Origin of the sequence: Amycolatopsis sp. NPDC047767, assembly GCF_040704195.1 — a bacterium.
Classification (GTDB): Bacteria; Actinomycetota; Actinomycetes; order Mycobacteriales; family Pseudonocardiaceae; genus Amycolatopsis.
The window spans coordinates 1-56,315 of the sequence record NZ_JBEYSJ010000028.1; the positions used below are offsets into that span (position 1 = coordinate 1).

The 56,315-nt window shown below is 67.6% G+C and carries 54 protein-coding genes and 6 pseudogenes (1 of these 60 running past the window's edge); 26 read left to right on the plus strand and 34 right to left on the minus strand.

The genetic code is table 11. The features are described 5' to 3' along the window. Positions 1-69 precede the first annotated feature (69 nt). From AB0878_RS36305 to AB0878_RS36335, 7 genes are all read left to right on the plus strand, one after another. A complete protein-coding gene (locus AB0878_RS36305) occupies positions 70-654 on the plus strand; it encodes a polymorphic toxin-type HINT domain-containing protein (protein ID WP_366585301.1) in 585 nt (194 codons plus the stop codon). A 21-nt stretch (positions 655-675) separates the two neighbouring features. Further along, on the plus strand, positions 676-1,377 hold the full coding sequence (locus AB0878_RS36310) for a hypothetical protein (protein WP_366585115.1): 702 nt from the start codon (positions 676-678) through the stop codon (positions 1,375-1,377). 441 nt (positions 1,378-1,818) lie between these two features. Further along, on the plus strand, positions 1,819-2,529 hold the full coding sequence (locus AB0878_RS36315) for a polymorphic toxin-type HINT domain-containing protein (protein ID WP_366585117.1): 711 nt from the start codon (positions 1,819-1,821) through the stop codon (positions 2,527-2,529). 12 nt (positions 2,530-2,541) lie between these two features. Then, positions 2,542-2,997 (plus strand): DUF4240 domain-containing protein, encoded by a 456-nt coding sequence (locus tag AB0878_RS36320; RefSeq protein ID WP_366585119.1) that lies wholly within the window; start codon positions 2,542-2,544, stop codon positions 2,995-2,997. A gap of 210 nt (positions 2,998-3,207) precedes the next feature. Beyond that, positions 3,208-3,648 carry a hypothetical protein gene (locus tag AB0878_RS36325; RefSeq protein ID WP_366585121.1) on the plus strand — a complete coding sequence of 147 codons (441 nt, stop codon included), beginning with the start codon at positions 3,208-3,210 and terminating at the stop codon, positions 3,646-3,648. 240 nt (positions 3,649-3,888) lie between these two features. Beyond that, entirely contained in the window at positions 3,889-4,143 is a 255-nt protein-coding gene (locus AB0878_RS36330) for a hypothetical protein (protein ID WP_366585123.1), read from the plus strand. A gap of 54 nt (positions 4,144-4,197) precedes the next feature. Next, on the plus strand, positions 4,198-4,674 hold the full coding sequence (locus AB0878_RS36335; RefSeq protein ID WP_366585303.1) for a Hint domain-containing protein: 477 nt from the start codon (positions 4,198-4,200) through the stop codon (positions 4,672-4,674). Positions 4,675-4,818: 144 nt separating this feature from the next. Here the strand turns inward: AB0878_RS36335 and AB0878_RS36340 are convergent, their stop codons facing one another. Beyond that, positions 4,819-4,971 (minus strand): hypothetical protein, encoded by a 153-nt coding sequence (locus tag AB0878_RS36340; protein ID WP_366585125.1) that lies wholly within the window; start codon positions 4,969-4,971, stop codon positions 4,819-4,821. Positions 4,972-5,585: 614 nt separating this feature from the next. On the opposite strand from AB0878_RS36340, the gene AB0878_RS36345 reads away from it, so the two are divergent. Then, entirely contained in the window at positions 5,586-7,394 is a 1,809-nt protein-coding gene (locus AB0878_RS36345) for a polymorphic toxin-type HINT domain-containing protein (protein WP_366585127.1), read from the plus strand. A gap of 4 nt (positions 7,395-7,398) precedes the next feature. Next, positions 7,399-7,845: a hypothetical protein gene (locus AB0878_RS36350; RefSeq protein WP_366585129.1), complete on the plus strand. Its 447-nt coding sequence runs from the start codon at positions 7,399-7,401 to the stop codon at positions 7,843-7,845. A gap of 754 nt (positions 7,846-8,599) precedes the next feature. Here the strand turns inward: AB0878_RS36350 and AB0878_RS36355 are convergent. From AB0878_RS36355 to AB0878_RS36380, 6 genes are all read right to left on the minus strand, one after another. Beyond that, on the minus strand, positions 8,600-9,922 hold the full coding sequence (locus AB0878_RS36355) for a recombinase family protein (RefSeq protein ID WP_366585131.1): 1,323 nt from the start codon (positions 9,920-9,922) through the stop codon (positions 8,600-8,602). 799 nt (positions 9,923-10,721) lie between these two features. Continuing rightward, positions 10,722-11,330 (minus strand): DUF3558 domain-containing protein, encoded by a 609-nt coding sequence (locus tag AB0878_RS36360; protein WP_366585133.1) that lies wholly within the window; start codon positions 11,328-11,330, stop codon positions 10,722-10,724. After that, positions 11,327-12,055, minus strand: a complete 729-nt coding sequence (locus tag AB0878_RS36365) for a hypothetical protein (RefSeq protein WP_366585135.1) — start codon at positions 12,053-12,055, stop codon at positions 11,327-11,329. Before AB0878_RS36365 ends, AB0878_RS36360 begins: the two co-directional genes overlap by 4 nt. Positions 12,056-12,057: 2 nt before the next feature. Beyond that, the gene (locus AB0878_RS36370; RefSeq protein ID WP_366585137.1) at positions 12,058-12,423 is read right to left on the minus strand and encodes a hypothetical protein; all 366 of its coding nucleotides are present in this window, start codon (positions 12,421-12,423) and stop codon (positions 12,058-12,060) included. Next, the gene (locus tag AB0878_RS36375) at positions 12,420-12,725 is read right to left on the minus strand and encodes a hypothetical protein (RefSeq protein WP_366585139.1); all 306 of its coding nucleotides are present in this window, start codon (positions 12,723-12,725) and stop codon (positions 12,420-12,422) included. Before AB0878_RS36375 ends, AB0878_RS36370 begins: the two co-directional genes overlap by 4 nt. Next, positions 12,722-13,156, minus strand: coding sequence for a YbaB/EbfC family nucleoid-associated protein (locus AB0878_RS36380; protein ID WP_366585141.1), 435 nt, complete (start codon positions 13,154-13,156; stop codon positions 12,722-12,724). The genes AB0878_RS36375 and AB0878_RS36380 overlap by 4 nt, the downstream gene beginning before the upstream one ends. A 553-nt stretch (positions 13,157-13,709) precedes the next feature. On the opposite strand from AB0878_RS36380, the gene AB0878_RS36385 reads away from it, so the two are divergent. From AB0878_RS36385 to AB0878_RS36400, 4 genes are all read left to right on the plus strand, one after another. Beyond that, entirely contained in the window at positions 13,710-14,093 is a 384-nt protein-coding gene (locus tag AB0878_RS36385) for a hypothetical protein (protein ID WP_366585143.1), read from the plus strand. Further along, on the plus strand, positions 14,090-15,670 hold the full coding sequence (locus tag AB0878_RS36390) for a DUF3558 family protein (RefSeq protein ID WP_366585145.1): 1,581 nt from the start codon (positions 14,090-14,092) through the stop codon (positions 15,668-15,670). The genes AB0878_RS36385 and AB0878_RS36390 overlap by 4 nt, the downstream gene beginning before the upstream one ends. Positions 15,671-15,957: 287 nt before the next feature. Further along, positions 15,958-16,362, plus strand: coding sequence for a hypothetical protein (locus AB0878_RS36395; RefSeq protein ID WP_366585147.1), 405 nt, complete (start codon positions 15,958-15,960; stop codon positions 16,360-16,362). Then, the gene (locus AB0878_RS36400; RefSeq protein ID WP_366585149.1) at positions 16,359-17,996 is read left to right on the plus strand and encodes a tyrosine-type recombinase/integrase; all 1,638 of its coding nucleotides are present in this window, start codon (positions 16,359-16,361) and stop codon (positions 17,994-17,996) included. Before AB0878_RS36395 ends, AB0878_RS36400 begins: the two co-directional genes overlap by 4 nt. Positions 17,997-18,260: 264 nt before the next feature. On the opposite strand, the pseudogene AB0878_RS36405 reads toward AB0878_RS36400, so the two are convergent. The 4 genes and pseudogenes from AB0878_RS36405 to AB0878_RS36420 form a co-directional block, all read right to left on the minus strand. Next, positions 18,261-18,425: pseudogene (locus AB0878_RS36405) on the minus strand (helix-turn-helix domain-containing protein); the annotation flags it as partial. 86 nt (positions 18,426-18,511) lie between these two features. Then, positions 18,512-19,147 (minus strand): hypothetical protein, encoded by a 636-nt coding sequence (locus AB0878_RS36410; protein WP_366585151.1) that lies wholly within the window; start codon positions 19,145-19,147, stop codon positions 18,512-18,514. Then, positions 19,095-19,439 (minus strand): hypothetical protein, encoded by a 345-nt coding sequence (locus AB0878_RS36415; protein ID WP_366585153.1) that lies wholly within the window; start codon positions 19,437-19,439, stop codon positions 19,095-19,097. Before AB0878_RS36415 ends, AB0878_RS36410 begins: the two co-directional genes overlap by 53 nt. A 149-nt stretch (positions 19,440-19,588) precedes the next feature. Beyond that, positions 19,589-19,765 (minus strand): hypothetical protein, encoded by a 177-nt coding sequence (locus AB0878_RS36420; protein WP_366585155.1) that lies wholly within the window; start codon positions 19,763-19,765, stop codon positions 19,589-19,591. A 531-nt stretch (positions 19,766-20,296) separates the two neighbouring features. On the opposite strand from AB0878_RS36420, the gene fmdA reads away from it, so the two are divergent. From fmdA to AB0878_RS36435, 3 genes and pseudogenes are all read left to right on the plus strand, one after another. Next, positions 20,297-21,544 (plus strand): formamidase, encoded by a 1,248-nt coding sequence (gene fmdA / locus AB0878_RS36425; protein ID WP_366585157.1) that lies wholly within the window; start codon positions 20,297-20,299, stop codon positions 21,542-21,544. 309 nt (positions 21,545-21,853) lie between these two features. Beyond that, positions 21,854-22,634, plus strand: a pseudogene (locus tag AB0878_RS36430) (transposase family protein). 411 nt (positions 22,635-23,045) lie between these two features. Continuing rightward, a complete protein-coding gene (locus AB0878_RS36435) occupies positions 23,046-23,585 on the plus strand; it encodes a hypothetical protein (RefSeq protein ID WP_366585159.1) in 540 nt (179 codons plus the stop codon). On the opposite strand, the gene AB0878_RS36440 is transcribed toward AB0878_RS36435, so the two are convergent. The 15 genes from AB0878_RS36440 to AB0878_RS36510 all read right to left on the minus strand — a co-directional run bounded on the left by AB0878_RS36440 (position 23,582) and on the right by AB0878_RS36510 (position 37,218). Beyond that, positions 23,582-24,136, minus strand: a complete 555-nt coding sequence (locus tag AB0878_RS36440) for a YceI family protein (protein WP_366585161.1) — start codon at positions 24,134-24,136, stop codon at positions 23,582-23,584. The genes AB0878_RS36435 and AB0878_RS36440 overlap by 4 nt on opposite strands. A gap of 928 nt (positions 24,137-25,064) precedes the next feature. Further along, on the minus strand, positions 25,065-25,403 hold the full coding sequence (locus AB0878_RS36445; protein ID WP_366585163.1) for a hypothetical protein: 339 nt from the start codon (positions 25,401-25,403) through the stop codon (positions 25,065-25,067). Positions 25,404-25,479: 76 nt separating this feature from the next. Next, on the minus strand, positions 25,480-26,379 hold the full coding sequence (locus AB0878_RS36450) for a PrsW family glutamic-type intramembrane protease (RefSeq protein ID WP_366585165.1): 900 nt from the start codon (positions 26,377-26,379) through the stop codon (positions 25,480-25,482). A gap of 40 nt (positions 26,380-26,419) precedes the next feature. Further along, positions 26,420-26,968, minus strand: a complete 549-nt coding sequence (locus AB0878_RS36455; protein ID WP_366585167.1) for an STAS domain-containing protein — start codon at positions 26,966-26,968, stop codon at positions 26,420-26,422. 55 nt (positions 26,969-27,023) lie between these two features. Continuing rightward, positions 27,024-27,473 (minus strand): DUF1931 family protein, encoded by a 450-nt coding sequence (locus AB0878_RS36460; protein WP_366585169.1) that lies wholly within the window; start codon positions 27,471-27,473, stop codon positions 27,024-27,026. Beyond that, positions 27,473-29,164 (minus strand): FAD-dependent oxidoreductase, encoded by a 1,692-nt coding sequence (locus AB0878_RS36465; RefSeq protein WP_366585171.1) that lies wholly within the window; start codon positions 29,162-29,164, stop codon positions 27,473-27,475. Before AB0878_RS36465 ends, AB0878_RS36460 begins: the two co-directional genes overlap by 1 nt. Beyond that, positions 29,161-29,424: a UBP-type zinc finger domain-containing protein gene (locus AB0878_RS36470; RefSeq protein ID WP_366585173.1), complete on the minus strand. Its 264-nt coding sequence runs from the start codon at positions 29,422-29,424 to the stop codon at positions 29,161-29,163. The genes AB0878_RS36465 and AB0878_RS36470 overlap by 4 nt, the downstream gene beginning before the upstream one ends. Positions 29,425-29,430: 6 nt before the next feature. After that, a complete protein-coding gene (trxA, locus tag AB0878_RS36475; protein WP_366585175.1) occupies positions 29,431-29,925 on the minus strand; it encodes a thioredoxin in 495 nt (164 codons plus the stop codon). Next, entirely contained in the window at positions 29,922-32,552 is a 2,631-nt protein-coding gene (gene clpB, locus AB0878_RS36480; RefSeq protein ID WP_366585177.1) for an ATP-dependent chaperone ClpB, read from the minus strand. The genes trxA and clpB overlap by 4 nt, the downstream gene beginning before the upstream one ends. After that, the gene (locus AB0878_RS36485) at positions 32,543-32,839 is read right to left on the minus strand and encodes a chaperone modulator CbpM (RefSeq protein WP_366585179.1); all 297 of its coding nucleotides are present in this window, start codon (positions 32,837-32,839) and stop codon (positions 32,543-32,545) included. The genes clpB and AB0878_RS36485 overlap by 10 nt, the downstream gene beginning before the upstream one ends. Continuing rightward, positions 32,839-33,765: a DnaJ C-terminal domain-containing protein gene (locus AB0878_RS36490; RefSeq protein ID WP_366585181.1), complete on the minus strand. Its 927-nt coding sequence runs from the start codon at positions 33,763-33,765 to the stop codon at positions 32,839-32,841. Before AB0878_RS36490 ends, AB0878_RS36485 begins: the two co-directional genes overlap by 1 nt. A gap of 6 nt (positions 33,766-33,771) precedes the next feature. Further along, the gene (locus AB0878_RS36495; RefSeq protein ID WP_366585183.1) at positions 33,772-34,311 is read right to left on the minus strand and encodes a nucleotide exchange factor GrpE; all 540 of its coding nucleotides are present in this window, start codon (positions 34,309-34,311) and stop codon (positions 33,772-33,774) included. Between the two features lie 9 nt (positions 34,312-34,320). Continuing rightward, positions 34,321-36,198: a molecular chaperone DnaK gene (dnaK, locus tag AB0878_RS36500; protein WP_366585185.1), complete on the minus strand. Its 1,878-nt coding sequence runs from the start codon at positions 36,196-36,198 to the stop codon at positions 34,321-34,323. Then, a complete protein-coding gene (locus AB0878_RS36505; protein ID WP_366585187.1) occupies positions 36,198-36,746 on the minus strand; it encodes a general stress protein in 549 nt (182 codons plus the stop codon). Before AB0878_RS36505 ends, dnaK begins: the two co-directional genes overlap by 1 nt. A gap of 10 nt (positions 36,747-36,756) precedes the next feature. Continuing rightward, entirely contained in the window at positions 36,757-37,218 is a 462-nt protein-coding gene (locus AB0878_RS36510; RefSeq protein ID WP_366585189.1) for an Hsp20/alpha crystallin family protein, read from the minus strand. Positions 37,219-37,488: 270 nt separating this feature from the next. On the opposite strand from AB0878_RS36510, the gene AB0878_RS36515 reads away from it, so the two are divergent. Then, positions 37,489-39,153, plus strand: coding sequence for a helix-turn-helix domain-containing protein (locus AB0878_RS36515; RefSeq protein WP_366585191.1), 1,665 nt, complete (start codon positions 37,489-37,491; stop codon positions 39,151-39,153). Here AB0878_RS36515 and AB0878_RS36520 read toward each other — a convergent pair. From AB0878_RS36520 to AB0878_RS36535, 4 genes and pseudogenes are all read right to left on the minus strand, one after another. Next, on the minus strand, positions 39,039-39,428 hold the full coding sequence (locus AB0878_RS36520; protein WP_366585306.1) for a ferric reductase-like transmembrane domain-containing protein: 390 nt from the start codon (positions 39,426-39,428) through the stop codon (positions 39,039-39,041). The two genes, AB0878_RS36515 and AB0878_RS36520, sit on opposite strands and share 115 nt — an antisense overlap. Positions 39,429-39,570: 142 nt before the next feature. After that, positions 39,571-39,750, minus strand: a complete 180-nt coding sequence (locus AB0878_RS36525) for a hypothetical protein (RefSeq protein WP_366585322.1) — start codon at positions 39,748-39,750, stop codon at positions 39,571-39,573. Between the two features lie 11 nt (positions 39,751-39,761). Beyond that, a pseudogene (locus AB0878_RS36530) lies at positions 39,762-39,890 on the minus strand (IS481 family transposase); the annotation flags it as partial. Between the two features lie 74 nt (positions 39,891-39,964). After that, positions 39,965-40,405, minus strand: a complete 441-nt coding sequence (locus AB0878_RS36535; protein ID WP_366585193.1) for a hypothetical protein — start codon at positions 40,403-40,405, stop codon at positions 39,965-39,967. A gap of 176 nt (positions 40,406-40,581) precedes the next feature. Here AB0878_RS36535 and AB0878_RS36540 point away from each other — a divergent pair, with 176 nt between their 5' ends. Both AB0878_RS36540 and AB0878_RS36545 read left to right on the plus strand, forming a co-directional pair. Further along, complete coding sequence (locus AB0878_RS36540) at positions 40,582-41,247, plus strand: Hint domain-containing protein (protein WP_366585195.1); 666 nt, start codon at positions 40,582-40,584, stop codon at positions 41,245-41,247. After that, positions 41,241-41,546 (plus strand): Imm53 family immunity protein, encoded by a 306-nt coding sequence (locus AB0878_RS36545; RefSeq protein WP_366585308.1) that lies wholly within the window; start codon positions 41,241-41,243, stop codon positions 41,544-41,546. Before AB0878_RS36540 ends, AB0878_RS36545 begins: the two co-directional genes overlap by 7 nt. Before the next feature lie 1,833 nt (positions 41,547-43,379). On the opposite strand, the gene AB0878_RS36550 is transcribed toward AB0878_RS36545, so the two are convergent. Next, the gene (locus tag AB0878_RS36550; RefSeq protein WP_366585197.1) at positions 43,380-47,108 is read right to left on the minus strand and encodes a S8 family serine peptidase; all 3,729 of its coding nucleotides are present in this window, start codon (positions 47,106-47,108) and stop codon (positions 43,380-43,382) included. A 146-nt stretch (positions 47,109-47,254) separates the two neighbouring features. Between AB0878_RS36550 and AB0878_RS36555 the strand changes: the two genes are divergently transcribed. Then, positions 47,255-50,101 (plus strand): AAA family ATPase, encoded by a 2,847-nt coding sequence (locus AB0878_RS36555; RefSeq protein ID WP_366585199.1) that lies wholly within the window; start codon positions 47,255-47,257, stop codon positions 50,099-50,101. 48 nt (positions 50,102-50,149) lie between these two features. Here AB0878_RS36555 and AB0878_RS36560 read toward each other — a convergent pair whose 3' ends face one another. Continuing rightward, positions 50,150-50,986: a helix-turn-helix domain-containing protein gene (locus AB0878_RS36560; protein ID WP_366585201.1), complete on the minus strand. Its 837-nt coding sequence runs from the start codon at positions 50,984-50,986 to the stop codon at positions 50,150-50,152. 195 nt (positions 50,987-51,181) lie between these two features. On the opposite strand from AB0878_RS36560, the pseudogene AB0878_RS36565 reads away from it, so the two are divergent. From AB0878_RS36565 to AB0878_RS36590, 6 genes and pseudogenes are all read left to right on the plus strand, one after another. Further along, a pseudogene (locus tag AB0878_RS36565) lies at positions 51,182-52,144 on the plus strand (IS481 family transposase). 230 nt (positions 52,145-52,374) lie between these two features. Further along, positions 52,375-52,848, plus strand: coding sequence for a hypothetical protein (locus AB0878_RS36570; RefSeq protein WP_366585203.1), 474 nt, complete (start codon positions 52,375-52,377; stop codon positions 52,846-52,848). Then, positions 52,832-53,908 (plus strand): site-specific integrase, encoded by a 1,077-nt coding sequence (locus AB0878_RS36575; protein ID WP_366585205.1) that lies wholly within the window; start codon positions 52,832-52,834, stop codon positions 53,906-53,908. Before AB0878_RS36570 ends, AB0878_RS36575 begins: the two co-directional genes overlap by 17 nt. Then, positions 53,905-54,057: pseudogene (locus tag AB0878_RS36580) on the plus strand (hypothetical protein); the annotation flags it as partial. The gene AB0878_RS36575 and the pseudogene AB0878_RS36580, both read left to right, overlap by 4 nt. A 94-nt stretch (positions 54,058-54,151) precedes the next feature. Then, positions 54,152-54,622, plus strand: a complete 471-nt coding sequence (locus AB0878_RS36585) for a hypothetical protein (RefSeq protein ID WP_366585207.1) — start codon at positions 54,152-54,154, stop codon at positions 54,620-54,622. Between the two features lie 368 nt (positions 54,623-54,990). Then, positions 54,991-55,134: pseudogene (locus tag AB0878_RS36590) on the plus strand (deoxyribose-phosphate aldolase); the annotation flags it as partial. 12 nt (positions 55,135-55,146) lie between these two features. Here the strand turns inward: AB0878_RS36590 and AB0878_RS36595 are convergent. Next, positions 55,147-56,127, minus strand: coding sequence for a biotin-dependent carboxyltransferase family protein (locus AB0878_RS36595; RefSeq protein ID WP_366585209.1), 981 nt, complete (start codon positions 56,125-56,127; stop codon positions 55,147-55,149). Next, positions 56,117-56,315: the 3' portion of a carboxyltransferase domain-containing protein gene (locus AB0878_RS36600; protein ID WP_366585211.1), read on the minus strand. Its footprint extends 707 nt past the window's final position; only the last 199 of its 906 coding nucleotides appear in the window; the start codon falls outside the window, past its right edge; its stop codon occupies positions 56,117-56,119. Before AB0878_RS36600 ends, AB0878_RS36595 begins: the two co-directional genes overlap by 11 nt.

Genomic DNA, 56,315 nt, shown 5'->3' on the forward strand with positions numbered 1-56,315 from the left:
AGACCCCATTAGAGGTCCACAACGAGTACCTGAACCGACAGCTCGCAGCATGAATTAGCCATACGAAAGCTGTCCGGAAATTTCGGGGCGTCTCATGTCACCCTTCACACCTGGCGCGAGGCCGACAACCTCCGCGTCGGCGACGAAGTCGACACTCCGGACAACGGCCACGTCACCGTCGCCGCCACCCGCGTCTACACCGCGGCGATCATCACCTACAACCTCACCGTCGACGACGTCCACACGTACTATGTACTCGCAGGAACCACGCCGATACTCGTCCATAACTGCAACGAGGCGTCCGACGAACTACTCGATATTGCTGACGCGAATATCGGCAGGACCAATACAGCCAGTGAAATCACTTCGGCGGACGGGAGGGTTGGGTACGGGGTCAGCGGGGCACGAGCGCCTACTGCACTAACGCCCCAGGTGCGCACTGCGGCAGAAGCCACGGGGCACCACATGGGGTGCTCTGAAATTGGCGCACTGTGCGAATTGGAGCTGCAGGGTGCGGATCTAGTTGGAACCAAGGCGACGACCGTCAAGGTCATGGGAGGAAGTCAAGAGTACGGGCCCGAACAGCATGGCGAGCTCTATCCGAAGTGTCCTTCGTGCAGAGCTCTCTTCGATTTCCTTGACGGAAAGAAGTGAATTGAGAAAGTGGTATATAGATTGACGCCCAAGGCGCGCGATTTCCTGAATTTCTGGGGGAAGAGGATTTTGCGGCCCGTGCCTGTAATTTCATTCGACGCTCCTGACTATGTGCGAGATGCCGTGCTCTCCCAAGAGCAGGAGTTTGGAGGGATTTCGTTTCCCGTGCAGGGGGGTGAGTTGCAGGGCTGGATTCGACTCGGTGTCAAGTCTGGGAAGCCTTGGCGAACAAGTGCTGACGAATGGATTTTCAACTTCGCGGAGCCGCAGTTCGTTCAATGTGGACTTGTTTGCAGGGTGGATGGATACTTCGGCGTGTCATGGTCGGGGGAATTCCTGCCGTGGCACGCCGATGTTTGCCGCCTAATCGAATCAAGCGCCATCTGGGCCGATCTCATCGGATGGCGAAAGTCGGCTCTGTGTGATGGTATTCCGCGAGATGTGCTAAATACTCTGAGTGATCTCAACGGACTCTCGGAAGCGGAGTCTGCTTCATCGCGAGAAGCATCCTGGTGGCTGGGGGATGATACCGCGGTCTACATTGAGCCGCATCTCACCTATTTTCCGGGTGGCTCTTCTCGTATCCATGTGATGACGTCCGATGCGGAAGTCGATCAGCGGGTGAAGCGGGAACTTGAAGCGGCGGGGAAGGCGGGGACCGACCTGCTGGTAAGGTTGCAAGAGGGTCTTGTGGCAACTCCCGAAGAATGCCCCTTCAGCTGACGGACGGCCGTTATTCGAACCAATGAATAGGGCCCCGAGTGGAAGTCCTTACGCCCGGGGCCATGTGAAGCTTCTCCATCACCGAAACAAATACTCAGCCTTCAGCAGCCAACTGGCCACACCCGGCCGCAATGTCCTGCCTCCGCGTGTCTCGCGCCGTGCACGCCACACCAGGCCGGAGCCTTGGCCGCGGCCGGTGGTGCCACAGCCGGTGCCGGAGTCGCCGGCGAGATGCTCGGCGACGGTGCCGGTGGAGCAACTGGTGGCGAAGCCGGGCCGAAGAGTCTGGCGGGGAGGTGGGCGCTGCACCTACACCCTCAGACCCGCCGCCGCCTCCTGCAGCTGCGAAGAGTGCTCTGGCGGCGGAGGAGGCCCCCGGCTGCCAGCCCGGCCAGGGCTTCGTCTGGGTGTAACAGCTTTGCTGGTGCCACGGCCGTCCTGATGGCTGATGGCTCGAGCAAACCGATCGATCAGATCCATGTCGGCGACACGATCACCAACGCCGAGCCCGACAGCCACAACGCCGAACAGCACGTGGTGACGGCGGTGCATGTCACCACCACTGACAAGTCGTTCGACGGTCTCACCTTCAGCACGCCGGACGGGCCGGCGACCATCACCAGCACCGCCCAGCACCTGTTCTGGGACGCCACCCTCCACACCTGGCGCGAAGCCGACAACCTCCGCGTCGGCGACGAAGTCGACAGCCCAGACCACGGCCACGTCACCGTCGCCGCCACCCGCCTCTACACCGCCGCGATCATCACCTACAACCTCACAGTCGACGACGTCCACACGTACTATGTGCTGGCGGGGACCACGCCGGTCCTAGTCCATAATTGCAACAAGAATCAAGGGAGATACGAGTTCGAAGATCAGCAGAACCCCGGAAAGACGTATGTCGGCAAGACTAAGAACTTCAATAACCGCTTGCAGGATCACATCGACAGTGGGCGCCTGAAGAGTCGTGGAGATGCGACCTGCGCGCATGTTTGCAGAACGAATGATGACCTGTTCGTTGCCGAACATCTTCGAATGGAAGAACTGCGTGGCCAGGGAGTTGATCTGTCAAATGACATTGCGTCGCCAGGTAAGAAGATCTTGGAGAAAAGGCAAGATGCCGAACAATTCGAACAACTTAGACTTTGGTAGGAGCAGCTCGAAGTGACTGATTTCTGGGAGGTCATCGGCTCAAGCTCCGTCGAGGATGATAGCGAGATTGAGTCTGCCCTGGAGCGGATCTCTGGGCAGCTCAGCGCGATGACACCCGATGCCTTGACTCGATTTGTTGAACGACTTCGGGAGTCGCTCTATCGGATCGATAGGAGGGGTCTAGCGGAGGTGCCCGTGGCGCTTGCCAATGGTTTGAAACTCCCGCAGACGAGCGACCACTTCCTGTATGCGCGATGCGCGTGCATCTTGGCGGGCGAAAGAGTGTACGGCGATGTCCTGATTTCTGGCTTCGGATTCGAACGTTTCGTTGCGCCGTTCGCTCAGGAGGCTGAGGGGATGCTCTACCTCGCGTCGGAGGAATACGAAAGAAAGACCGCCTCCAGGATGAATGTCGAGAGCTATTTCTCGATTGAGTCGAGGTCGAACACTCAGGGATGGGGCGACTGATCTCGCCAGGGCGTATGGCTGCTACTCAGCTGACGGCCAATGCTGGAGCAGCGATGCCCTGAGCGCCAGATTCCCGCGCCCCACTGTCCGACGATGGCCGGCGCGAGGCTTCGACAGCGAGAAAGTCGTCGCCTGGTGACCGCGGAGGGCTGGTGGCGCTTGCCTGGGAGCGGTGCGCGGGCCGGCGGCCTGGCAGGTTAGCTTGCTCGGGTGAGTCTTCTCGATGATGTGGCCGAGCGCGACGGCTGGCGGTGCTGGGTGTGTGACGAAACGGTCGACCCTGACATGTCGGTTAACGACCCGCGGGGGCCGAGCGTTGACAGCCGGACCGCTGATCGGAAGGCCAAGGTCGCCGAGCGGCTCGCGCACCGCGGATGCAACACCCGCAAGGGCGCGGTCAAGGTGGTCATTGCCTGGCCGGAACGCCTGCACGTGGTCGAACCAGCGCCGCTGATCACTGTTGCCGGAAGACTCGAGCGCAAGGGGGGCCGCGAGATGGTGGCCCGTTGTCCGACCAAACAGGACGCTCAACAGGCGGCGGATTGGCTGGTGGACCGGTTCTCGCGGCTGGTGCCAGGGCTGCCGGTGACCGCTGGCATCGAGGCGGGCGGCGGTCAGTTCCTCGTGATCCTGGCCACCGGCCGCCGCTGACCGGGGGATCACCAAGCGTACACTCGCCTCGGCACGGTGAGGACCACCGGCCCTGGTCACATCACCCCGCTCGCAGCACCGCGTTGCGCTACTTCGCCCTTGACGGCAGTGACTACCCCTCCCACGCCGTCCGAGAGGCCGCGATCGCTGGCTATCTCCGCTGGCGCAACCGGCATTGCCATCCCAAACGCCACTTCGCGGTCAACTCGAAAATCCGCCGCCCGGATTACCTACCCAACGTTGCGTGACGCGGCATTAGCGCAGGTCGGCGCGGCCGTCTACGAATACTCCGGAGCGAAAGACGTCGTCGCCAACTGCATCAGCGACTTCGAGCTCCTCGGTTGCGCCAAGGGCGCCGTCGAAGTCGGCTCGTGGTTCGTGTCCGTCGGCGCCGCCGCCGACGGGGCCGAAATCGCCGCCGACGCCGGTGCCCACTTCCTCGAGGGCGCAGCGACTAGCGCGGAAGGCCGAAGCCTCGTTGCCGAGGGCGCCTAAGAGGCTGCGACGGCTTGTACCCGCAACAGCTTTGCTGGGGACACCGCCGTGCTTATGGCCGACGGATCGAAGAAACCGATCGAGGACGTCAAGGTCGGCGACCTGGTCCGCAACGCCCAACCCGACAACAGCAACACCGAGATCAACACCGTCACCGCGCTGCATATCACCGATACCGACCGCGACTTCGTCGACGTCACCATCACCACCCCAGCCGGCCCGAAGAAGATCACGTCCACTGCACGGTACCTGTGGTACGACGTCACCACCCACAACTGGACCGACGCCACCAGTCTCAGGCCCGGCGATCTGCTCGACACGCCTCGCGAAGGCCATGCTGCCATCCAAACCCTCCACCGCTACAGCAGCAGCTTCCGCACCTACAATCTCACCATCGACACCACCCACACGTACTATGTGCTCGCGGGCACTACTGCGGTCCTCGTTCACAACGCCACCTGTAAAATCGATGCACCCGCCGAAGACTGGGCGCAAAAGGGGTTCCACGTGAAGGTTCCGGGCAAGGGGTAGTGACGGTGAAGTCTCGGTCTCGGCTGATGCGGACGGAAATCTTCTCTTCAGGTCGATGTTCAGTGGAAAAGCTGATATGGCTGCCATTGCCAAGGCGACGAAGGACTTCCAAGCAAGCAAGGGACTTGAATATCTGGAGCATAATCATTCCTGGTTCAGCAGTTCCTGAACCCCCAGTGAACCGTTGTTCTCGTAGGCCTCTTTCACCAACGCGTCCAGCGCGTCCGGCGGCAGCGCGCCGGCGAGGACCTCGTTCGCCGACGAGTCGCCAGCCCATCGAGATGTGTTCTCAGTCATAGATGAAGCCTTTCCGGATCGCAGAGCGCGACCCGATCTTGGTCCATCCGTGGCTTACACGGTTGTCATGACACGGCCGCCTTGGGACTACGAGGGGTGCAGCCGATCCGGATACCGAGCTGGAATTCTGTCAGCGCAACGAGCAGGATCACAGCGTCGGCCACGAGGGATGACCGGTGCGCACGACCTTGCTCATCCCGATCGGCCGAGCTGACGGCTCCTGCGGTCTCGACCTGACCCTCGTTTAGCGATCGCCCGGCACCCGCGGACGGGTCGGGCACCGCTTGGGCCGAAGTGGCCAGGGCAAGCCGCTCAGGCTGCGATGCAGCAAACACCCGCACTGCGACAACGTGATCAGCCGTCGGCGACATCGAGAGTCGGCGTGCTGAGGGGAGTGCGCACATCACATGGGTGTCAGTTTCGGACACTCCTTTACCCCACGAATCTTCAGATCCGTGGGGCACTTCTATATCGGTCCACGGCTACCGCCGGCTGATGATATCGGTCGCTCGCCGGTTGCAGGGAACCGCCCACCGTCTGTGGTATGACGTCACCACCCATGCCTGGACCGACGCCACCAACCTCACGCCCGGCGACCTGCTCGACAGGCCTATGTGGTCAAGCCGGTGGTGCACGCGGTGCAGGCGGTGGTGCACAAGGTTGCCGACGTCTACCACGCCGCTGTGCGCACCGTGAAAACGGTCTATCACGCGGCGGTGCGTGTGGTGAAAAAGGTGTACCACGCAGCCGTGCACGTGGTGAAAACCGCCTATCACGCGGTCGCGAAAGTCGTGAAATCCGCGGCTCACGCGGTCGTGCACGCCGCAGCGGCGGTGAATCACGCCGTCGTGTCGGCCGCGAAGAGCGTCGCCCATACCGTGGCCAAAGCGGCGGTGTCGACGGTGCACGCGCTCGCTTCAGCCGTATCGCACGTCGGGTCCTTCGTGAAGGACCATGCTTCGACGATCGCCGGTGTCGTTGCCGGCGTCGTCGTGGGAGCGGCCTGTACGGCGGCCACGCTCGGCATCGGCGCGGTCGGTTGCGCGGCCCTCGGTGGAGCGGTCGGCGGCGCGGTGTCCTACGGCCTGGACTGCCACAGTCAAGGCAACTGCTCCGTCCTGGGCGCGGTTGAGGCCGTCGGCCTCGGTGCCATCGGTGGTGCGCTCGGCGCAGGTATCGCCGGGTCGTTGGGTGGCCGCCTCATCGCGGACGCGCTGGACGGTGTGCTGCCGGAGGCAGCGACGCAAGGCTTGGTCGGGGGCCTCTCGGGTGCGGGTTCGGGTGGTGTCACCGGCGGGCTCGACTACGCCCTGCACTGCTCGGGCAGCTGTTCGGTGGGTGGCGGGCTCCGGGCGGCCGGCGCCGGTGCTTTGGCCGGCGGCGCGGGTGGTGCGGCGTTCGGCGCGTTGGGTGGTCTGCGCAGTGCCCGTGGCCGTGCGCCGGCCGGAGACTGCACGCACAGTTTTGTCGGCGACACCAAGGTGTTGATGGCCGACGGTTCACGTAAGCCGATCGCGTCGGTGAAGGTCGGGGAAAGGGTCGAGAATTCGCAGCCCGGCAAACCGGGGCTGGAGACCTACCAGGTCGACCGGGTGATCGTGACGCAGACTGACCACGACTTCGTGAATCTGAAGGTCAAGCCCGGCCGCGTGCGTGCGGTAGTGGGTCGCGCCGCGACCGCCGTGGCGGTGGCGGTCGGTGTGGCTGCGGGCGGGAGCGTTCCCGCTGTTGCCGCACCGGTCGCCGGCACACCGGCGACGGTCACGACGACCTATCACCACCCGTTCTACAACGTCACACGCGCCGCCTTCGTCGAAGCCGTCGACCTGCACGTCGGCGACGAGCTCCAGACCGCCGACGGCAGCAGCGCGGTGGTCACCGAGGTCACGCTCTACCACACGACCGAGGTCACCTACGACCTCACCATAAACAACCTCCACACCTACTACATCCTTGCTGGCCAGGTATCCGTACTTGTCCACAACTGCGGCGGCAGTGAGCCGGGAACGCCGGACAACTACACTGCCGGTGGACATGCAGTCAGATACAGCCTCACGGCGACAGTCGTGGGCAGCGACGCGAAAACGATCCGCAACTTCAACAACGTCCTCAACGACGGAATGCATGACGTGATCGCTCATGGCAAGCGGAACGGCTTGATCGAGATCGATGGCGAGGAGGTCAACGGCGGGCAGTTGGTGGATGCGATTCGCGCGAACCCTGGCTACGTGGAAGGCCAACCGTGCCGGCTGATTGTATGTCACTCCGGTGTCTCCGGTGTCGGCCAGCAACTGTCGGACGAACTCGGAGTTCCGGTTCTCGGACCGAACGCTCGGGTCGGCACCGATAGAGATCTGGGCCCTGGACAGGTGCCGACGGTTTACGGTGACGCTGGCTGGACCCAGTTCTACTCGAGAGGATGAAGGCGTGAGCCTGAAACGAGTGGGCTTCTATGCGGAGCTCGAGGAGAGGCGCCCGGATGTGTTCCAGGGAAGCATTTTCGATGCAATCTCCAGGGATAGAAGTCCCAATGAGGCTAATCTGGTGGCGTATCTTGACAGTGGTCACGATCTGATTGACATTATGGAGGGTACAGAAGACGTCGTTGCCGGCAAAGGTTCTAGTGTTTCCGGTGGCTCGTCTCTGATGACCGACGGAGTTTGGGTGTGGCGGCTAGATCTTCCTTTCTTTGTCAAGAAGTACCATCTGGAACTCGACCCGGAGTTTGTCTGGCACGCGGCTAGCAACAGATATGTCGTGCCTGATATTCCACGCCAGGAATTGCGCCGGCTTACTTCTGGGGCGGCCTGGGAGATTTACGGAATGCGACGGATGTATTTTGAATCCGGCGAGGCTCGCTTTGTCGAGGAGTAAAAATTGTAAAACTTCGTTGACGAAATCGAGAGGTGTTGGGCTTGGCTTCCTTGCAGGAAGCTGCGAATCGGAGGGCGGTAACTGCGGCGCACGCGACGGCTGGTGATTCAGTGAACTGGCAAGGCGGAGGTGCTGCCCTCCCGGTGAAGTGTTCGGCCTCGGTTGCTTTCGACATCGCGACCATCGACCTGCCCCGGCTCCGCGTACTCTTCCGCCAATTCAGCGAGGTGGCGTTCGCCGAGGCGCCTGGAGCCGATAGAACCTGGTTTCGGCACGTCTTGCAAGAATGTGGGGTGCCTCGGGCCTCCGAGCCTGCGGCTCGTGGTTCGACCGCGTTGCCGCAGTCGTCCAGTCCGAACGGGCTGGCCGATGCTGATTCGGTGCGTCAGCGTTGGGAACGTTGTGGCTTGTCACGCTCCGCTGGGACCACCGGGCCGCGTCGTGGCCGTCAGCGAGCTTTTCGGCGGCGCACGCTACGCGGCTATTGTCGCGCGGACTCACTACGAGGCTTCCCGGACCTGCAGGCCGATCCGGTCGAAACCATCGCCGTAGCCAACAATGCCGTGATTGTCGAGCGGTGCGCTGGAATGGGCTCGCCGGCACCGCGCTACGGATCCCCGGAGGCGAGCTTGACTTCGACGCGTCGAAGTCGGGTGCTGGGGGAGTGCGCACACCGCGTGCGCGTCAGTTACTCTGGTGACATGACCTCCCGAAACCTGGGAGATCTCCCATGCGAAGGGGTTCGGACACTCAATTACCCCATAGATCTGCGCGTCGAAGCCAGGTCAGAGTAACGGCAGCTCCCTCCGGCGGTCTCGGCTATCGTGGCAAGCCCGCATTGTGGGCTGCATGCCTTGACTTCTCGTGTCGGGCCGCCATATATGATCGTTAGGTCGTTCGATCTCAGGTAGTCGGCGATCGCGGCCGCATCGTCACCTGCAGTCTCGGCGAATCGCGCGCTAAGGTCGTTGAGTAGGTGGTCTTCGCGGACGTAGACGTTTTTGGCGAGTTCTGGTGGGCGGTTGCGGGCGCTGGTGTGACCGTGCCGGCAGCGGTAGCCGGGTCGGCCGTTGACCCAGTGCGAGTCCAGCCGGCGCCCGCACAGCTGGCATTGCACGAGTCCTGCCAGCACGTACGTCCTGGTGCCGCCGTACTTGGTGGGTCGGGTCGCGCGCATGCCCTGAATCGCCAGGAAGGTCGCTTCGTCCACGAGCGCTGGGTGTGTCAGCTTTTCCGACTCGGCCCGACCTCGTGCCGCCGGTCGGACTGGCGCACGCTGGTGGGTAGGAGCGACCGTTCTGGCGCCGTGCCGGTTCCACACCTGGCGCCCTGTGTATCGAGGGTTCTCGAGGATCCCGACCACCGTCCGGACGATCCACTCGTGCCTCGTTCGGTGGCGGTTCCGGTCCTGGTCGGCGCTCGAGGGGCATGGGATGCCGCGTTCGTTCAGCTCCCGGGCGATGCCGGCCACGCTACGTCCGGTAGCTCGTTCTTCGAAGATCCACCGCACCCACCGTGCGGTGGCCGGATCGGGTTCCAGGCGGTGCATGCGGCGGCCCCAGTTTGCGTGGGCGCGGTTCGGGTGTGGGCCGGCGTCGGCGAGGCGGTAGCCGTAGGGTGGTCGGCCGCCGAGGAACCTGCCTTGAACACGGGTCTGGATGTGCATCGCAGCCAGCACTCGGTGCCGGGTCCGTAGCACCTCGCGACGTGACTGGGACCCGAGCAGAAGCATCAACGCTTGGTGCACGGGGTCGTCGAGGTTCACCGGACAGCCCGCCTCGGGGAGCCACAGCTGGATACCTTGCGCCCGGAGCGCGGTCAGCACGGCGTCGAACTGGTCTCCGTAGAACGCTCGCTCGTACTCTCCGATCACGACGGCGTCGAAAGAACAGTTCGGTTGCTCCGCGGCTGCCATCAACTGTGCCGCGGCCGGCCGTTCGCGCCAGGGCAGCCGACGTGAGTATCCTTCGTCGAAGTACTCCGCGACGATCACGCCGTGCCCTCGGATCGTCTCCTCGGCGGCCTCTCGCTGCCACCCCAGCGACGTTTCCCGTTCCTGGAACTCGACCGTGGACATCCGCCCGTAGAACGCGAACCTCAGCCCGCGGCCTCCGACGGATTGAAGGCGACGCCGGGCGCCAGCCCGACGCGGAGACACCGCGCCTGCCGGAGTAGCTGGTCGAGCAGGACGGGACATCGTGCACCTCGATGCTTGAGACGGATCCGGGTCGAGGGCGGAACGCGGCTACCCAGCACCGATGACGAACCGAGCGCTGGTCTGCACCCGAATGGCCGCATTGTCACTCACCTCCAAACGCTGTGGGCAGCACTCGTCGCCAGGCGAGGAGCAGGTCTTTACGGCTCGCGATGATGAACTGATCGCCGTAGAACGCTCGCTCGTACTCGCCGACGGCGATCGCATCGAACCTGCGATCCGGGCGGCGGCGTCAGCCAGCAACCCGCGCCGCCGCGGGTCGCTCCTACCACGGAAGCCGAGGCGAACAGCCTTCGTTGACGTACCACGCCATGCTGCGGATCGTCTCCTCGGACACTTCACGCTGCCATCGCGCGAGGTGTCGATCTTGGAATTCGGTGGGCGACATCCGGCCGTAGAAGGCGATGCGCAGCCCACTCACGTCGGCGGCTCGCGTTCGGCGCCTGGAGCCCGCATGGCGTAGAGCGGCGTACCGATGTTCGCAATCGAGTTGGCATCGCCAGCCATGCCGCTCCTCGCCGTCAATCGTTACCAGGCAGGCTGGAACGCGAGGGTCTGGCACCTGATGATGCGGGAGCAGCCGATCTGCGCTCGAACGGCCGCACCCGCGGGGGAGTGCGGAGCCTTCTCAACCGGGGCCGACGTCTTGCTGCTCGGCCTCTCAGTTTTGCCGGAGGTTGCCGATCACGTATTCGGCCATCTTCGCGAGTCCGCCGCAGCGGTCGTTGCTCCAGTAGCTGCCGGGCAGGTCTTTGCCTTGGATGTCGAAGGTGAGCATCTGCTCGTCGGTGACTTGGACGGAGACGGAGCACTCGTCCATGTTCCGGAACACGTGGTAGATGACTGCGGGGAGGCCGGCGATCGACGTTTCGGTCCACGGGTCCAGTTGGCCGTTCTTCTTGAGGCCGTCCACCGATAGTTCGGTGAGGGTCTTCGGGCCGTCGAAGGGCTTCAGGGCTGAGATGAGCGCACCGCCCTGGTTGGTCCAGGCGCAGCCGAAATCAGGTGGGCCGTTCCGTACGTTCGCGCGGATGTCGTTGGGTGGGTCGGCCACGACGGCGGCGGCCTGGTCCTTGGTGAGCAGGCTGCACGGGTCTGCGTCGAACTTGGCCAGGTCGACGGGCCGGTCGACCTGGTTGAACGGAAGCGGCGCACCGGTCTGCGCCGGAGCCGGAGGCTGCGAGAGCACGCGGTGCGGCTTCGCCGGCCCGCACCCGCTGAGCAGACCGGCTGCGACGACCACGAGCCCGGCCAGTGCCCATGCCCTCATGCCGGGGCCGCCGACGGCTCCACGTGCCACTGCTTCTCGTCGTCCATTCCGGAGTTGCCGGGCAGCTCAGGGATATCCGGGAAATCAGTGTCGCTCCGCACCAACGTGATCGCTTGCTTGCTGAAGTCACCCAAGGTGGTTCGGGCCTGCGCGAACAACCCCATGACCGAGGTGACGAGGTTAGCGAACGCGTCCACCGCAGCGTCGAGCACGTCCTTCGCCGTGAAGATGTCCACAATGGGAATCTCTGAAGTCACGATTGCGATGATCGTCTTGTAGCCGAGCTTTCCCAGCTCGACAGCGCATGCACCGATGAACTCGATGGCTTTGCTGTAGGTCTCGATCACACAGCCGGCGATGTCGGTGAGGATGCCGGACATGCCGGCGACGACGTTCTGCTGACCTTCGAGAGCTTTTCCGACCCTGCCCGCGTAGGTGGCGAACTGGTCAGCGGCGCGGCCGCTCCAGGTACCGCTCACCGACTGCACGGCTTCGTCTATGTTGTCGCCGGCGTCCGCGAGGGTGTGGTTCTTCGCGAACTCCATGGCCAAGTTCTGGACGTGGACGGCGTTGCCCAGCAGGTTGTTGCGGACGTCTTCCAGCAGCTGCAGGATGTCGCCTCGGCCGAGGAGTTCGGCGATCTTGCGAATTTTCCCGTCAGCTTCTTCCGGATAGGGTTTCGGTGGTGCCGTCGGGCCTGAAGGGACGGCTGGCGATGTGGTCATGGTCAGTTCATCCCCTCTTCCTTCGCGCGCAGCTGCTTGAAGTCCTCGTCATCGAGGGTTTCGTAGTAGTCGGCGGCTTTGTCCATTGCTTCGGCGAAACGCTCCAGCTGTACCGCGCCCTTACCGGTCTTGTCACGGATCCCTTCGATGGCGTTGTTGAAGGTTGTGACGACGCCTGCCTGGACACCGAGCAGCCCGACATCGTCGTCGCGCAGGACCATCGGCGACAGGTCGTCGATGCCGAACTTCACGAGCTTTTCCCGCGCGGCGAAGACGTCGTCGGTCGCCGCCCGCAAGGCCTCGGGGTAGACCTCGAAACGCGAGCCGGCCGCCGCGTTGCCCAGCGGATTGAAGTTGCTGTTGTTCAACGGGCCTCCCGTGCCGCGTCCTCGACCATGGTTTTGCGCCGGGTCGACGCCGCCGATTCGGCGTTGTTGATCGCCCTCAGGACGTGGCCGGCGAGACTGGCGCCGGTCTGCCCGGCAACTGCGTCACGAATGAGGTCAACCGAGACCAGGCCGCCCGAGCCGTCCACCGTCACGGTGCCGAGACCCGCGCCGATGTCGTGCACCAGCGGCAGGCTCTCCCCGGTCTTCGCGGCCTGCTCGACCGCGGCCACGCGCGCGTCGATTTCCTTCGCGAGGTTGTAGAGCTGCTCTTCGCTGATCACCAGTGTCCACCTCCCGGCTCCGGCTCGTCGGTCAGGAAGTCGAGCTCCTCGAAGCTCTGGTCGTCGTCCAGTTCGGGCGGGTAGTGGGCAGGTTCCGGCGCGGCCGCCTGCCGCTGCGGTGCGGGGCCCGTGGCCGGCGGAGGCGGCGGTTGTTTGCCGAACAGTGCGTTCAGCTGCGGCAACGACGACGCCAGCGCCTCGTTGCGCGCGTTCCGGATGGCGTCGACGATGCCGACCCCCAGCTTCTGCGCGTGCGCGCCACGGAGCGCCCGGTCGTCGATCCGCAGGTCGACGAGCTTTCCCTGGCCCGTCACTATCGCGCTGACCAGCGGATCGGCCGACCTTGCGGTGTGTCTCGCAGCCGCGAGCTGCGCGTCCAGCTCGCCGGCCTGCTGCTGCATCAGCCGCAGATCGCGGCCCGGCGCGGTCATGACCGCAGCACGGTGTCGAGCATCCAACTCCCCCTACTCTAGGTTCAATCAAGTGACGGAACGTGCCCAGTGGATCTTACTGCGACTCACCGACAAGGCAGAACCGGAAGGGGAACAGCCGGGGCTGAGTGCTGGATGCCGCCCAACCGCCACCGGGCCGGACATGTGTCGAACGGCGGAAGCGAGAGCTGATCATCGCCGTTGGCGACTTCGACCAACTATCGGTGGCCCCGCATGTCGGCGTCGTCCTGCCACCGACTTCCCCTTAGAAACGTTCGGTCCGCGACCTGAGCGACAGGCGTGTGGTTAGTGCGCAAGACGCCCCTCGGACACATATTCATGGGAGATCTCCCAAACCACAGAGTAACAGGCCCGCTACGGCGGGTCTTTCTCGCGTTCAGCCCCGCCAGGCCTCGACTAGGCTGGTCGTGATCGCACCCTCCCCTCGCGCGCGACGCAGGGGAGGTGCCGCATGACTGGCCTCGTCTCGCCCCTTGCGCTGCCGGGCCGGCTCACCGTGCCAGCCCGAGCAGAGACGTCACGTCCCGTTCCGATGGGCCTCCCGCTCCTGCGCGATCTCAGTGCTGTGGACGGTCCACGGCTGTCGATCGCGCTGATGGACGGCGGCGGCCGGCTGCAGGACCGCGGCGCCGTCGCGGCCCTCGGTTGGAGCCCGGGGGACCGGTTGCTGATCACGCTGGTCGAGACCTCCGTCGTGATCCGCTGGCGCGCGGACGGAGTGTTCGTGATGCCCCGCAAGCCCTACGTCGTGCTCCCGGCCGCAGTCCGTCGCGGGTGCGGAGCGCTGGCGGGCAGTCGCCTGTTGTTGGTCGCCGACCCCGTCCAGGACGTTGTCGTCGTCCACCCGGAAGCCGCCCTCCAGATGATGCTCCGTACCTTCCACGCCGCGCTGGCCACCGCTGAGGAGCTGTCATGACCAACCCCGCAACACGACAGGACCTGGAGGCGGCCCGGCTGTTGCTGTCGCGCCTTGGCGTCGACCCGGCCGATCTCGTCACCGCTGGCTGGGAAGAGCCCGTAGCGGCGGACACGGAGGGGGATGAGCGGCCGATGCCGACGATCCGTGAGTGGATCCCGGTGGTGGCCGGCCTGGTTTCCCGGAGCACGGCGGCCTCCTACGGGTCGTACTGGAACAAGGCGGAGGCGGAGTGGGGTGATCGGGCCATGGACACGATCACCGCCAGCGAGATCAAGGCCTTGTCGGAGGTGGTGCGCAGCACCGCTCTGGTTCGCCGGAACTCCCGCGGCGGGCGCAACGCGGCGGAGAACTTCGTCGCCGCCGTGCGTTGCCTGTACAGGCACTTGGAGAACGACGGGCGCCTCGATCGGCACCGCAACCCGGCGCGCCGGGTCACCAAGCCGCGCCGCAATGCCTCCACCCGCCGCGCACTGTCGAACAAGCAGTTGGCTGAGCTCAACGACGTCGTCGCCAGCACGGGCGATGACCCGGAGCTGGACTCGCTGATCTGCCGCCTGCACGAGGAGACCGCCTGCCGCCGCGGTGGCGCCCTGGGGTTGCGCCCGCGCGACCTCGACCGCGAGCAATGCGCGGTCCTGCTGCGGGAGAAGGGCGAAACCGAACGCCGTCAGCCAGTCTCGCCGACGCTGATGCGCCACCTGATCACCCACCACGAGGAACGGGGTACCAGCGACCCGGATGAACGATTGTTCCGCTACGCCAACGGAAATCGGATCACGTATCGTCGGTACGACTACATTTTCGGCCGTGTGCAGAAGGAGCTGAGCTGGGCACGGGCTCTGCAGGTCAGGGCCCACTGGCTCCGCCACACCACGCTGACCTGGGTAGAACGCAACTTCGGCATCGGTGTCGCCCGCGCCTACGCCGGCCACGCCGAGACCAACAGCGACCTCACCACCACCAGCTACGTCAAAGCCGACATCACCGAAGTCGCCGCAGCACTGGTCTTGACCGGGTGCAGCGGCGAGAAGTCGGGAAACGCCACGACGCCGACGCCCTCGTCGGCTGGCCCTTCAGGAAGTAATCTTCCGGCGAACGGAGCGCCGAACGTCGCCAATCCGATCGCCGATACCTCCAAGGTCGAGTCGGATCCGTGCGGTGCTGCCACTCAGGCGGACGTCGAATATCTGGGTGGCAAAGTGGCGAGCAGCCGAGTGGATGACCTCGACGGTCTCGGCAAAGAATGCGTCTGGGTGTACGCGAACCAGTACGGCAACATCGCCGCCGGTCTCGCTACCGGAAACACCAACGGTCTCAGTGGAATCTACTACCAGCAAGGCCACGGTGGTCTCACCACCTTCGAGCCCCAGCCGAGCGTCGAAGGCTACCCGGCGGTCGTTTACACGAACGGCGGCGAGACTTCGGGCAAGTGCACGCTCGCCGTGGGCGTGCGGAACGACCTTGTCTACACGATCATCGCCCGCTTGGACACGGGAAACCCGCAGATCGACAACCCGTGTGCAACGGCGACGAAGTTCGCCGGCATCCTCATCGGACATCTGAAGGGGATGTAGGCCATGACTTACAGCGGCTTCGACATCTTCACGCTGATTCACAACCCCGGGAACACTGACACTCTCGACCGCGCTCAAGGCGATTCCTCGAAGTTGAAGACTATTCACGAGAAAATCGGCCAAACAATGGTCCGAGGTCAGACCGCACTGAGTTCGTTCTGGCAAGGGCAAGCCGCCGACAGCGGGACCGCGGGTTTGTCCCCATTGATCCAGTCGTCACAGATCACTGCTGAGAACCTCGATCGAGCTCAACGCTCGATGCAAGAGCTGGTCGACTTGGCGCGCGAGTGGGGCTGGGCGACACCGAGCTGCGCGAGGAGCTGGCGGCCGAAATCGAGCGCCTCTGCGAGGAGAGTCCCGCGCTGCCCTCGCCCGAGGACGCGGCGGGACGCCGTGGCGCGGCTGCGCGCGGGCTCGGCTCTACGCAGCATTACCTCGCCGGGTCCGAGGGTGCAGGGGCCGTGGAGCAGGTCGCGCCGGCCACCGCGGGCACCGTGCTGCTGCTCGCCGGCATCGCTGCGGCCGGTGGTGCGGGGATCGTGCTGCTGACCTGGGCCCACCAGCTGCTGGCCGGGTTGGTGTGCGTGGCGATCGCGGCGGCACTGATCGGGGTCGCCGACCGGCGGCTGCGACGCCACGGCGCGGCCCGCCGCACGGACCTGAGCCGCGACAGTACGGGGCGGCCACAGTGAGCACCGACATCGAGCCGCGCCGGGACACCGGGCTACAGCCCACACGACCGGGGGAGGTGACCCTGGCCGGCGCGGTCCGCCTGGTGCTGCCGCCGGCGGCGCCGGGGGAGCGCTACCACCTGCGCGGCCTGACCGAGCTGTGGGCGGACATGATCGGCCGCGACTCCGCGCATACTCGCCGCTCTTACGAGACCGGGCTGGCGCAGTGGCTGGATTACTACCTGCGCAGCCGTGTCGACCCGCTGCAGGCCCGCCGTGCCGACGTCGACGACTGGCTGGCCGCCCACTTGAACAGCCACAATGCCGAGACGGTCATCACTCGCCTGGCTGCGGTCGGCTCCTGGTACGGGTACCTGGTCGACAACGACATCGACGTCCGCGACCCCACCGCACGGGTCAAGCGGCCGAAGCGGCAGCGCACCAAGTCCAAGACCCCGTACCTGGACGAGGACGAGCTCAACGCGCTGTTGGCCGAGGCCGACCGGCGTCTGCAGGAGGCCCAGCAGTTCGGCGGGCTCGCGCTGGAGATCGCCGCCCGCGACGTCGCGGTGCTGCGCACCCTCTACACCACCGCCGTGCGCTCTGGAGCCGTTCAGCACGCCGCCGTCGCCGACGTCCGCCTCGTCGAAGACGGCCACCGCGTGCTGCGATTCCACGGCAAGGGCGACGGCCGGGAAACCACCGAGCGACTCAAACCGCTCGTCCCCTACGCCGCGGCCGCCGTCGACTTCTACCTCGCGCTGGTCGCCGACCGCCTCGGCGTGCCCGTCGGCCAGCTCGACGGGCACGCGTTCCGAACTACCCCGTACCAGGGCCGGCGCAGGGGCCGCGAGCTGCGGTCCGACGCGCTGATCGACATGATGCGCACGATTGCCATCACCGCCGACATCGCCCCCGACAAGATCGTCAAGCTCAGCCCGCATTCGCTGCGGCACACCGCGGCCACGCTGCTGGGCAAGACAAAGACCCTGGCCGAGGTGCAGGATTTCCTGACCACGCCGACCCCCGCACAACCCGTACATACCTGCACACCGACCAGTCGCTCAACTCCTCGCTGGCCTACAGCACCATGGCGTTCATCCAGGTGCCGGCCCGGAGCGCGCCGTCCTCGTCGAGATCCTCGCCGGTACGTGCCGTTTAGATTCGCGTGCGGGTGGTGGGGAAGTCCAGACGGGCACCCTTGGCTGCGGCGAGGGCGCTCTGCAGCTGGCGGGTGTGGCCGGCGCGGGCGTTGCGCAGCGCTCCGCCGTGGTGGGGCTGCCGGACGCCGGGCTGCGTGCGTGCAGGCGGCAAGCCAGGCAGACGACTTCGGCGGCGACGGCGGGAACCGGGGTGTGTTGGCCTCACGTGGAGCGCGGGCAGAGGTGGGTGGCGTCCTGGGGTTGCAGCTCGGCGACGGTGACGGTGTGCCGGTGCCCGCATGCCCCGCAGCGCAAGTCGAGCGGCGCCCGCAGATCCGGGGCGCTGCTGTCGGTCACCGCGTACTCCGCGCTCTGCGGCGGCATGACGAGCGTGCAGACCGGGCAGCGCGCGTACCAGGTGTCCATCTCATCCCCGGCCAGCGGCAGCGGCCGGTGCACCTCCCTCTGCACCGGGTCGCCGGGCGCCGGCTCGTGGTCGGCGTCGTCGCGTAGGCCCCAGGCGGTCTGGATGTGCGCGGGCGGGACCTGGTACAGCTGCGCAAGGGCGTCCAGCACTGGGCCCGGCTGGACCTGCCACACCACGGGCGCGGCGCCGTTTTCCAACGCCGTCAACCGGCGCACTCCGCCTGGGATTCCGTCCCGGGCCAGCAACACGTCCAGACCGTGGACCGCGACCTGGCGAGTCAGGCCGGCCCGCCGGCGCAGCGTCAGCAGGTCGCCGGCGTGGTCGTCGAGACCCATCAGGTGCGCTGGATCCACGGCCACTGCCTCGGCCAGAGCACGCAGCCGTGCGGCCTCCGGAGGGGCACGCGCGGCTTCGTAGCCGATGATCTTCTGCCGGGTGCAGCCGATCAGCGACGCCAGCATCTCCTGCGACAGCCCCGCCGCATGCCGCGCGTTAAGCCCGAAGCTCGCCGGCACCTCAAGTACCCGACCCCGGCCTCAGCGAACGCCGCGGCGAGCGCGAGGCCGAGGCTGACGCACCGAACATTGCGGGCGAGCTCAGGTTATTGCTCCGTCGTTGCTTCGTCGTCGCGCTGAGGATCGGGCTCGCCCTCGCCGAAGGTAGTCCAGTCTTCGGGACGCGGAGGCTCGTAGCCGTGTTCGCGCAGCGCGTCGAGGATCGCGTCGACCTTCTGGTGCTGCCGCTCGAGGATCGCATCCTCATCGTCGTATTGAACGCGTGCCTCGATGACGGCCTTCTCGCCGGGCATGTCGAGCCAGTCGGTCCATCGGCCGTCGACCTCAAGACCGGCGTCGCGAGCCAGGCGCACGGTCAGCGACAGCTCGATCTGCGCGCGGTGGTACGCGGTGGCCGCAACCTTCAGCGCCTCGTACGCCTGGTACGCGTTTCGGTTGACCGCCTCGAGGTCCGCGTGATGGCGGCTGATCTCCGGTCGTTCCGTGAGGTAGGTCCAGCTGCGCAGTTCGAGTGCGTCGTCGGGGGCGATGGTGTAGGTCGGCTTGGGGGGCTGGAGGTTGTACAGCTTGCCGCTCAGCCTGTGGGTGATCCCGGTGAGACGGCTCCAGGTCTCGGTGTCGACCAGCAACGGGTGCAGTGCCCCGTCGGTGTCGCCGAGCGTGGTGAGCTCATCGAGGCCGTTCTCGGCGCCGGTGAGGTCCGAGGTTGTCGACGACGTCATTCACGTTGGCCCGGAAGGGGACTTCACCACTGCTGGCGGCCGACCCGCGGTTGCTCATCAGAAGCTTGTCGGTGACCAGCGCGATGCCGCCGGCCACCTGCAGCGTTGCCCGCGAGTTGAGATCACCTTCCAACGCCTTGGGCACCAGCGTCGTGAAGTCAGGCGTCGGCGTCGAGTCCCACCGCACGCCGAGGAGGTCGTGGAGCACCGGGCCTCGGTTGCCCCACGCCCGCAACGACTGCAGCCGGGTACTGGCCTTGGCCGAGCGCCAGGGCAGGTCGACCAGCGTCATCACGTGCGAGGCGTAGGCCGACTTGTGAACCTGCGCCACGCCGAGCAGGTCGCGCAGGTGCCGTTCGGAAGGCCAGTCAACTCGGGTTCTCGGGCGACAGACAGGGCCTCGCGGGTCCCGGACGAAACCGCAGGTGGAGCCGCGTGCGGCTACCCGGCCAAGCGCCGGATGCTGGGCCGTGCGGTGATCACGACCGAGCCGCCGCAACTCCAGCACTCGACCGCCGCCCCCGGCGGAGTCCGCCCGGCGACCTCGCAGCTGGCGCATTCCCACGCGGTGAGGACGACGAACTCCATCGAGCCGTCGTCGTCGGACTTCGCTTCCACGACGCTCCATCGTTTTCTTGATCAGCATTGGTTCGACGCCCGTAACGGGCAGCCGGTGCAAGACGAGGCAAGATAACGAAACGATATACCTTAAGTCAAGCCGGAGCGTGGTTTTTCGTTGCCCTTGACATCCCTGCGCGACGTGCGAATACGCTGCGCACAGCGCGATCCCGTTCGAGATGCGGCGTCGGGCCAGTGCCGTCCTGGTCTCGGGAGTGGCCGAACGTCCTCGTGAGTCCGCCCGGGCCGTCACGGAAAGTAGCCCGCAAGCAGTCGGTGTGGCGACCGCAACCGCAACGGCGATCAGCGCCGGCCGGAGTCGTCGATGCTTGCCTCAGGGCGTGGGTACGGATCGCCGAACAGCGAAGGTCTTTTTGCAGAATTTCATATCGTCGGCGAAATCAGGTTTTTCGTAAATCCAGGCGTCGGTTTTTCTGCCGAACGTCGCCGAATATGACCGGGAGGTTCACAGGTACTGACCCGAGAACGGCGGGCGAATCGTCAAGGGCCCGCAAACAGAGGAGAATTCGCATGCCAGAAGTAGTGTTCAGCGTCGACCAGACAAAATCCATGCGCGATCAGGCGGTGCCGGGCCACAACCGGTGGCATCCGGACGTACCGGTCGCCGCGATGGTCCGTCCCGGGCAGGAGTTCCGCGTGGAGTGCCGGGAATGGACCGACGCCCAGCTCGGCAACAACGACTCGGCCAACGACGTGCGGGACGTCGACCTGTCACGCTGCCACATGCTCAGCGGTCCCATCGGCGTCGAGGGTGCCCAACCCGGAGACCTGCTCGTCGTCGACATCCTCGACCTCGGCCCGGTTCCGCAGGAGACCGGCGACGCGCCGGGGCAGGGCTGGGGCTACACCGGGGTGTTCGCCAAGGCCAACGGCGGCGGGTTCCTGACCGACTACTTCCCCGACGCCTACAAGGCGATCTGGGACTTCCACGGTCAGCAGGCCACCTCGCGCCACCTGCCGGGCATCCGGTACACCGGAATCACCCACCCCGGCCTCTTCGGCACCGCGCCTTCGGCCGAGCTGCTCCAGCGGTGGAACCGCAGGGAGCGGGCGCTGGTCGACCGCGAGCCCGACCGCGTACCGCCGCTGGGCCTGCCGCCGTTGCTCGACGGGACCCTCGCCGGAACGGCCGACGGGTCGACCGCGGACCACATCGCCCGCGAGGGCGCCCGCACGGTGCCGGCCCGGGAGAACGGCGGGAACCACGACATCAAGAACTTCACCCGGGGATCGCGCGTCTTCTACCCGGTCTACGTCGACGACGCCAAGTTCTCCGGCGGAGATCTGCACTTCAGCCAGGGCGACGGCGAGATCACCTTCTGTGGCGCCATCGAGATGGGCGGGTACATCGACTTCCACGTCGACCTCATCAAAGGCGGCATGGAGAAGTACGGCATCACCACGAATCCGGTGTTCATGCCGGGAAACGTCGAACCCCGTTATTCCGAGTTCCTCTCGTTCGTGGGCGTCTCAGTGGACCGGGAGACCGACGAGAACCTCTACCTCGACGCGACCATGGCCTACCGCAATGCCGCCCTGAACGCGGTGGAGTACTTCAAGAAGTGGGGCTTCACCGGTGAACAGGCCTACCTGCTGCTCGGTTCGGCGCCCATCGAAGGCCGGATCAGCGGCATCGTCGACATCCCCAACGCGTGTTGCACGCTCTACGTGCCCACCGAAATCTTCGATTTCGACGTGCGCCCGACGAGCGAAGGCCCGGTGAGGGCCGATCGCGGACAGTGCGCGGTCACGTCCTGACCTGCGGAGGGGTTTCAGCGAGGCCGGACTTCGTTCGGTGTCGACCGACAGTGGCGAAACGCTCGGCTGGGACTCCCAGCCGAGCGTTTCCGTGCGGCTGTGCTGCGGAGCCAGGTCCGTTGCGGTGGACCGCCGTCCGAACCGGTTCCGCGCGACCGATCACGGGCGACCGGTGGCGTTCGTCGAGCACGGCTCGCTCAGGCCGGTCGTCGTGGCGCCGAATGCGGCCGGTGGGTCGTTAGCTCACTAAGGGATGTCTCGTAACCGGGTCTCGGTCTCGCTGGGCCGGTCGGTGATCATGTTGTCGTGGTGCAGGTGATCACAGCGTCGCGGCCGGAGTGGATTGTCCCGTTTACCGGGTTGGAGCCGGGGCAGTTCCGGAAGCTGGTGCGGTTGGTCGCGAAGCAGGGCGGGGACGAGATCGCGGACGGTCGCCCTGGCCGGCAGTGGGCATTGCCGCGGGCAGACCGGGTTCTGCTGGTCGCGACCTACTGGCGGACGAACCTGACGATGCGTCAGATCGGGCCGCTGTTCGGGGTATCGCCTTCCGCAGCGCACCGGGGGAAGCGACACGATCGGCCCGTTGCTGGCACTGGCGCCGGTCCGTAAACGCCGGATCGACGCGGTGGCGATCGTGGACGGCACCCTGGTCCCGACCCGGGATCACCGGCTGGCCACCCCGTCGAAGAACTACCGCTGCTCCACCAACGTGCAAGTCGCGATCGATGCCGACACCCGGCTGGTGATCGCCACCGGCGCCCCACAGCCGGGCGGCCGCAACGACTGCACCGTCTACCGCGACTCCGGCATCGCCGAACAACTCGCCGACCGGCCGGTCATGGCTGACGGCGGTTACCAAGGCACCCCCGACGTGGTCATGCCTTATCGCAAACCCCGTGACGGGGGCGAGTTGCCGGGCTGGAAGCAAGACCTCAACGCCACCCACCGCAAGGTCCGAGCCCGCGTCGAGCACGTTCTGTCCCGGATGAAGAACTTCAAGATCCTTCGCGACTACCGCCGCGCCGCGAGCACACTCGCCGACACGGTGTCCGCAATCGCGCACCTGCACAACATCATCCTCGCCGGCTGACCGCACCACCAGCCCCACCAACCACAACACCAGTTACGAGACAGCCCTTAGCCACGCTCACCGTCCAGGTGGGGCCAGTGTCCGTACCCAGGGCCGACGGGTTCCGGGTGGCGTTCGCCGTCGCGGCTGCCGCCGGCGCGCTTTCCGCGCTGACCATCCCCCGGGGAATTCCGGACGACCACGATGCGCCGCTGCCAGGGGGAATGAGTCAGCGCGACAAAGTTTGAGCCAGTTGTGCCGCTTCCTGGTAGCTGGTATCGCGCAGCCCCGGCGAGCAGCTACGCCAAGATGGTTGCCTGCTGTGACGACATACCCGGGTTGGTGAGCGAGGCTTGACCTCAGACAGCGACCAATGGCGTGCGTGGCTCAGGAGCGAGGTCCTGACCGGCCTTGTTCTCGCAGGAAAGGGCGATGCTGTTCCAGCAGACCTTCGTTCCGGCGACCACGCCGACCGGCGGCGAGACCCGGCCCTCTGTCCACCGGCGGGCCGACGCTGTCGTGTCCCTGATAGCCCAGCATCGCGCGGCCGCGTCCGCCAGCCGCCGCTATGCGGACCTGGCCGACCGCAGCCTGGCCGCGAAGCTGGCCGCCGAAGACGCCGCCGTCGAGACCGGCCTGTCCCCGTTCGAGCGGCTGACCTGCCCCGCCCACCGCCGGTGGATCCATCAGTGCATCGCCTCCCCCGAGCACGCCAGCCCAGTCACGGGTCATCGCTGGTGCCGTGACTGTCAGTGCGCAGTCACGGTGGCTATCGACGAGCTCACTGGCGACGTGACAATGGCTTGCCCGCGCTGCCGCCGGCCGCCGCACCCCCAAGGGCATTGCCACTCGCCAGATTGTGAGCGCCTGCCGGGCCAGCCTGGCCACTGTCCACGACCACCGCGCTCAGCCGGCACCCAGTATGCTGCATTTCGGCGAGCGGCGGCCGGCCTGATGATTCTGCGTGGCTAGAGCGGGGTGAGTTCCGCGTCGAACTCGATTGCGACCTCGTTTGCCAGCTTCAGCGCCCCGAAAAACGCCGAATAGGGTTTGATGCCCCATTGTGTCTGGACTATGGTTGCGCCGCCACGGATCCTGCGGTCGTCGCTGACCGTGGCCAGCACGGTGATCGGGTGTGACTGGTCCATGATGGTCAGATTGCCGTCGACGGTGAGCGATTCGCCATCTTGGATGACTCGCGTCGAGTGGAACGTGATTGCGTGATATCGGTCGGTGTGCAGAATCTTCGTCCGAATGTTTTTCTCGATCTCGGCGCGGTCGGAGTCGGTGAGCGGTTTGATTCCGCCGCTTCCGGACCGCACCCGCAGCGAGCCGGCGGCGACGTCGACCGAGACCGAGGACAAGGCGGGGTCCGCCGTGTTCACCGACACGGCGGCAACCCACTCTGACGCCTCGATCGTGAGATCGTGCCCGACGCGCGAGCCGAGTCCAGTGCGCCGCGTCTTCACCAATAGCTCGGCCGACTGCGGACCGGACCGGTACTGGCCGTCCCGAAACGACATAAACTCGACGTTACACCGGCACGCTCAGCCGTCCATGTCGACGTCGCCGTCCGGGTCGGGCGCGGGCGCTTCCTGGCCGGCGCTGGGTCCGCTACGTCCTCCCGGACATGGTCGAGTTCGACTGCGACAACGTCACGATCGACCGGATCGCCACCCCGCCCTGCCGGGCGAGGTGGCGACTTGTCAGCGGGCGAACTTCTCGATAGCGGCCAGCGTTGTAGTTATCGTGTCGGAAACTCAATTACCCATGGGGCGTGGGGTGGCTTCGGGGTCGACAAGTGAGAACCTGCACGTCAGCCGGGGATCCGGAGCGTTGTGGTTAGCGTGCAAGATCGTCTCGGACACTCCTTTACCCCACGAATCTTCAGATCCGTGGGGGACTTCTATATCGGTCCACGGCTGCCACCGCCTGATGATATCGGTCGCTCGCCGGTTGCAGGGAATGTGCGGTGATGCTCGTCGACGGCCGCTGTCCGGTGCTCCGGTGCCGTGCCCGCGTGGTGACTGCAGTCCAATTCGAGGGTGAGCTGATTCGGTGGTCGTGGCGGGCAGGCGACGTGTTGCGCGACGGCCGGCCGAAGTTCGCGAGTCTCGCGACCGCATAAGATCGCCAATCCGCGGTTTCGAAGGTCCTCAGGTATCTCGCGCGGGCTGCGGTCGTGGGCCTGTCCGTCTTCGTGAAGCAAGCCCGTCAACGTCACCAGAAGGTGTTCCTCCCGAACATAGACGTTGCGCGGCCGATGAGGCGGTCGAGGTGCGGCCGTACGGCAGCGATATCCCGGGCGGGGCCCTGTCACGATTTCCGTGTAAGCCACTCGGCCGTGATCCGCGTCGATTCTGAGCCGCGACACCAGCTGCCGCATCACGCGGATGAGCAACGCCCGTGCCCGGTGACGCACCAGGACGGCGCCGAGCGCGGGCAGCGAGATCATCGCGACTGGTGCTCGACGTCGATTCCCGCGACGACGGGTTTCGTCCCTGCGCGCCGGGGCAGATCGGTGATCAGGACCAGCAGGTCCCAGCGCTGGTCTTGCCGGTGCCGCTGTGACAAGGTGCGCATCGGGAGGTCATCGTTTTCGTCCAGCGGCAACTGCTCCACCTGGTCCGCCACCCGCCATCGCGTCTTCTCGCTCACCTGGGCGGCGAATATCCCGGGCAGGTCGTCGGCGATCGTCGTGATCACCTGCTCCGGTAGCCCTTCGTCGGCCAGCACTCCGACGGCCACCTGGCGTGGTGCGTTCATCCGTTTCACCTCGCTCATCGGCACCCGCCGGTTTCCCCGGGATGCATCGGCCAAATCACCCGGCCCGGCAGCGAGCTCGGCTATTGGCTCGGACAGCGGGTCAGAACGGAAGAGCCGGATGCCGGGACGTCGCCACGCGGTAGGTCAGTGCCGGTCGCGTGCCCTGCCGCTCCGGGCGTGCCCGCACGACCAGCACCAGCAGCCACACCACCCCGGTCGCCGCGATCAGGCCCTGGCCCACCCAGGTCAGCGTCGTGTACAACCCGACCTGGGTGCCCGTCGGAGCGGCCGGCAGGCCGCGCGCCAGCAGGTCGTACTGCCACGGCTGACCGGTCAGCAGCAGCGTGATGTACAGGGAAATCACGGACATCGAGTCCCACAGCGCGTGCAGCAGCGAAACGCCCAGGTAGGCCAGTGCGAGCCGGGCGGTGAGGACGAAATGGTCGCGGGTGCTCCACGCGAACAGGAGCCCGCCGAGAACCGCGGTCCACAGCCCGTGGCCGACCGGGGCGAGGAGCCCGCGCAACAGTTCGGTGGTCACCAAGTTCGCCAGAGACAGTCCCTGAGAGGTGAACAGCGCGGTCAGCGCGAACCCGGCCGACTCCAAGGCGGCGAACCCGAACCCGGCCGCGGCACCCAGGATCAACCCATCGCGCACGGACTTCACGGCCAAGCGCCTCGTCAGCAGGGCGAGCGCGGCCAGCTTGACCGCTTCCTCGATGAGTCCGACGCCGACGTACAGCCACGGCGACGGGTACAGCAGGTATGTTTCCAGCACCGACGCGCCGAGCACGCCGAGAACACCGCCGACTGTGAACATGCGGAACACGAGTTCGGCGGTGATCTCGCCGGAGTCCCGGTGCTCGAACGCCCACGCCACGAAGGTCACCGGCACCAGGAAGCTGCCGAGCAGCACCAGGGTGGGGATGAGGTTGGGGTTTCCGGTCAGGTAGGTGACGACCGCGGACATTGTCCACAGGAGCAGGCCGACTCTGAGCATCCGAAGCCACGTACTCGTTTCGGTCGTTCGGCAGCAGCTCTCACCTGCGCTTCCCCCATCGCTCGCCGCGGCCGTGGGCGGCCGTGTCGATGAAAGTCCGGTGCCGGTCCGCGGATCCGGGCTCCGCGACGTTCTCGAGCCCTTGCGGGCAGCGCAATGCCGACCACAGTGCGGCACGCGGTCTCGGGTCCTCGATGACGGCGCGGTGCCAGGAAAAGACCCCGGCCAGCAGGGCGTCGTCCATTGCGTACAGCACGGGCGGCGCGAGCCCGGTCAGCTCGAACAGGCCGTTGAGCGCCGTTAGCCTGTCCTCCACCTTGTGCATGAGTCCGAACAGGCTGTCGTCCACCTCCTTGACCTGGGACAGATCGACCACCAGGTGCCGGGTACCGGCGTGGAGCAGTCCGGCGAAGTGAGCGGACAGTAGGCGCAGCGCCCGCGCGTCGATCGAACCACCGATCGTGACGACTGTGTAGCGCTCGCCCCGCATCGTCGAGGTGACCGTTAGATCCCCCGTGGTGTGGGCGGCCTCGGCCGGTGCGCCACGCGCCTGTCCGGTGAGGCGTTGCAGCTCGGCGAACGCGGCCACGTACGCCGGCTGATCGAGGTTGCGTGAGAGTCCGTTGACCATGCCTGACGCCCTTTCAGAGGAGCAGTTCGAACATCCGGAAGACTTGTTCCCACTCGGCGGAGCCGGGGTTCTTGACCCGCGGGGCGATGATCTTGAACGCCTGCGCGAGAGCCACGCTGAGGCCGCCGGCGATGGCCGGGAGCCGTGCCTCGGTGTCTTCGGCGATCGCGATCTCGAGCGGGGGACGCCTCAGGAGCTGCTCGATCAGCGGCACCACTTCCAGGTCGTCTTCCATGTTGAGGAACTCGTGCATGCACTCCTGCAGCCCCTTGGTGATCGGCAGGTCCCTCGGTTCGATGACGTCCCGCCCGTTGGCCTTGGCCGTGGCCTTGGCGACTACGAAGAGGTCGTAGATCTTGCGGTCCAAGAACTCGTCGTACCGTTTCAGATCGCTCTTGTCGACATTCAGGCTCGCGGCCACCCGGAAGAACCGTTCGAACCTTGCCGCGCCCATGACCGGCATCAGGCCTCCATCGAGAGATGTTCGTGTACGAACCGGACGGCCATGGCGCCTTCCCCGACCGCCGAGGCCACTCGTTTGACCGAGCCGTGGCGCACGTCGCCCACAGCGAACACGCCCGGCCTGCTCGTCTCCAGCACCAGCGGCGGGCGCTGAACCCCGCGCCACACGTCGGGGTCCCGGTGCCCCTCGGCGTCCGCACCGGTGAGCACGAACCCGTCCTCGTCCAGGGCGACCATCCCCGAAAGCCAGGCGGTGTGCGGGGAAGCCCCGATGAAGACGAAGAGCGCACGGGCGTCGAGGACGCGGCGCTCGCGGGTGCGGTTGTCCTCGACGACCAGGGATTCGAGGCTGTCGCCGCCGACGAGCTCGCGGACTTCGGTGTGCTTGAGCACGGTGATCCGCGGATGCTGTTCGACCTGGTCGACGAGATAGCGGGACATGTTCACAGCGAGATCGCCGCCGCGCACGACCAGGTGGACCACCGGCGAACCCTCCGCGAGGAAGACCGCCGCCTGGCCGGCCGAGTTGCCGCCACCGACCACTGCGACGGGGGTGGCGAGGCATCGACGCGCTTCGTGCAGAGTCGCGGCGTAGTAGACGCTGGTCGCTTCGAATGTCTCGATGCCAGGTATGACGAGCCTGCGGTAGCGAGCACCGGTGGCGATCACGACGGCACGGGAAACGATCTCGATGCCGTCGTCGAATCCGACGACGTAGCGGCCGGCGCGTGGTTCGAGGGTGCGCGCTTCGGCCGGGACGGCGACTCGAGCCCCGAACTTGGCCGCCTGGATCACCGATCGCTCGGCCAGCTCCGCGCCGGAGATCCCCGGCGGGAAGCCGAGGTAGTTCTCGATGCGGGACGTCGTTCCGGCCTGGCCGCCCGGCGCCAGGGCGTCGAACGCCGACAGCCGCAACCCGTCGGAAGCGCCGTAGACCACCGCGGCCAGCCCGCCGGGCCCGGCACCGACCACGAGCAAGTCCCGCACACCGCGTTCCGGTTCCGGCGGCCGCAGCCCCATTCTCCGGGCCAGCTCGGCGGTGCTCGGGTTCCGCAGCACTTCGGTGCCGTTCAGCACGACCACCGGGGTGTCCTCGACGGCAACGCCGAAGCGCTCCAGGAGCGCTTCGGCTTGCTGGTCCTTGTCGACGTCGACCAGCCGGTACGGGAGCCGGTTGCGCGCCACGAACTCCAGCAGCCGCTTGGTGTCCGGGGTATAGCAGGAGCCGACGATCCGCAGCCCGGTGCCGGATCCGATGAGGAGCGTCCGCCGCACGAGGTAGGCACGCAGGATCAGGTCGCCGAGCACCGGATCGCCGAGCACCAGGCGCCGCAACGCGCTTGCCGGGATGGCGAGCACCTCGCCGGCCTCGACGGCCACGGCGCCGACGAACGCGGGCTGCCCTTCGAGCAGCCCGAGTTCACCCAGGAACCGGCGAGGTCCGTGGACGCGGACGACCTTCGCGTCGCGCCCGGTTCCTTCCACCACAGCGACCTTGCCGGTCAGGATCACGAAAAACTCGGATGTCGGCTCGCCCTGTGCGTACAACACCTCGCCCGCCCGGACCGGACGGCGTTTGCCGCCTTTGCCGAGGGTGCGGATCTGCTCGTCCGTGAGCGAGGGGAACGCTCCGTGCGGATCCGGGGTCTCGGTCAGCGGCGCGCTGAGGTCGATCCCTGTCAAGGCGGTCATACGAATGCCTGATCGACGTAGCACCAGCGCCAGGTCTCGCCGGGCTCGAACGAGCGCACGATCGGATGTCCGATGGCGTGGGCGTGCTTGCTGGCGTGCTTCATCGGCGACGAGTCGCAGCAGCCGACGTGCCCGCACGTCAGGCACAGCCGTAAATGCAGCCACGGCGTGCCGGCGACCAGGCACTCCTCGCAACCCTGCGGGGTTCGCGGCCCAACGTCCCGGACGAACTCGAGATGCCGGTCGACGACACTGGTCATCACAGGTCACCTTCCTTGCTCATGGCTGACCTCGCGGGCACTTTCCGGTCGCGCTATCGCCTGATCGAGCCACTCGCGCAGCACGTTCACGGGCGCAGCCCCTGCCTGCCGCGCGACGACCTCACCGCCGCGCAGCACCATGAGCGTCGGCACGGCCTTCACGTCGAACCGCTGGGCCAGCCCGGGTGCGTTGTCCACATCGACCTTCACGAGCTTGACCTTCCCGGCCCGCTCCCGTGCGAGCTGGGCCAGCGCGGGGCTGACCTGTCGGCAGGGCCCGCACCAGGCGGCCCAGAGGTCGACCAGCACCGGCATCGTGGCCTGCTCCGCGACTTCCGCGAAGTCGGTCTCGCCGGCGTCGACGATCCAGGGCAGCGGCTCGTGGCAGTGCCCGCAGGTCGGCTTGCCCGCGGCAGCCGCCGGCAGGCGGTTCTTGTGCCCGCAGTGTTCGCAGACGACCGTGCCGGTGGTGCCGGAGGTGTTACCGGTGCCGGTGCTCATGCCGCGGACCTCCCTTCGCCCCCGCTGTAGGTGACGACGAGCTCGCCGTCCTTGGCGTCGACGGTGATCACCAGCCCCTCGGTCGGTTCACCGCGCAGGAGCGTGCGGCCGATCTTGGTCTCGACCTCGTGGGAGATGTACCGGCGCAGCGGCCGGGCGCCGTACACGGGATCGAATCCGTGCTGGGCGATGAGTTTCCTCGCCTGCGCGGTGAGCTCGACCGAGATGCCCTGTTCGGCCAGCCGGTGGCGCAACTCGTCGAACTGCAGGTCGACGATCCGCTCGATCTCGGCCGGCCCGAGCGGCGTGAACAGCACGATGTCGTCGACGCGGTTGAGGAACTCCGGCCGGAAGTGGTGCCGCAGCTCGCCCAGCACGGCGTCCCGGGCATCCGGCTTGATCTCGCCGGTGGAGGTGACCCCGTCGAGCAGGTGCTGCGAGCCGATGTTGGAGGTCATGATGATCACCGTGTTGCGGAAGTCGACGGTACGGCCCTGCGCGTCGGTGATCCGGCCGTCGTCGAGCACCTGGAGCAGCGTGTTGAACACGTCCGGGTGCGCCTTCTCGATCTCGTCGAACAGAACTACCGAGTAAGGCTTGCGCCGCACGGCTTCGGTGAGCTGCCCGCCCTCGTCGTAGCCGACGTAACCCGGCGGAGCTCCCAGCAGCCTCGAGACGGTGTGCCGCTCCTGGTACTCACTCATGTCGAGCCGGACCATGTTTTCCTCGCTGTCGAACAAGGCGGCCGCGAGGGTCTTGGCCAGTTCGGTCTTCCCGACACCGGTCGGGCCGAGGAAGATGAACGACCCGATCGGCTTGCGAGGATCGCGGATACCCGAACGCGCCCGGATGATCGCGTCGGCGACCAGCCGGACGGCCTCGTCCTGGCCGATGACCCGCTCGTGCAGGATCTCATCGAGCCGCAGCAGCTTTTCCCGCTCGCCTTCCTGCAACCGGGAAACTGGGATCCCGGTCCACGAGGCGACGATCTCGGCGATCTCCTCGTCGGTGACGACCTCGTGCAGCAGCCGCTTCCGGCCCTGCTTGCCCGCCAGCTGTTCTTCCTCCGCGGCAAGCCGGCGCTCGGCTTCGGTGATCTCGCCGTAGCGCAGCTCGGCCGCGCGGTTCAGGTCGTAGTTCCGTTCCGCTTCCTCGGCTTCGTGGCGCAGCCGTTCCAGCTCGGACCGCAGCTGCTGGACCCGCCGGATCGCCTGACGCTCGGCTTCCCACTGGGCCTTCTTCGAGTCCGCTTCGGCACGAAGATCGGCGAGTTCCCGGTGGAGGTCCGCCAACCGGGCCTTGCTGGCCTTGTCGGGTTCCTTGGACAACGCGGCTTCCTCGATCTCCAGACGGGTGACTCGCCGGGTGAGCTCGTCGAGTTCGGCGGGCATGGAATCGATCTCCGTGCGCAGCCGCGCGCACGCCTCGTCGACCAGGTCGATCGCCTTGTCCGGGAGGAAACGATCGGTGATGTAGCGGTGGGACATGGTCGCGGCGGCGACCAGCGCGCCGTCCTGGATCTTGACCCCGTGGAACACCTCGAGCCGCTCCCGCAGTCCACGCAGGATCGAGATGGTGTCCTCGACGGAGGGTTCGTCGACGACGATCGGCTGGAACCGGCGCTCCAGCGCGGCGTCCTTCTCGATGTGCTTGCGATACTCGTCGAGTGTCGTCGCGCCGATCATGTGGAGCTCACCGCGCGCCAGCATCGGCTTGAGCATGTTCCCGGCGTCCATCGCGCCTTCGGCGGCGCCGGCCCCGACGACCGTGTGGAGCTCGTCGACGAAGAGCAGGATGCGTCCCTCTTCGGCTTTGACCTCGGCCAGCACGGCCTTGAGGCGCTCCTCGAACTCGCCGCGGTACTTCGCCCCGGCGACGAGCGCGCCCATGTCGAGAGAGAAGATCGTCTTGTCCCGCAGGCCTTCCGGCACGTCGCCGCGCACGACCCGCTGGGCGAGGCCCTCGACGATCGCCGTCTTGCCGACCCCCGGGTCGCCGATCAGGACGGGATTGTTCTTCGTCTTCCGCGACAGGATCTGGACCACCCGGCGGATCTCGGCGTCCCGGCCGATCACCGGGTCGAGCTTGCCTGATCGCGCGTCGGCGACGAGGTCCCGGCCGTACTTTTCGAGCGCCTCGTACGCGCCCTCGGGAGTAGCGGAGGTGACCCGCTGGTTGCCGCGGATCTTGGTCAGCGCTGTCAAGAACGACTCGCGCGTCACGCCGTGCTGGGTCAGCAGCCGCCCCGCAGCGGACTTCGCACCCTCGTCGGCGAGTGCCAGCACGAGGTGTTCGACGGAGACGTATTCGTCCTTGAGCCGCTTGGCGTCCCGTTCGGCGGCGTCGAGCAGGCCGGCGAGGCGGCGAGTGAGGTAGACCTGCCCGGGGGTGGCGCCGGGGCCGGTCACCTTCGGCCGCCGCGCGAGCTCCCCTTCGACGGCTTCGCGCAGGCCGTCGACGTCCGCGCCGGCCTGCACGAGCAGCCGGGGCGCCAGGCCGTCGGACTGATCGAGCAGGGCGAGCAGCAGGTGCTCACCGTCGGTCTCGGTGTGGCCGTGGCGCTGCGCCACGCTCTGGGCCTCCTGCAGGGCTTCCTGCGATTTTTGGGTCAGCTTGTTCATGTCCATCGCCGGTGGCTCCTGACTTGGGCTTCGAGGACGTCGATTCGGTCCAGCAGGTCGAGCACGAGCCCGATGGCCGCGTAGTTGAGGGAAAGGCCCGCGCGCAAGCGCTGGATGCGCGCGAGGGTGGCGACGGCGGACGGGGCGAACCACAGCCGCCCGCTCGCATCGGCGGCGCCGTCCACGAGGCTCAGCGCGACGAACCGGCGGATCAGATCCGGATGCAGCCCGCTTCGCGCGGCTACCGTGTCGAGGCTGAGCCGGACGGGACGGGCGAGCAGGTACTCGGCCATCAGGTCCTCCTCGGGTCGAAATCGGACACCGCGGCGAGCTCTTCGAAGAGCTCGCGCTCCTGCTTGCCGAGCTTCTTCGGCACCATCACGCGGACCTCGGCGTAGAGATCGCCCGGCCTGCCCTTGGGGTTGGGCAGGCCTTCGCCGCGCAGCCGCAGCCGCCGTCCGGTCGACGAGCCGGGCACGACTCGCACCTTCACCTCACCGCCGGGGGTCAGCACGGGAACCGTGGCGCCGAGCGCCGCCTCCCAGGGCGACACCGGCAGCTCGACCGTGATGTCGCGCCCGGACAGGCGGTAGCGAGGGTGCGGCTTGATCCGTACCACGAGGTAGAGGTCGCCGGGCGCCGCGTTCCCGGACGCCCGCCCGCCCTGACCGGCGAGCCGGATGCGCTGGCCGTCGAGTACACCGGCCGGGATGTCGACGTCGTATCCGCGCTCACCCGCGCCGGTGATGCTCAAATGCCGTCGCCCGCCCTGGTAGGCCTCCTCGACCGTCAGCTCGAGCTCGGCCTCCTGGTCGGCGCCGGCGATCGGCCCACCGGCGCCCCGGCTCCGGAAGAAGCCGCCCAGCAGGTCCTCGAGGTCGACGCCTTCGAAGCCCTCGGACCCGCCGCCGAATCCCGGGCCTGCCCGGGTGGAGCGGCCGCGGCCGCCACCCCGCCCGCCGGCACTGGCGTACACCCGCTCGTCGAAGTCGTCGGGCACGCGGCGGAAATCCGCGCCGAACCGGTCGTACTTTTTGCGCTGTTCCGGGTCGGACAGGACCTGGTAGGCCTCGCTGATCTCCTTGAAGCGCTCTTCGGCGCCCGGGTCGGAGTTCACGTCGGGGTGGTGCTGCCGCGCCAGTTTTCGGTACGCGAGCTGGATTTCGTCGGTGCTCGCCGTTTTGGCGACACCGAGAGCCTGGTAAAAATCGGTTGCCACCGGCCATCACCCCGGTGCCTTGGACACCGTCACGGCCGTCGGCCGCAGCTGGTGCCGGTCGGTCCCGTAGCCGGGGCGCACCACCCGGGTCACGGTGTTCGGTTCGGTGGCCGGGTCCTCGACGACGGCGACGACCTCATGCCTGTTCGGGTCGAACCGGACGCCGGTTTCGTCGTCCCGCGGGTACCCGAGACCGGCGAGCAGCTGGACGGCTTGATCCCGGATCGCGTGGACGCCCTGCACGACGGCCGACGGCTCCGCCTCGGCGTGCGCGAGCGCCAGTTCGAGGTTGTCGAGCACCGGAAGCCAGGCCGCCGCGACCCTGGCCCTCTCGGCTTCCACCTCCCGCCGCATGTCCGTGGCATGGCGCTTGCGCACGTTGTCGAGGTCGGCCACGGCCCGCCGCCACCGGTCCTCGAGCTCGGTGAGCTTCTCTTCCGCCCCGGCCGCCGGGGCCGGTACTTCCTGCGGGCCCGGCGCCGTGCCGGCCTCGGCGACCTCCGCGGAGGGGTTTCCCTGCTCCGCGGCCTTTCCTGGGGTGGTCATCGATTCGCCTCACGCCCGGTCGAAGTCCGCGTCGATCACGTCGTCCTCGTCGGCCGATTGCTGCGTGCCGCCGCCGGAACCGCTGCCACCTTCGCCGCCGCTCGCCCGGGAAGCGTTGAGCCCGGCCAGCACCTGCTGCAACTCCGAGGTCAGCGAACGCACCTGGTCCACCGGAGCCGCGTTCTTCACGGCCTCACGAGCCTCGTTGACGAGCATCTCCGCCCGCGCCTTCTCATGCGGCGGGGTGGTGTCCGTGATCGCCCGTTCGACCTGGTATGCCGCCGAGTCGAGCAGGTTGCGCGCGTCGACCTCTTCGCGCAGCCGCAGGTCCTCGGACCGGTTGCGTTCGGCTTCGGTGACCATGCGGTCGATCTCGGCCTGGTCGAGATTCGAGCTCTCGCTGATCGTGATGCCCTGCTGCGCGCCGGTGTCCTTGTCCTTGGCCGTGACATCGAGGATGCCGTTGGCGTCGACGTCGAAGGTGACCTCGATCTGGGGCTCGCCCCGCGGAGCCGGCCGGATGTCGGTGAGCTGGAAGCGCCCGAGCACCCGGTTGTCGGCCGCCCTCTCCCGCTCGCCCTGGAGAACCACGACGTCGACCGCGGGCTGGTTGTCCTCCGCGGTGGAGAACACCTCGGTCCGCCGCGCCGGGATGGTCGTGTTGCGCTCGATGATCTTCGTCATCACGCCGCCCTGGGTTTCGACGCCGAGGGACAGTGGTGTGACGTCGAGCAACAGGACGTCCTTGACCTCGCCCTTGAGCACACCTGACTGGACCGCCGCACCGAGCGCGACGACCTCGTCCGGGTTGACGCTCATGTTCGGGTCCTTGCCGCCGGTCAGCCTGCGGACCAGGCTCTGCACGGCCGGGATCCGCGTCGATCCGCCGACCAGGATGACCTCGTCGATGTCGTTCGCGGTCACCTTCGCGTCGCTCATCGCCTGCTTGACCGGGCCAAGGCACCGCTCGACCAGGTCCGTGGTGATCTGCTCGAACACCGAGCGCATCAAGGTGGTCGTGAGATGCTTCGGGCCGTCTTTGTCCGCAGTGATGAACGGCAGGCTCACGCTCGTCTGGCTGACCGAGCTGAGCTCGACCTTCGCCTTCTCCGCGGCTTCGAAGAGCCGTTGGAGCGCCTGCGGATCCGCCCGCAGGTCGATGCCGTTGTCCTTCTGGAACTGATCGGCGAGGTGATCCACGATCCGGCGGTCGAAGTCGTCACCCCCGAGATGGGTGTCCCCGGCGGTCGAGCGGACCTCGACCACGCCGTCTCCGACGTCGAGCAGGCTCACGTCGAAGGTGCCGCCGCCGAGGTCGAACACGAGGACCGTCTCGTGGCTCTTCGAGTCGAGCCCGTAGGCGAGCGCGGCGGCGGTCGGCTCGTTGATGATGCGCAGGACCTCGAGGCCGGCGATTTTGCCGGCGTCCTTGGTGGCCTGCCGCTGGGCGTCGTTGAAGTACGCCGGCACGGTGATGACGGCCTCGGTCACCCGCTCGCCGAGGAACTTGCCCGCGTCGTCGGCGAGCTTGCGCAGGATCTGCGCGCTGATCTCCTCCGGCGAGTAGAGCTTGTCGCGGACCTTGAACCGGACGACGCCGCCTTCGCCCTCGACGACGTCGAAGCCGACAGCCTTGGCCTCGTCGCCGACCTCGTCGTATTTCCGGCCGATGAACCTCTTCGCGGAGTAGACGGTGCCCTTCGGATTGAGGATCGCCTGCCGGCGGGCGAGCTGGCCGACCAGCCGCTCGCCGCTTTCGGTGAACGCGACCACCGACGGGGTGGTCCGGGTGCCTTCGGAGTTGGCGATGACCGTGGGCTCGCCGCCTTCCCAGGCGGCGATCACCGAGTTGGTCGTGCCCAGGTCGATGCCGACCGCCTTGGCCATCACACACTTCCCTTCATCTTGGCGAGCAGTTTCTTGGCTTCGTCGGCCACCGCTTCGTCGGCGACGACCTCGTAGCGGGTGGGCGTCATGACCCGGACCGAGGCGAAGTCGCGGCGGCCACGCTGGAGCGCATGGACGGCGAGGCCGAAGATCGCGCCGATCACAGCGCCGAACACAAGGCCGTACACGGCGAGGGTGAAGGCCGCCAGCAACGGCGTGAACCAGTTCAAGATCCCGAACAGCCAACCGATCAGCAGTCCTGTGACGGCACCCGAGCCGGCTCCGCGCAGCGCGGCGCCGCCGTAGTTCAGGCGCCCGACGACCTGCTCGACCAGCTTGACGTCCGAGCCGATGATGGCGACCCGCTGGACCGGGAAGCCGTTGTCCGACAGGTAGTCAACGGCACGCTCGGCTTCGCTGTAGGTCTCGTAAGCGCCGATCGGACGACGCCGGCTCGCGGTGCGCTGTTCCGAGGTGAGCTCATCCGAAGCTTGCTGGTCCGAAGAGTCACGCGGTGATGGCGCCGTGGCGCCGGGCTGCGCAGTCATCGTCCGGCTCCTAGACGTTCGCGTGTTCTTCGCGAGAAGCCTTGATCTGAGGCTTCTTTTCAGCCGTCTCGGTGCCGCCGCCGATTTCGACCTTGCGAGGCTTGCTGGCTTCGGCGACCGGGATGCCGAGCATGAGCACACCGTGGTCGACCTCCGCGGACAGCCGCGTGCTGTCCAGGTTGTCGCCCAGGAAGAATTGGCGGCTGAACTCACCCTGCGGCCGTTCGTCGACCACCAGTTCGTCACCTTCACGGCGCAGCGGGGCGCGACGGGCACGTACGGTCACCACATTGCGTTCCACCGTCACGTCGACGTCGTCGGGGTTCACTCCCGGTAGGTCCAGCGCGACGACGAACTGGTCGCCGCGGCGGAAGGCCTCGATCGGCATCGCCCGCGGGCCGCGGGCGCCCACCACGGCCTGCTCGGTCAACCGTTCGAGATCGCGGAACGGGTCGAAACGCATCAATGTCATGACTCTCCTCATTCCTCGTCCGAGTACGTGTCGCGAATGGACCTACCGCGTCGAACAAACTCTGTGACGCGCTTCTCCTGGCGCGTGCGAATTTGCGGTTACCGGCAGAATCGGGACCGTCGCAGCGGTTTTTCGTGACACAGCAGACTGTGCCAAGCAGAGCCATGCTCGCGCGTGCGCCTGGCAGGCCGAAACTGGCGCGAACGATCGACCCGGCAGAGCAGGATCATCCGTGTAGAGTCTTTGTTCAGTCGGCGGTTGGAGGCCCGGATGGCACCCGCGGCGGCGGGCGGAACCCACCAAAATCCACAGAGGTCGGACGGCTGGTGGCGTGGCCACTTGTCGAATTTGCGGGGGTCGTTCGTCGGCCGTGAAGCCGACGACATCGTTCGACTGGCCGCCACCTCGGTGCTGTCGCTGAGCGGCTGCGGCACCAAGGCGGTGTACCTGATCATCGACGGCGCACTCAAGCGTTGTGATGACGCGGAGCCGAACGCGGAGCTTGACCAGCAGGTGTGGCTTCTCGACGGCGACAGCGGCTCGCTCCTCCTACCCGGCGGCGATTGGTGCTGGGGCTTCGCGCTGCGCGGGCTGAACGTCTTGAGAGGCTACCTGGTGGTGCACGCGGCAATTCAGCCGTCGGAGGACGAGTTCTTCTTGCTCGAAGCGCTCAGTCAACAGGCGGCGGATGCGCTGGCCAACGCCGCGCTCCACCGGCGAGAGCGGGAACAGGCCCTCGTTCTGCAAGAGCTCAACGGCAGGCTGGCTGCGTCGGTCGCCCGGCTCGAGCAACAGGGGCACGTGCACGAGGTACTCACCAACATCTCCGTGTCCGGTGCGGGCGAGCCTGGCATCGCCCATGCGCTGCACCAGCTGACATCGTTGTCGGTCGCGATCGAAGACCGGTTCGGCAACCTGCGGGCCTGGGCCGGTGCCGGCAAGCCCGACCCGTACCCGAAGCCCGAATCCCACCGGCGCGAGGAGCTGCTCAGGCGCGCCGCGGCGGTCCCCCATCCGGTCCGGGAGAAGGACCGGTTGATCTCGCTCGTCAAACCGCACTACGAGGTACTCGGCGTGATCGCGCTCGTGGACCCCCGCAGGACCGTGGGCAGCCACGAGATGTTCGCGCTCGAATACGGGACAACGGTGCTGGCGCTGGAGCTGTCCCACCAGCGCAATCTCGCCGAGGTCGAACTACGCCTTCACCGTGACCTGGTCGACGACCTGATCACCGGCACCGACGACGAGAGCGCCTACGCTCGCGCCGACGCGATCGGGCACGACCTGCGCGGCCCTCATTACGTGATCGTCGTCCAATGGGACGGGAGGCAGGCCGACGACGCCCTCGCCCACGCCACCGGCCGGGCGGCCGCCTCGCTTCAGCTGAGCTCGATGATCTCCCGGCGCTCGGGAGCCGTGGTGCTCCTCGTCCGCGGACGCCCGGACGGGGACGCGCTGTGCCGCACCCTCTCGGAGAGCCTCGGAAGCGCCTGTGCGATCGGGGTCGGTGCCCGCTGCGACAGCCCTGGCAACTTTCCGAGGTCCTACTCGGAAGCCTTGCGAGCCCTGGACGTCCGCCAGAAATCAAGGTCACCCCATGGTGCGACGACATTCGACCAACTGGGCCTTTACCGCATTCTGGACACCGGAGACAATCGCGCCGAAATCGTCGCGTTCGTGCGGGAATGGCTGGGCCAGCTTCTCGACTACGACGAGCAAAAGAACACGAATCTGGTTCAGACGCTGTCGCAGTACCTCGAATGCGGCGGACACTACGACGAGACCGCTTCCGCGCTGGTGATCCACCGCAGCACCCTGCGCTACCGGCTCGGCCGGATCCGGGAGATCACCGACCGCGACCTCAATGACGTCGACAGCAGACTCAACCTGCACGTGGCCACCAGGGTCTGGCAGGTGCTGCAGGGTTCGGAGTGAACGGAGACGCCGAGGTAGGAGTAGAGGTGCAGCAGGTGCCAGGACTCGTGGCGCAACCGGCGGCGCGGGGCCCACACCGAGGTGAGGACGACCAAGACGAGCGCGACCGTACCCGCGGTCGCCAGCAGTATGCCCGGGTAGGTCGTGACGAGACTCCACACCTCGGCGATAAGTCCACTGTGGTCGGTCATGGCGTAGCCCAGAGAGATCAGGACGATGTGCAGGCACAGCAGGACGAACGAGGTGAACCCGGTCAGCTGGTGCCCGTGCGCCAGCGTGTCTTGCCCGGAGTTGAGTTCGACCCGGGGAGATCCGGGCGATCAGCAGTACCTGCAGCAGGAGGAGGCCGGAGCGAAAAGGAGAGCCCGTTCGGCGGGATGCCCGGCTCACAGGACGCGCACAGCGCTGTTGGCGAGTTCAAGAACGGTGTGCACAGTCAGTACGACGCCGTTCGGCCGCCAGGAATTCATCCGCCGGACCGCGGAACGCGCCGGTGTCGACCGGGGGATCGCCGATGCCGGTGTCGCCGCCGGTCCGGCGTTTGTCCTCGCCGCCTGAGCGGCTCCCGTCCGTCTCGATTTCGTGCTCGAGGCGCATCGGCGCGTGGTGCGAGCAACAGTCGTGTGTGAGACCTGAAACCGCTCAGCTGCGCGTCGTAGTGACCAGCCTTGATCGATGACACACTGCGGCAACCGGAGCCTGCCGGTCGGGGTCAACGGGGCGTTACGGTGGAGGATGAGGGCCTCCGGGAGTCGGTGCAGGTTGTGGTGATCCACACCGAAACCCGGGGTCCTCACCCATATCAAGATCATCAAGACCGTGTCGCCACGTCACCAACGTGCCCGAACAGCACAGCTAGGGCCTCGCGGTCGACCGGGACGGGCGAGTTGATGACCGGTCGCTGTGCCGGGGAGAACCGCTCCCTCTGGACGGACATCAAAGCCGCGAGCTGGTCGTGAGCGGCGGCGCCTTCGGCGGCTCGCACGTCTGAAGTGGAGGTGGTTGGTGTCGCGCGGGGCGCGGCTGCGCGCGTCGCGGTGCGTCGGCGGTTCTTTCCGCGCCCGGCGAAGAGGCTGTTGACAAGCGCGTTCTCGGCCGCACCGAGCGGGTTGGTCACCGTGTAGATAGCCCGGCTCACCTGGCGTACCGGACGGGGTGTCACCGCGTATTTGACGGTGCGGATCGGATGAGCCGTCTTGCGGCGGCGGGTGAAAAACCAGGCGGGTCCGAACGGTTTTCGTGATGTCCGCAACGCCCGTTCGGCGAGGTCCTTCGCCGGGCGGTGGACGAAGATCGTCCGGACCCGGTGCCCGGCCCGCGTTGACCGCGTTTATGCAGATGGCTGATCTGCGAGCGGTTGAGAGTGCAGAGCGACGACTGTCAACGATCAGGGCTTGCAATAGCTTCCTACCTGGAACACTCGTGTTGATGGCTGACGGATCTCGGCGATCAATCGAGTCGACCAAGCTGGGAGAATGGGTAGAAGCCGCTGACCCTGTCACCGGCCGGAGTGTTGCGCGGCAAGTCGTGGGAACGGTGACAGGTGAGGGCTGGAAGACTCTGATCCAGATTCGGATGACCGGTAGCTCGGAGACGATTACGGCCACTGGCAGTCATCCGTTCTGGTTGGCGACAAGGCAAGAATGGGTACCGGCGAGTGAGCTCCGTACCGGCGACATGGTGCGAGGCATCGACCGGCAAGTGCGCATCGCATCAACTGTCAAGGTCATGCGGCCACTGCGGGTCTACAACATCACCGTAGACGTTGGCCACGTGTATCGTGTGATGTCCGGGGACCAGGCGATCCTGGTGCACAATGGGCGCCCCCCACGCCAGGCTCCAGACCCGGCGGCGGAAGGACCGCACACTACGTTCCGATACGCAGGAGACACCGATGAGATCAAGATGTATGCCGAGTGGGCGCCACCGTCAGATCCGCGCGACCCAAGGCCCCTTGTTTTGCAGAAGCGTTTTGACCGCTACGGCCCGGCACATGTAAACCGTGATGGTTCAATCATTTCGACTCCGCACATCAATCTGCCGGACGGCAGTGCTAGAACCCTTGAACAATGGGAATTGCCGGGAGGATGCTAGTGTCGTTGGAAGTGAGTGTCCAATATCTCCTGGACTGGTATGCAAATAATTGTAACGGTGATTGGGGGCATGAATACGGCATAAAGATATCGACCATCGATAACCCTGGATGGCTAATTCAGGTGAACCTTTCCGAAACGGATATTTCCGGCCGAGTAATGGAGCCATGCACTTGGGAACCGGAACATGGGCGATGGGTTCGATCGTGGTCCAATGGGGAAGAATTTAATGTTGTGTGTGATGTGCACTCCTTTGACGTGGCTATTGGAGAGTTTCAGAAGTTTGCCGAAGCCAAATAAACTGAGTCGGTGACCCGTTCGGCGGGTTGGGTGCCGGGGTTCCACTGGCCCGGGCGCGTTCGCCGCCGACGCCACCGGCGGCCAACGACCGGATCTCGAAGTGCGGCACCGGCGCCGCACCCGCTGCGAGGATCGCATCCGCGTCGCGGAGAGCAGCCGCAGGCACAGCCGTTTGGGTTCGCATCGGCGTGCGTCGTGCCGTGTATGGCCAGCAGCTGCAGCCGAGCGGTTGGTTCGGTTGCGAGGCAGTCGATGGCGATCCAGGTCCGGTTGGCGTCGAACCCGTGCATAGGGAGGTTGCGCAGACCCGTCTCTTTCACCGGTCTCGCCGCGGTTGGGTTCGTGCAGCGCCTCGCCCGCGGCCTGACCCAGGGGGCGCAACTCGCCGTGCTGTGGCGCCTCGTGCCGGACGAGCAGATGCCGATCAACGTCGTCTTCGCGACCTTCGAGGTGGAGATCATGCCGCCGGCCCGGCTGCCGTCGGCCAGCGCGGCGCTGACGTTTGCCGAGCGAGTCGATCATTGCGTAGACCTCGGCCTCGCCGAGTCCCGGAGGTTCGCCGGCCCTCATCAGTTCTGCCTGAGCGGCCCCTCGATCGGCTTGCGCCCGGTTGAGGTCGACCACGCGTCTGCGTCGCCATCGACCGCCGACGCGCCGATCTCGCGCACAACTCCGCACCATGGAGTTCGTGTGGTCCGTACGACGCGGACGGGCATCCTATCGACGGAACTAGGATCAGCACCGACGCGGCACTGGACGCTGCCGAGAAGTGGCTCGGTCCCGGCGGCTACTTCGAACCGGAGTGAAATTGGAATCACGAATCGAATTCGATCAGTACGTTCTGGGCGAGGGCTTGAAGTTCCGTTGGGACGACGGTTTTGCCCTGGACGTGACCATCGATGGATCAGCGGTACTTGTCCGGGGCAACCCTGCGGGGCTGAGGTCGCTTGCGCGCCACCTGCTCACACTGGCTCAAGAGTCAGTCCCCGCCGGATCTCACCTACATCTCACGGGAGGTTCCGAACTCGACGGTGACGCTGACCTCATTGTCGAACGCGCTGATTTGTGACGGCCACGTCTCGGCCGGCAGCTACAGCAACGGCCGTCAACTCCTGAAGGACACGCGGAAGACGAAGGCCCGACCATTTCGACTGAGCAGGATCCCAGCGGCTTGTTGTTCCGCAATCGTGACTACACCGATTGGAGGACTGTGACACTTTCTCGGATCCCGGTGGTTCGGTGTCCGTCGTTGCCTACTCGTTGTTTGGTAGCGGCGGCCATTGGGTCGGTCACGGGCGCCGGTGTTGTCGAAGCGCAGTGGTTGTCAGCAGTCTGATGAAGATGGACGGTTCCCGCGTTCGCGCGTGGCTCTTCGCCTCAACTCGCCGACCAGCTCGTGGGCGACCGTGATCGGTCGCTGCGCCGGTGGCCCGCGAACCAGGTTCCGCACCACCCCGTCGGGCGGCGGCGCCTGGCCGGCGACTACCTGGGCCAGAGTCGACTCCGCCCAGGTGGGGCCAGTGTCCGTACCCACGGCCGACCCGCCGGCCCGGCAGGACGCCGCCATCTCGAGGACCGTCGTCGCCGTGTCCATTCACCCTTCACGAAGCTCAGTCCGGCGCCCGGTTTCCGAGCAGCGCCAGGACTGTCTTCTCTCGACGGCCAATCGCGCCAGAAAGTGTTTTCACCAAAGCGAATCAGGTCGAGCGTCCACTTCGGACACCCAGCCTGACGGAAACGCCCTGCCCGGAATGAGGATGCCGTACGCCGTGAAAGGCGCTTTCGGGTTGTCCAGCGTCCCGAAAGCGCATTTCACGGCAGGTGATCAGCTGCTCATTGCTGCCAGGGGTCGACGTAGGCGATGGTGGTCATTTCCACCTCCACGCCGGTCTCGAGGCTGCCCGCCGTGGCGCTCTGGCCGGTCACGTAGAACCGGACGCCGTCCTTCTTCGTGGTCATGGCGATCGCGTGGGCGCCGTCCGGGCCGCCGGCCAGGCCGTCGTACCGGCCGAGCCATGTCTGCCTGCCGGTGGCCGCGTCGTAGGCGATCGTCACGTAGTCGCTGCCCGCGCCGCTATCCGCGCTCGTGCCGGTGATGACCACCTTCTTGCCGTCGGGTGTGACCACGATGCCCGATGACGTGTCGTCTTGGTGGGCCTTGCCGTCGAACCGCTGGAGCCACAGCCGCCTGCCGGTGCGCTCGTCGTAGGCGACCGTGGTCATGTCGAACCCGGTGCCTGCGCCCTCCGTGTTGCCCGTGACGTACACCCGGCCCTGGGAAGCCGTGATGGCGTACGGGTTGTCGGTGGCGTGTCCCGGGCCGTCGTAGTTGTCCGACCACCGCACGGCGCCGGTACGGGTGTCGTACGCGATGGTCGTCAGGTCGACCGCCGTCGCGCCCTCGGTGCTCGCACCGGTCACGATGACCGAACGGCCGTCCTCCGACACCGTCATCGCGGACGGCATGTCGTAGCCGTGCGTCGGGCTGTCGTACCGGGCCACCCACTTCTGCTTGCCGGTGGCCGTGTCGTAGGCGACCGTGCCCCAGTCGTAGCCGGTCTCGGTCGGCCCCGGGCTCTGCCCGCTGACGAAGACCGTCCTGCCGTCCGGGGCCAGGGCGATCATCCGGGCGTCGTCGGTCGCCTTGCCCGCGCCGTCGTAGGTCGTGGCCCAGACCTGCCTGCCGGTGGTGGCGTCGTAGGCGGCGGTGAAGAAATCGTCGATGCCGTCGTCCGCGAGGGTCGTCATGCCCGTGACGTACACGCGCCTGCCGTCCTGGCTCACCACGATCCCGTTGCTCCAGGCCGTGAAGGCGCCCGGGCCGGTGTACCGCACCTCCCACTTCTGCCTGCCCGTCGCGGCGTCGTAGGCGATGGTGACGGCGTCGTTGCCGGTGGCGTCCGCGGCCGTGGCTCCCGTGACGTACAGCGTCCGCCCGTCCGGACTCACCTGCATGTCGTGGGGCTCGGCGTACGTGCCTGCCGGGCCCGCGTACTTCGCCGACCACAGCTCGGCACCCGTCTTCGCGTCGTGGGCGACCGTGGCGATGCTCAGGTTGTACTGCCCGGGCGCCGAGCCGTAGTTGACGCCGGTCACGAAAACCCGCTTGCCGTCGGGCGCGAGGACGACCTGCTCACCCGAGTCCTGCACGCCCGCGACGCCGTGATCCGCGGTCCACGCCTGGGCGACCGGGCGGACCACCATCGGGATCCGTACCTTGTGCCGGGCGTCGCGCCAGGTCAGCTGGCCGGAGACGTACGTGTTGACGGCCGCGCTGGTCCGGGTGAACGTCACGGTGAACGACTTCGTCTCGCCTCCGCGCAGCGTGAGCCGGTCGGGCTTGACCTTCACCGACACGCCGGGCAGACCCGTCACCACCGGGGTGTACGTCGTCTGGTCGCGGCCGACGTTGGTCACCGAGCGCGTCACCGTCTGCGTGCCCGGCAAGCGCCCGACGGAGATTGACGGCGTGTTCAGGTCGCTGGGGTCGAACGACTTTCCCTTCTTCGCCTCGGCGTCGCAGGCGGTCTGGGTCACGCCTTTGGTGGTGTCGCACAGGAACGCGACCCAGTCGTCGGCGCCGCTGTCGAAGACCAGCCCCGGGTCCACGGCGCTGTTGGGCACGACGTGCCCGGCGCCCTGTGCGAACGCGACCGCCGGGTCGCTGCCCGGCCCGTCGAGGACATCGCTGCCGGTCGTCATCAGCGCCGACTTGACGGCCATCGGCGACCAGTCCGGGTGCCGCTGCTTGAGCAGCGCCGCGAGCCCGGCGACGTGCGGTGCCGACATCGACGTGCCGCTCATCAGGTTGAAGTCCAGGCCGCCCTGTCCCGGCGGCGCGACCGCGGCGAGGATGTCCTGCCCGGGTGCCGTGAGGTCGGGCTTGAGCAGGTCACCGCCGGCGGCCGTGGACGGCCCGCGCGAGGAGAACGCGGCGATGTACGGCGCGGGCGTGTTGTAGGAGATCGTGGCCGCCGAGACCGACGCCGTGGCACCGGGCGTGGCGGCGTACGCCTGGATCGCAGCCTGGTTCGTGGCCGTCAGGTGCACGGTCGGCACGGCGTGGACGTCGGCGACGAGCCCGTCGTCGTCCGGGGTCGTGTTGACGAGGATCATGCCGACGCCGCCGGCCTCCTTCACCGCGCGGCTCTTGTTGATGCGTGCGTTGTTGCCCCGCTCGCAGACGACGATCTTCCCCGTCACCTTGGCGGGGTCGAGCACGGGCGTGCCGCCGTTGTCGACCGCGGCGTAACAGAGCCTCGCGAGCTGGTCGCTGGCCGTCGACTGCCCGGTCGTGGCCGCTCCGGAGTAGACGAGCGGCGCCGGGCCGGCCGCGGTGGTCGCGAGTGACGCGCCGGTGTGGGTGGTGCCGTCGCCGAGGGTGGCGGTGGCGGTCGTGCTCCGGTTGTGGGTGCTCGCGGCGACCGTCGTCACCCACGGCGACGGGTGAGCGACCGTCGTGGCCGCCGGGCCGCTGTTTCCCGCGGAGGCCGAGACGAAGACCCCGGCCTCGGCCGCGGCGAGGAACGCGATCTCAATCGGGTCGAGCAGGTCGGTCGTGGTCCCCGAGACGGAGAAGTTGAGCACGTCGACACCGTCGGCCACGGCCTGGTCGATGGCGGCGACGATGTCGGAGGTGGCACCCGAGGCGGTCGAGCCGTCCTCGCTGGACCACAGCGCCTTGTAGGCGGCGATCCGGGCGCGCGGCGCCATGCCGGTGATCGCACCGAGCACGGACATCGGGCCGGTAGCCGCCACGCCGTGGTTGCCGCCCGCGGTCGAAGCGGTATGGGTGCCGTGCCCGTTGTAGTCACGCGGGGAGGGGAACTCCCACGGCATCGCGCTCGTGACACCCGCGTCGCCGCCCCACGCCGCGTCGAAGTGCCGCGCGGCGACGATCTTGCCTGTGCAGTCGTCCGGCTGCCACGAGGCGTTCGCGACCGTTTCGCACGTGCCGTGGAAGTCGCTCAGCGGCGCGTACATCTTCCCATCGGTGTCGGGGTTGGCGAAGCTCGCGCTGTCGGGCCAGATGCCGCTGTCGATCACGCCGATGACCAGGCCCTCGCCCGCGCCTTCCGGGCCCTGCAGCTGGTCCCACAGCCCGCCCGGCTTGTCCAGACCGAGGAAGCCGGCGGTCGACGAGGTCTGCGTGGTGACCTTCCGGTCGGCGGTGACCGCGACGACGTCGGGCATCGCCCGCAGCTGCGCGGCCTGCGCGCCGGTCAGGTCGGCCGCGAACCCGTCGAAGGAGTAGACGTAGGTGCTGCGCTTCTTCGCGCCCACCGCCCGCGCCGCCTGGTCCTGCCGGCCCCGGACGTGGTCGGCGTACTCCGCGACTTGCGCCGACCTGGGGTTGACCTTGCGGCCGCGAGCCGGCTTGGTCGGCGGCAGCCCGGCGACGCCACCGTCGTAGGCGACGACGGGATCCAGCGCCATCTGGACGATATAGGTCTGCCGCGCCGCGGCGGTGCCGGGTTCGGCCGCGGCGGCGACGGGCGTCACCGCCGACGCCACCACCGCGACCGCCACGGCGGCCGGCAGCCACCGCCGGGCTCTGGACATTGTGGACCGTTCCATCGCTCACCCTCCGCGTCGAGAATTTCGCTGACGCTAGCGACGGACCACCCGGGTGCCATCCGTACCGCACACGGAAGAATGGCGGTAACCTAGGCCGACCAGGGAGAACGCGGCATGAGTGAGGTTGGCGGATGATCTCGGGAGCGCCGACCACCAGGGCGGACCCGCCCGCCGGTGCACTGATCGGTCGGGCAGCGGAGCTGGCCCTGGCCCAGACGGCGATCACCGCCACCCCGTCGGTCTTGCTGATCGAGGGCGAGGCGGGGATCGGCAAGAGCCGCTTGGTCCGCGAGCTGCTCGCCCTGCCCCCGGCCGCCGAGCGCCGGGTCCTCGTCGGCCAGTGCGAACAGCTCCAGGAGCCGCTGCCGCTCTCGGCTCTCCTCGACGCGTTCCGGCAGGCGGGCCCGCTGACCGGCGGCGCACTCAACCCGGTGATCGGCGCGCTGGCCCCGTTGTTGCCCGAGGTCGCCGCGTACCTGCCGCCGCCCCCGCCGCCGCTCTCCGACCCGGGCGCGGACCGGCACCGCGTGTTCCGCGCGGCCGTCGCTCTCCTCGACCGGGTCGGCCCTCTGCTGCTCGTGCTCGAGGACGTGCACTGGGCTGATCCCGTGACGCTGGACTTCCTCGCCTTCCTCGCCGCGCACCTCCCACCGGAGCTGGCGCTGATCATCACCGCGCGCACCGAGACCGGCCGGCTGCCGATCCGGGAGGCGCTGGCCCGCGCCCCGTCGGGTGCCGCCCGCGTCGTGGGCCTGCGCCCGCTCGACCGGGTCGAGGTCGCGCAGCTCGCCGGCGGGATCCTCGCCACGCCACCCGCGCCGGCCTTCGCCGAGCGGCTCTACGAGAAAACCGGCGGCATCCCCTTCGTGGTGGAGGAGGTGCTCCGCACCTATCTGGAGGAGCCGGGTGAGCTGTCGGGGCGGCCGGAGGCGCTCGACGACCTCGCGGTGCCGACCGTGCTGCGCGACGTGGTCCTGCAGCGCCTCTTCTCCCTCGGCAACGACGCCCGCGAGATCCTCGACGCGGCCGCCGTCACCGGTCTGGTGACCGATGACGCCCTGCTCGCCGAGGTGACCGGGCGCGACTCGGCCGGGATCGCAAACGCGCTCGCCCGCGCGCAGGAGGTCGGGCTCCTGCAGGAGGACAACCGGCACAGCAGGTTCCGGCACGCGCTCGCACGGCAGGTCGTGTACGAGTCGGTGCCCGCAGCGCGGCGGCGGTGGCTGCACCTGCGCACCGGTCGCGCGCTCGAGGCACGCCACGCCTCCCCTGCCCGGCTCGCGCACCACTACCTGCAGGCCGGTCACCACGCCGAGATGGTGGTCCACGCGGAGGCTGCGGCCGAGACCGCGCTCGCCCACGGCAACGACGCCACCGCCGCGCGGTTCCTGTTGACGGCGCTCGGCGCGGACGGAGTCGCGCAGGAGCTCCGGGTCCGGCTCGCGGTGAAGCTCGGCCGGGCCGCCGTCGACGGGCTCGCACACGCCGAGGCGCTGCCGATCGTCGACCGGCTGCTGGCCACCGAGCGGCTGCCCGTCGCGGTCCGGGGCGAGCTGCGGTTCGCGCACGGCCGCCTGCTCCGGCAATCCGGCGACGCCCGAGCCGGTCACTTGGAGATCGAGCGTGCCGTCGAGGATCTCGCGGACGAGCCCGCCCTTCTCGGGCGCGCACTCGCCGTCCTGGCCGCGCCCGAGACCGTCACGGGCAGGCACGTCCACGAGCACCTCGCCCGCTGCGACGAGGCGGCGGTGGCGGCGCGCCGCAGCGGTGACCGCGGTGTCGACGTTGCCGTGCGGATCACGCGGGCGGGCCTGTTGATGGAGCTGGGCCGGCCGGACGGCTGGCCGCTGGTCGACGAGCTGCTCGGTGGCGACGGCCTGTCCGCCCGCGAGCGGGCCCGCGCGTGCCTGAACTGGGCGCAGGGGGCGCTGCACGCGGGCCGTCTGGACCACGCGGAGGCGTTGCTCGCGGAGGGGCGGCGGGTCGCCGACCACGCGGAGTACCTGCGGGTAGCGGTGGTGCTCGACCTGGTGACGGCAGCGGTTGACCACGCGGCGGGCCGGTGGGACGGCCTGCTGGACCGGGTCCGGCTGATCGGCGGCACCCACGCCGCGTTCGGGGCAGCGGCGCTGGATTCGCGGCTGCTCCGGGGTTCGCTGCTCGCGGCGATCGGGCCGGCGGAGGAGGCTGCGGAGTGCTTCGGCGAGGTCATCGCCGTCGCGGAGCGGGTCGGGGCCGTGTGGCCGCTCATCTCGGCACGGACCGCCATGGCGCGGCTGCTGCTGACGCTGGACGACGCAGGCGGCGCCGCCGAGCACGCCCGGGCCGCGATCACCCAGGTCCGCGCGAAGGGGAACTGGGTGTGGGGTGGTGAGGCCGTGCTGTGCCTGGCGGAGGCGCTGGGCCGGGCAGCTGAGGTCGCGGCCGTCGTCGACGAGCTGGCGGCGGGTCTCGACCAGACCGACGCACCCCGCGCGCGGGGTGCTCTCCTTGCCGCACAGGCAATCCTGGCCCCCGACGGCGAGACCGGCCGGCTCCTCGACGAGGCCCGCGTCGTCACGGCGGGCGCGGGCTTGAGCTACGAGGAGGCGCAGGCCGCCGAACGGCTGGGGCTGTTGCGCTGCGGGCACGGGGACCCGCGTGGCGGCGCGGACCTGGAGGCCGCGTTGCGACGGTACGGCGCGCTGCACGCCACCCGTGACATCGCCCGCGTCTGCCGCGCGATGCGGCTGCACAACGTGCCGATCCCCTATCCGTGGCGAGGCGGGCGGCCCGCGCTCGGGCAGACGCTGTCGGCGCAGGAGCACCGCGTGGCCGCCCTCGCGGCGGCGGGCCGGACGAACCGGGAGATCGCGACCGAGCTGTTCCTGTCCCGCCGCACGGTCGAGAGCCACGTCTCGAGCGCGCTGCGCAAGCTCGGTTGCTCGTCCCGCAAGGACCTGGCGGGCCCTCTCCTCGACGACTCCAAGCCCGCGTGACGCGGAAGGCCGGGCCCGCGGGGTGGGCCTGGCCTGCGTTCCGCGAACTCACTGCGGTGCGGCGAAGAACGCCTGGATGTCGCCGACCACGACCTCGGGCACCTCGTGCGATGCGAAGTGGCCGCCTTTCTCGAACCGGCTCCGGTGCACGATGTTGGAGTCATCCCGCTCCGCGAAGGTCTGGCTCGTGCTTGACACGGACGCCCGCGCGTACGAGCCGACAACTGGGCCGACCGGATCAAGGCCGTGCCGGGCTTCGACGAGCAACAGCTGCAGAAAGAACCGCCAGGCGGTATCGGCGAGCCCGAGCCGTCCGACCACGCGCTGGGCCGGTCGAGGGGAGGCTGGACGACCAAGCTGCATCTGGCCATCGTGATGCGCCCCGGGTCTGGTGCAGGCCTCGTGCGGGTCCTTGCTGGCTTTCCAGGTCTTCGTGGCCTGCCAGGACACGCCCTCCGCGCGCAGGATCTGCCGGACGGTCTCGGTGCTCGCCTTGATCCAGGCGTGTTCGGCGAGGTAGCCGACCAGTTTGGCCAGGCTCCAGGTGGTGAACGGCAGTCCCAGCTCAGTCGGTTTGCAGGCGGCGATGCGGCAGATCTGCTCCCGGGCGGCCGGCCCGAATTTAGCTGGTCGGCCGCCCCTCCATTTTGGGGACAACGCCGCGAACCCGGAGTCGTTGAACGCGTGGATCACCTCCCGCACATAGCCCTCGGTCGCGGCGAACATCACCGCGATCTCACCTGCGGACCGGCCTTGCGACGAGGCCAGCACGATCCCGGACCGCCGCAGACGCACCCGATCCCGGGTCGATCTCGTGATCTTGACCAGCCGCTGGGCCTCTTCCAGCTCCAGCGACCGCGCGAACACCTCCGGCTGACGTGCCATGGCTCATCTCCACCGGCCAGTCTCACTCTCACCAGTCCCGATGTCCAGGCGACACAGTTACCACGTCAACGTTCCTTGACGAGGCACTAGTTTGTATTTGGCCAGGACGTTGGTTGCGGGTGGTCTTGGTTGACATGGGGAGAGCCTCCGGTTGGGGTGTGGTTTGTCTAGGACCCACTCCAACCGGAGGCTCTCGTGTCTCACCGTAATGCCCGGACCGCGGTTGTGGGCAGGCTGCTGATCGTCCAACGTCACCGGGCGGGAGCCGCAGGCGCATATCGCGGCCGCGATGGGGATCTCCCGTAAATGCGTGAAAACCTGGCTGGACCGATACGCCGCGGAGGGCGAGCCCGGTCTTCGCGACCGGTCCTCGCGCCCGCATTCCTCGCCGCGGCGGACCAGCGAGGAGACCGAGCGCCGGATCGTGCACCTGCGCCGGAGCCAGCGCCGTGGACCGGACTGGCTGGGAGCCGCGCTGGGGGTGCCGACGAGGACAGTGTCGCGGGTGCTGGCCCGCAACAATATCCCGCGGTTGTCCGCGCTCGATCCGATCACCGGCGAGGTGATCCGGGCCGGCAAAACCACCGCGGTGCGCTACGAACGGGACCGGCCGGGCGAGCTGGTCCACATGGACGTGAAGAAGATCGGCCGCATTCCTGACGGCGGCGGCTGGCGAGCACACGGCCGCGCGAACCAGGACGCCACCCGTGACCGCAGCGTCAGGATCGGGTTCGACTACGTCCACTCCTTGGTCGACGACCACAGCCGGCTGGCCTACTCCGAGATCCTCCCGGACGAGAAGGGCCCGACCTGCGCAGCGTTCTTCGCCCGGGCGATCACCTACTTCGCCGGCCACGGCTTCACCCGCATCGAGCGGCTGGTGACCGACAACGCCTGGGCCTACCGCTGGTCCCTGCGCCAGGTCTGCGCCAAAAACGGCATCCGGTAGAAGTTCATCAAACCCCACTGCCCTGGCAGAACGGGAAAGTCGAGCGCCTCAACCGCACCCTGCAAACCGAATGGGCCTACCGGCAGGCCTTCACCAGCAACACCGAACGCACCGCAGCCCTTGCCCCCTGGATCGAGCACTACAACACTCAACGCCGCCACAGCGCACTCGGCGGACACCCACCCACCAGCCGACTGCCACCAACCTGATGGCCAAATACACCTAGTGCCGCGGCCGTTTGCGTGGGCGGACGTACATGTACACAAGGAGACCTGCTCTCGCCCGATCAGCCTAAGGAAAGCGTTGTGGTTAGCGAGCAAGATCGTCCTCGGACACAAAAAGTGGTGAACTTTCACCGATCCTTTGACAGTTGGCCGATCCTGCAGAGGCAGGGTCGGCTTTGTGCTGTCCGCGTCCCTCTGTGTAGGGGGTGGTTGGCATGACGTCGATCATCGCCCCTGTGATCCCCGGCTCCGGCTCTGCTGTCGGACTCGCCGATGTGACTGCGGTGGCTGAGGCGTCGCGACTGCCGCTTCCTGTGCCGGTGGTGCGCGAGCCTTCGACGGCCCTGGGGTACGGGATTGCGCGGATTGATCGTTCGGGTCGGTTGTGTGTGCGGCCGGTGCTGGACCGGCTCGGGTGGTCGGGGGCGGTGCGCTTGGCGGCGGCGGTGGTGGGTACGTCGGTGGTGATGCATCCGGCGTCGGACGGCGTGTTCGCGCTGGGTTCGCGCCGGACGCTGGTGCTGCCGGTGATCCTCCGTCGCCGGTGTGGTCTTTCGGCCGGCGACGGGGTGCTGCTGGCCGCGGACCCGGTCCGGGGTGTGCTGGTGGTGCATCCGCTGCGCTCGTTGGAGCGGCTGGTCCTCGGCTACCACGCGAGTTTGCTGGGCGGTGATGACGATGCCCGCTGAACCAGCGGAACTCGACGCCGCCCGGTTGCTGTTGTCGAAGATGGGGATCAGCCCCGCCGACCTGGTGGCTGAACCGGCAGAGCGCAAGCCGATTCCGACGTTCTCGGAGTATCTGCCCGCAGTGCAGCGAGCCGTCTCAGTGCCGACGGCTCGGGCGTACTCGTCGTATTGGCGCCGGCTGGAAGAGGCGTGGGGGAGCCGTCGCCTGGACGAGCCGACACCCACGGAGATCAAGGAGCTCGCCGAGGTAGCGAAACAGCAGGCGCTGGTCCGCCGCAACTCCCGGGGTGGCCGCAGTGCAGCGGAGAATTTCATCGCCGCGGTGCGGTGTGTGTATCGGCATGCTGTGGACGATCAGATCCTGCTCGAGACCGAGAACCCGGCACGGCGCGTGGCCAAGCCCCGTCGGCTGCCGTCCCTGCGGCACGCGTTGCATGAGCCGCTGCTGGTCGAGATCAACCACGTCGCCGCGACCACCGGCGACGACCCCGAACTGGATACGCTGCTGCTGCGCCTGCACACCGAGACCGCCTGCCGTCGCGGCGGCGCCCTCGCCCTGCGACCGCGAGACCTCGACGAGACCCAATGTCTCGTGCTGCTGCGGGAAAAGGACGGCACCAGCCGCCTTCCGTCAGTCTCCCGCACACTCATGGGTCAGCTTCTCTCCCACGCGACTGAACGGGGCGCGACCCATCCGGACGGTCCGTTGCTGCGGTATCGGACGGGGGAGCCGATCACCAAACGCCGCTACGACCACCTCTGGAACCGCCTCGGCCGCCACATCCCCTCGGTCCGCACCCAGAACATCTCCACCCACTGGCTACGCCACACCACCCTGACCTGGGTCGAGCGGCACTTCGGCTACGCAACCGCGCACGCCTTCGCCGGCCACGCCGACGCCTCCGACAGCGCGACCATCACCTACATCAAAGCCGACCTGACCGACATCGCCACCGCCCTGCAAACCCTGACCGGCGAACCCCACCCACTCGCCCGAAAGGTCATGACCGCACCCGCGGGCGGACCCGTTTTCTTGGCAGGGAAGGCGGTGCGGACATGACACGCCTCATCCGCGGGATCCTCCGGGACGTCGCACTGTTCATCCAGTGCATATGCACCGGCCTGGTCGCGCTCGGTGCCGCCTACGCGTCCTACCGGCACGGACGCGAGTTCGCCCTCCGCTTCGGAGCCGACACCGCGACCGCCTCGATCTGGCCACTGCTCGTCGATGGCCTGCTGACCATCGCGACTGTCGAGCTGTGGAAGACCCATCGGGCGGCCAAGTCTCGGGGCGGTGGGTCGCGTGGCTGCGTTCGTCTTCGGCATCTGCCTGTCCCTGGTCGCCAACATCGGCTCGGCGCCCATGCTCAGCGTGCTGCAGGTGACCGTCGCTGCCTGTCCGCCGCTGGTCCTGCTGCTTGCAGTCGAGCTGCTCAACGGCGCGCTCAAACGCCGCACCGACACCGAGAGTGCCCGGGCGGAGCAGCAGCAGGACGAGAGCAGTCTCGACGGTGACCGCAGTATCGAGACCAGCGACGTCGTCCGCCTGCGCTCTGTACCGGCCTCCGGCAGTGGGTCCAACCAGTGCACCGCCGAGCAGCGCATGTGGGCCTACTACATCAGCCGAACCGCAGCAGGACACACACCGTCCGGCGCGGAACTCGACCGCATCGCCGGCACAGACAACTACGGGCGACGCATCCTTCGCCAATGGCGCGCAGCCAACAAAATCCCCCGACAACCACAGCTCACCACCGCAGCCACCGCCGACTGACGAGACGCCGAGTGAGGTCGCCGTCGTCGCCGGCGTACGGCGACCTCACCGGCGACGACGACCGTTCTCCGACACGTTCGGCAGTCGGGCTTGCGCACCAACCGTGAGTGTGAGTTCGAATCCCGGGGCGGGTTCGGACGACATCTGCATCAGTAGAAATGGCCTCTGAGCTGCGGTTTTCCGCGGTGATGGGGATCGTGAGCTGCCGCCGTGCTCGCCGAGGTGATGAGGGGTACGGCCACGGCGATTCAGGAGCAAGTTGACGGTCACCCGACTGGAGCAAGGCGGTTACCCGGCCGTCCGTGGTCGTTGTGGATTCAGCGTGGGGCGACGGGGCTGGTTGCGCTGGGTGCGGCGTACGCGTCGTATCTTGGCTAGCCGCTCTCGCGCAGCCCGGCGTCCGCGGCCTGATCGCCGGCCGGTCCCTGCTCTGCCCGCCGGATGACGACGTGGCCGCCGCGGTCGACACGGCCGTGTCGCTGGTCCGCCCAGAACGGCGGGTCCGCTCGTGACCTGGGGCGCGCTCAGCCGAGCGAGCTGATCGCCGCCGCGAGGCGCTGCGCGCGGTCCTTGCGGGCGACCAGCGCGGTGTCGAGGTCGACGGGGACGAAGCGGGTTTTCGTGCCCGGCGCGGCGCGGGCCACGACGTCCATGTCGGCGCTGATCACCGTGGCCACCATCGCGTAGCCGCCACCGGAGACGGCGTCGCGGTGCAGGATGATGGGTTGCGTGCCGCCGGGGATCTGGATGGAGCCCACAGCGTAACCGGCGTCGACGATGTTCGACGGGTCGGAGCCGGCGCCGAAGGGCTGCACGCGTTCGCGCCACTCGACGCCGGGGCCGTCATAGCGCAGGCCGGCGCGGTCGGCGACCGGGGTGAGCGTCCACTCCTGCTCGGTCAGGTTGGCGAGGCCGCGTTCGGTGAGGCGGTGGTCGTAGAGCCCCAGCATCACGCGGACCTGTTGCTGCGGGCCGAAAACCGGCCGGTGGTCCTCGGCGACGGTGTCGCCGGGCGGCGGGTTCGCCGGCGCGCCGATCGGCACGACGTCCCCCGATTCCAGCTTCCGGCCCTGGAACCCGCCGAGGGCACCGAGTACATAGGTGGAACGGCTGCCGAGCATCGCGGGCACGTCGATGCCACCGGAGAACGCGAGGAAGTAGCGGGAGCCGCCGCCGATGTAACCGAAGGACAGCTCGTCGCCGTCGGCCAGCGCCAGGCGGGTCCACTGAGGACGTTCCTCACCGTTGACCTTCACCGGCACCGGCGCGCCGGTCACCGCGACCTCCAGCGGGCCGCGGGCGCGCAGCACGGGGCCGAGGTACGTGCACTCGAGCAGCGCCTCGCCGTCGCGGTTGCCCACCAGCGCGTTGGCCAGCTCCGCCGAGTACTGGTCGAGCGCCCCGCCCTGCGGGATGCCCAGGTCGTAGTAGCCGATGCGGCCGCGGTCCTGGACGGTCGTAGCCAGTCCGGGTTGGCTGATCTCGATCGCGCGCTCACTCGCCACGGAGCACCTCCAGCAGGATGGCGTTGTAGGCCTCGGGGTCGGCGACGGCCCGCTCGGTGTCGAACTCGACGGGCACGATCCGGTAGCGGTACGTGCCTGCTGCCACTTCGGCTTCGATCGCGCGGTACTCCTCTTCGGACACCGGCGTGAACTTCACGATGTCGCCGGGCCGGAAGAACACCATGGAA

Excerpts from the sequence above, each read along its gene's own strand:
- AB0878_RS36515 (WP_366585191.1), top strand. The coding sequence starts at position 37,489 with ATGGCACCCGCGGCGGCGGGCGGAACCCACCAAAATCCACAGAGGTCG.
- AB0878_RS36390 (WP_366585145.1), top strand. The coding sequence starts at position 14,090 with ATGACCAACCCCGCAACACGACAGGACCTGGAGGCGGCCCGGCTGTTG.
- AB0878_RS36550 (WP_366585197.1), bottom strand. The coding sequence starts at position 47,108 with ATGTCCAGAGCCCGGCGGTGGCTGCCGGCCGCCGTGGCGGTCGCGGTG.
- AB0878_RS36540 (WP_366585195.1), top strand. The coding sequence starts at position 40,582 with ATGGCTGACGGATCTCGGCGATCAATCGAGTCGACCAAGCTGGGAGAA.
- AB0878_RS36385 (WP_366585143.1), top strand. The coding sequence starts at position 13,710 with ATGGGCCTCCCGCTCCTGCGCGATCTCAGTGCTGTGGACGGTCCACGG.
- AB0878_RS36470 (WP_366585173.1), bottom strand. The coding sequence starts at position 29,424 with ATGACCAGTGTCGTCGACCGGCATCTCGAGTTCGTCCGGGACGTTGGG.
- clpB (WP_366585177.1), bottom strand. The coding sequence starts at position 32,552 with ATGGACATGAACAAGCTGACCCAAAAATCGCAGGAAGCCCTGCAGGAG.
- AB0878_RS36335 (WP_366585303.1), top strand. The coding sequence starts at position 4,198 with ATGGCCGACGGATCGAAGAAACCGATCGAGGACGTCAAGGTCGGCGAC.
- AB0878_RS36380 (WP_366585141.1), bottom strand. The coding sequence starts at position 13,156 with ATGACCGCGCCGGGCCGCGATCTGCGGCTGATGCAGCAGCAGGCCGGC.
- AB0878_RS36570 (WP_366585203.1), top strand. The coding sequence starts at position 52,375 with ATGACGTCGATCATCGCCCCTGTGATCCCCGGCTCCGGCTCTGCTGTC.
- AB0878_RS36315 (WP_366585117.1), top strand. The coding sequence starts at position 1,819 with ATGGCTGATGGCTCGAGCAAACCGATCGATCAGATCCATGTCGGCGAC.
- AB0878_RS36450 (WP_366585165.1), bottom strand. The coding sequence starts at position 26,379 with ATGCTCAGAGTCGGCCTGCTCCTGTGGACAATGTCCGCGGTCGTCACC.
- AB0878_RS36440 (WP_366585161.1), bottom strand. The coding sequence starts at position 24,136 with ATGTCGTTTCGGGACGGCCAGTACCGGTCCGGTCCGCAGTCGGCCGAG.
- AB0878_RS36415 (WP_366585153.1), bottom strand. The coding sequence starts at position 19,439 with ATGACGCTGGTCGACCTGCCCTGGCGCTCGGCCAAGGCCAGTACCCGG.
- AB0878_RS36460 (WP_366585169.1), bottom strand. The coding sequence starts at position 27,473 with ATGCCGGTCATGGGCGCGGCAAGGTTCGAACGGTTCTTCCGGGTGGCC.
- AB0878_RS36575 (WP_366585205.1), top strand. The coding sequence starts at position 52,832 with ATGACGATGCCCGCTGAACCAGCGGAACTCGACGCCGCCCGGTTGCTG.
- trxA (WP_366585175.1), bottom strand. The coding sequence starts at position 29,925 with ATGAGCACCGGCACCGGTAACACCTCCGGCACCACCGGCACGGTCGTC.
- fmdA (WP_366585157.1), top strand. The coding sequence starts at position 20,297 with ATGCCAGAAGTAGTGTTCAGCGTCGACCAGACAAAATCCATGCGCGAT.
- AB0878_RS36355 (WP_366585131.1), bottom strand. The coding sequence starts at position 9,922 with ATGTCCACGGTCGAGTTCCAGGAACGGGAAACGTCGCTGGGGTGGCAG.
- AB0878_RS36435 (WP_366585159.1), top strand. The coding sequence starts at position 23,046 with ATGCTGTTCCAGCAGACCTTCGTTCCGGCGACCACGCCGACCGGCGGC.
- AB0878_RS36505 (WP_366585187.1), bottom strand. The coding sequence starts at position 36,746 with ATGACTGCGCAGCCCGGCGCCACGGCGCCATCACCGCGTGACTCTTCG.
- AB0878_RS36465 (WP_366585171.1), bottom strand. The coding sequence starts at position 29,164 with ATGACCGCCTTGACAGGGATCGACCTCAGCGCGCCGCTGACCGAGACC.
- AB0878_RS36560 (WP_366585201.1), bottom strand. The coding sequence starts at position 50,986 with ATGGCACGTCAGCCGGAGGTGTTCGCGCGGTCGCTGGAGCTGGAAGAG.
- AB0878_RS36360 (WP_366585133.1), bottom strand. The coding sequence starts at position 11,330 with ATGAGGGCATGGGCACTGGCCGGGCTCGTGGTCGTCGCAGCCGGTCTG.
- AB0878_RS36365 (WP_366585135.1), bottom strand. The coding sequence starts at position 12,055 with ATGACCACATCGCCAGCCGTCCCTTCAGGCCCGACGGCACCACCGAAA.
- AB0878_RS36495 (WP_366585183.1), bottom strand. The coding sequence starts at position 34,311 with ATGACCACCCCAGGAAAGGCCGCGGAGCAGGGAAACCCCTCCGCGGAG.
- AB0878_RS36545 (WP_366585308.1), top strand. The coding sequence starts at position 41,241 with ATGCTAGTGTCGTTGGAAGTGAGTGTCCAATATCTCCTGGACTGGTAT.
- AB0878_RS36410 (WP_366585151.1), bottom strand. The coding sequence starts at position 19,147 with ATGACGTCGTCGACAACCTCGGACCTCACCGGCGCCGAGAACGGCCTC.
- AB0878_RS36340 (WP_366585125.1), bottom strand. The coding sequence starts at position 4,971 with ATGACTGAGAACACATCTCGATGGGCTGGCGACTCGTCGGCGAACGAG.
- AB0878_RS36525 (WP_366585322.1), bottom strand. The coding sequence starts at position 39,750 with ATGCGCCTCGAGCACGAAATCGAGACGGACGGGAGCCGCTCAGGCGGC.
- AB0878_RS36555 (WP_366585199.1), top strand. The coding sequence starts at position 47,255 with ATGATCTCGGGAGCGCCGACCACCAGGGCGGACCCGCCCGCCGGTGCA.
- AB0878_RS36510 (WP_366585189.1), bottom strand. The coding sequence starts at position 37,218 with ATGACATTGATGCGTTTCGACCCGTTCCGCGATCTCGAACGGTTGACC.
- AB0878_RS36485 (WP_366585179.1), bottom strand. The coding sequence starts at position 32,839 with ATGGCCGAGTACCTGCTCGCCCGTCCCGTCCGGCTCAGCCTCGACACG.
- dnaK (WP_366585185.1), bottom strand. The coding sequence starts at position 36,198 with ATGGCCAAGGCGGTCGGCATCGACCTGGGCACGACCAACTCGGTGATC.